Source organism: Streptomyces sp. WM6378, assembly GCF_001279695.1.
Lineage (GTDB): Bacteria > Actinomycetota > Actinomycetes > Streptomycetales > Streptomycetaceae > Streptomyces.
In genome coordinates this window covers 1-43,230 of the sequence record NZ_LGDD01000095.1, presented here as the reverse complement: position 1 = coordinate 43,230, position 43,230 = coordinate 1, and the positions used below count along the sequence as shown (strand labels likewise).

Below are 43,230 nucleotides of genomic sequence, written 5' to 3'. Positions count from 1 at the left end.
GGGCGGCGCGGGCGGCGCGGCCGGTAGGGGCGCCGTGGCGGGCTGGTGCGGCGCCGGAGGCGCGGGTGGCGGCGGAGCCGGATGCGGCGCCGGGCGGTGCGGCGGAGTGGGCCGGGGCGCGGGCTTCGCCGGTGGTGGTGGCGGCGCCGGCGCGTGCGACGGAGGGGTCGGTGGCACCCGGGTGGGCGTGGGCGTCGGGCTCGGCCGGGGCGGCCAGGGGCACCGGGCATGGCCTGCGTCCGCGACCGCCCAGGGCGAGCCGCTGCTGCCCTGCGTGACGGAGGCGTACGCACAGGCGTCGGCCTGCGCGGTCGGGGCCGGTACCGCGAGCAGCGCGGTGAAGGCCGTGGCGGCGAGCAGCCGCCCGGCTAGGTGTCGTCGGTGCACGGGGTGATCATCGATGCGCCGGGCCGTCGGGTCGGCGGGTGCCGAAGCGATTCGCCTGAAGGGGGGAGATCCCGGCGATTTGCGTTCGGCACGTTGACCGGCTGTTCGGGGCCGTTCGGAAAAATTCCTCGGCCCGCGTTGAACACACCCCCTCCCGCCGCCCGTACTTAGGGCCATCACCCGGCGCATCCGGCGCCGCAACAGCCTTACGGACAACGGGAGTTGACATGGTCACCTGGCGCAGCGCATCGCTCGCGGCAGCGGCGGCGGCAGTACTGGCAGTGACCGCGACGGGCTGCGGCCAGGACAAGAGCAGCGGCTACAGCAGCGGCAACGGCCAGCCGGTGGGCAACGCCAGTACGGCGCAGCAGCCCGCCGACAACGCCTACGGGTCGAGCGGTGGCTACGGGCAGGCGGGCGGCGCCGAATCGTCCGCCAAGCAGGCCGGGCAACTGGCGGTCAGCGACAGCAAGGAACTCGGCAAGGTCGTCACCGACAACGCGGGCTTCACGCTCTACCGCTTCGACAAGGACACCGCGAGTCCGCCCAAGTCGAATTGCGAGGGCGACTGCGCGAAGGCCTGGCCCGCGGTCCCCGCCGACGGCGTCACCGCGGCCGCCGGCACGGACCAGTCGGCGCTCGGCTCGGTGACCCGGGCCGACGGCACCAAGCAGCTCACCATCGGGGGCTGGCCGATGTACCGCTACGCCAAGGACACCAACCCCGGTGACACCAACGGGCAGAACGTGGGCGGCACTTGGCACGCCGCGGCCCCCGACGGCAAGAAGGCGGCGGCCGCGGCCCCGGCACCCGCCGCGGCGATGCCGGGCCTGTCCGTCCGCAAGGACGCCAAGCTCGGCGACGTCATCGTGGACGCGCGCGGCATGACCGTCTACCGGTTCAAGAAGGACTCGGCCTGGCCCATGAAGTCCGCCTGCACCGGCGCCTGTCTGGAGAAGTGGCCGGTGGTGGCGCCGGTCGACAAGACCAACACCAAGGGCATCGCCCTCAAGGGCTTCGTCACCTTCAACCGGCCCGACGGCGTGAAGCAGCAGTCGATCACCTGCTGGCCGGTCTACACGTTCTCCGGCGACACCAAGCCCGGCGACACCAATGGCCAGGGCGTGGGCGGCACGTGGTACGCCGTGTCCCCCGAGGGCAAGCTCATCGGCGCACCCAAGTAACCCAGGGCCCAACCCTGTCGGCCCGTCACCGCGTCCCCCGCGCGGCGACGGGCCGATGCTCGTGTCCAACCCTCGATACGATGGCGCGCGCTCCCGCTTCCGCACGTACGATCCGGCGCACATGCCCTGGGCGTGTGACCAATAACGGACGAGCATTTTCCGTTTTTACTCGCTCTCCCGGCGGACGATCAGTAGCCTCAGGCCCAAACAATGGTCATGGTCATGGCCGTCCTGCGGCGACTTGTTGGAGACATTGATGGAGCGTCCGGCCTGGGCCCCTCAGGGCATCGACATCTCGGTGCCGAGCGTGTCCCGCATCTACGACTACTACCTGGGCGGTTCGCACAATTTCGAGGTCGACCGGGAAGCGGCCCGCGAGGCCATGCGGTTCATGCCGGGGCTTCCCAAGATCATGCAGGCGAACCGGGCGTTCATGCGCCGCGCCGTGCGATTCGCGGTCTCCGAGGGCATCACGCAATTCCTGGACATCGGATCCGGAATCCCGACCTTCGGAAATGTCCACGAAGTCGCCCAGTCGGCAAGCCCCGAGGCCCGCGTCCTGTACGTCGACCACGACTCGGTGGCCGTCGCCCACAGCCGCGCCGTCCTGGAAGGCAACGAGCTGGCCGGCATAGCCGGGGCCGACCTGCGCAAGCCGCACGACATCCTGAACGCCCCCGAGACCGCCCAACTCCTCGACCTTTCCCGGCCGGTGGCGCTCCTGCTGGTCGCCGTGCTGCACTTCGTCGAGGACCAGGACGACCCGTACAAGGCGGTCGCCGAGCTGCGCGACGCGCTCGCCCCCGGCAGCCTCCTCGTCCTCACCCACGCCTCCTACGAAGGCATCCCGCTCAGCGAGGAAGAGGCCGGCGGCACCGTGGGCGTCTACCGCGACATCAAGAGCCCGCTCGTCATGCGCTCGCGCGAGGAGATCGCCGGATTCTTCGACGGGTACACGATGCTGGAGCCCGGGCTGGTCTCGATGCCGCTGTGGCGGCCGGAGATCGAGGCCGACCAGGAAGATCCGTACGCCTTCTCGGGCTTCGCCGGTGTGGGGCGCACAGCGTGAGCATCCCGCCCCAGGCGCAGGCTCCGGACCTGGCGCCGGACAGCCCCGAGGACCGGCTCAGACGGTTCGCGACGATCTGGAGCCGGGCCATCTTCCCGGTGACGGCGACCTCGCTGACCCGGCCCGAGTTCGAGCAGCACCTCGTGCCGCTCGCCCGCCGCCTCATCGACGCCCTGCACGGACGGCACTTCGACCCGTCGCCCGCCCAGGAGGTCGGCGCCGCCCTGGTCGCCGTGCACTGCACCGACCCGGACGCGCTGAGCCGCACCCTGGGCGTGGTCGAGTCCTACCTCGTCCTGTACTGCGGCGCGGGCGACGAGCTGCCCGCCGAAGAGGCGCGGGCCCGCTGCGCCCGGCTCCAGCACGCCCTCGCGGCCGGCTTCGCGGCGGCCCTGCGCGAACGCACCCGCTCCGAGCAGGAGGCCATCGCCCGCTCCGCGATGTCGGCGCGCAGCGCGGCCCTGGACGCCCTGCACGCCACCGAGACCCGGTTCCGGGCGGTCTTCGAGGGCGCCGCGGTCGGCATCGGCATCGCCGACCTCGAAGGCCGGGTCCTGGAGGTCAACGAGACCCTCACCCGGATGTTCGGCGGCATAGAGGGCCAGATCCGCAGCCGCAACGTCAGTGAGTGGGTGCACCCCGAGGACGCCCCGCAGGTCTGGAAGCTGTACGAGGAACTGGTGCGGGGCGACCGCGACCACTACCGGGTCGAGAAGCCCTACTACCGTGGCGACGGCACCGTCCTGTGGACCAACCTCACCGTCTCGCTGCTCCGCGACGCCGAGGGCCGGCCGCAGTACCAGCTCGCGCTCATGGAGGACACCACCGAGCGCCGGCTGCTCAACCTGCGGCTGCGCTACGAGGCCACCCACGACGCGCTCACCGGGCTGCCCAACCGCACCCTGTTCTTCGAGCGCCTGGAGAAGGCCCTCGCCCCGGGCGACGGCAAACGGTTCGGGCTCTGCTACCTCGACCTCGACGGGTTCAAGGCGGTCAACGACAGCCTCGGCCACTCGGCGGGCGACCGGCTCCTGGTGGAGGTCGCCGACCGGCTGCAGAGCTGCGCGACCGGGCCCGGCGAGATGGTGGCCCGGCTCGGCGGCGACGAGTTCGTGGCGCTCACCACCGGACCCGACAGCGAGTACGAGGCCGACGAACTCGCCTCGCGGATCCTGCACACCCTCGCAACCCCGATCCGCATCGAGGGCCGCGAGCTGACCGTGCGCGGCTCGATCGGCGTCGTCGAGGGCCCGGCGGGCGAGCGCAGCCCCGCCGAGGTGCTGCGAAGCGCCGACATCACGATGTACCGGGCCAAGTCGGCCGGCGGCAACCGCTTCGAGTTCGCCGACGCCGAGGCCGACGCCCGCGCGATCACCCGGCACGGCCTCACCAACGCGCTGCCCGCGGCCCTGGAGCGCGGCGAGTTCTTCATCGAGTACCAGCCCCTCGTGCACCTCGGCGACGGCAGTGTGCACGGCGCGGAGGCCCTGGTCCGCTGGTCGCACCCGCAGCACGGGGTGCTCGGGCCCGACCGGTTCATCCCGCTCGCCGAGCACACCGGCCTCATCGTGCCGCTGGGCCGCTGGGTGATGCAGGAGTCGGTACGCCAGGCCCGGGCCTGGCAGGAGGCCCACCCCGGCGCCACCGACGGCGGCCCGCTGCGCATCAACGTCAACCTGTCGCCGACCCAGCTCCACCACCCGGGCCTGGTCGCCGACACCGTCGAGATGCTGGAGCGCACCGGGCTCGCCCCGGGCGCGCTGTGCCTGGAGGTCACCGAGTCCGCGCTCATCGGCGCCGACGACGACCTCCTCAAGCCGCTGCGCCAGCTCGCCGAGATGGGCGTCGACATAGCCCTCGACGACTTCGGCACGGGCTACTCCAACCTGGCCAACCTGCGGCGGCTCCCGGTGAGCGTGCTCAAGCTGGACCGGTCCTTCACCCAGTCCATGCAGCAGCTGCCCGCCGACCCCGTCGACATCAAGATCGTCGAGGGCATCGTGTCGCTCGCACACAGCCTGTCCCTCGCGGTCACCGTGGAGGGCGTGGAGACGGGCGCCCAGGCCGAGCAGTTGAAGGAGCTCGGCTGCGACACGGCCCAGGGCTGGTACTACGCCAGGCCCGGGGCGCCGGACCGGATCCATTCCCTGGCGCTGATCGACGCCGTGTGACCCGGCACTGAGGGGGCGGGCCTAGACCGGCCCCCGCTGCCCCGTCCCGATGCTGAGCAGGACCCGCTGCAACTCCCGTGCCGCGCGCGGCGGGTCCACGTCGCTGCGGTGGGCCAGGGCGATCGTGCGGCGCAGGCCGGGGCGGGCCAGCGGGGTCACCCGCAGGTCCCCGGCCCGCGCCGCCACCATGCTCGGCACCACGGCCACCCCGAGCCCGGCCCGCACGAAGCCGAGCACCGCGTCCATCTCGCCGCCCTCCACCGTGAACGCCGGCTCGAAGCCCTCGGCGCGGCAGGCGGCCACCGTCAGCTCCCGCAGGTCGTAGCCGTGCCGGAACATCACCAGGGGCGCGTCGCGCAGGTCGGCGATGCGCACCGAGGAGCCCGAGCCGGGCGGCACCTCGGCGGGCGAGGACACGACGACCAGGTCCTCCTGGAGCAGCTCGATCGTGGTGAGGGCGGGGGAGGCGGCCGGGAGCGGCAGCACGATGAGCGCCAAGTCCAGTGCGCCGCGCGCCAGTTCACGTACGAGGTCGTGCGAGCCGCCCTCCTCGATGAGGAGCTGGATGCCGGGATGGCGGTCGTGGAAGGCGCGCAGCACGTCCGGCAGGAGCCCCGTGCACAGGCTCGGCGTCGCGCCCAGGCGCACCCGGCCGCGTCGCAGCTGGGCCAGCTCCTGGACCTCGATGCGGGCGGTGTCCGCGTCCGCCAGGATGCGCCGGGCCAGCGGAAGGAGCGCCTCGCCCGCGTCGGTGAGCGCGATGTTGCCCCGGGCCCGGCTGAACAGCTCGGCGCCCAGCTCGTTCTCCAGCGCCTTGATCTGCTGGGAGAGCGAGGGCTGCGAGACATGGACGCGCTCGGCGGCACGGGTGAAGTGCCGGGTCTCGGCGACGGCCACGAAGTAGAGGAGCTGCTGGAACTGCATGACTCCTACGATAGGCCATCCCTATGGAGATGAGCCGAACCATGTCTTGGACCTCTTGGGCCCTTCGCCTCTAGCGTCGATGACATGGCTCTGGCAACGCGGACGGACAAACGGCCGTCCATGACGCGCACACTCTGGGACTCGACCGTCGGCAAGAAGACGGTCATGGCCGTGAGCGGTCTCATCATGCTGCTCTACCTGGTCGTCCACATGATGGGCAACCTGAAGATCTTCTTCGGAGCCGGCCAGTTCGACTCCTACGCACATTGGCTGCGCACCATCGGCGAGCCCTTCCTGCACTACGAGTGGGCGCTGTGGATCATCCGCGTCGTCCTCGTGGCCGCCGTCATGGGGCACGCCGTCTCCGCGTACCAGCTCAGCCGCCGCGACATCAAAGCGCGGCCCAGCAAGTACGTACACAAGCGGGCCCGGGCCAGCTACGCGACCCGCACGATGCGCTGGGGCGGCATCATCCTCGCGCTGTTCATCGTCTGGCACGTCCTGGACCTGACGACCGGCACCGTGCACTCCGGCTTCCGGCCAGGACACCCCTACCAGAACGTCGTGGACACCTTCTCCACCTGGTACGGGAACGTCATTTACATCGTCGCGATGGCGGCACTGGCGCTGCACATCCAGCACGGATTCTGGAGCGCCGCACAGACCCTCGGCGTGGGCAACGCCACCCGGGACCGGGTGCTCAAGACGCTCGCCAACGTCCTCGCCCTGGTGCTGTTCGCGGGATTCGTCGCCGTACCCGTCGCCGTCATGACCAAAGTGGTGAGCTGACATGACCTCATACACCAACTACACCCTTGGCGCCCCGGTCGCCGACGGCCGCGCGCCCCAGGGGCCGATCGCCGAGCGGTGGGACACCCGCCGCTTCGAGGCCAAGCTGGTCAACCCGGCCAACCGCCGCAAGCACACCGTCATCGTGGTCGGGACGGGGCTCGCGGGCGGCTCGGCCGGCGCCACGCTCGCCGAACAGGGCTACCACGTCGTCCAGTTCTGCTTCCAGGACTCGCCGCGCCGCGCCCATTCGATCGCCGCGCAGGGCGGCATCAACGCCGCGAAGAACTACCGCAACGACGGCGACTCCATCCACCGGCTCTTCTACGACACCGTCAAGGGCGGCGACTTCCGCGCCCGCGAGTCCAACGTCCACCGGCTCGCCCAGATCTCCGTCGAGATCATCGACCAGTGCGTGGCCCAGGGCGTGCCCTTCGCCCGCGAGTACGGCGGACTGCTCGACACCCGCTCCTTCGGCGGCGTCCAGGTCTCGCGCACCTTCTACGCCCGGGGCCAGACAGGACAGCAACTCCTCCTCGGCGCCTACCAGGCGCTTTCGCGCCAAATCGCGGCCGGGAACGTGGAGTTGCACGCCCGCACCGAGATGCTCGACCTGATCGTGGTGGACGGAAAGGCGCGCGGCATCGTGGCCCGCGACCTCGTCACCGGGAAGGTCGACACGTACTTCGCGGACGCGGTGGTCCTCGCCAGCGGCGGCTACGGCAACGTCTTCTACCTCTCCACCAACGCCATGAACTCCAACGCCACGGCGATCTGGCGGGCGCACCGCCGTGGCGCGTACTTCGCCAACCCGTGCTTCACCCAGATTCACCCCACCTGCATCCCGCGTACCGGCGAGCACCAGTCCAAGCTCACGCTGATGAGTGAGTCGCTGCGCAACGACGGCCGCATCTGGGTGCCGAAGGCCAAGGGCGACACCCGTCCGGCGGCCGAGATCCCCGAGGACGAGCGCGACTACTACCTGGAGCGCATCTACCCCTCCTTCGGAAACCTGGTCCCGCGCGACATCGCCTCGCGCGCCGCCAAGAACGTCTGCGACGAGGGGCGCGGGGTCGGCCCCGGCGGGCAGGGCGTGTACCTCGACTTCGCCGACGCCATCGCTCGGATGGGCCGGGCGGCCGTCGAGGCGAAGTACGGCAACCTCTTCGACATGTACGCGCGGATCACCGCCGAGGACCCGTACGAGACGCCGATGCGGATCTACCCCGCCGTGCACTACACGATGGGCGGCCTCTGGGTCGACTACGACCTCCAGACCACCGTGCCGGGCCTGTTCGCGATCGGCGAGGCCAACTTCTCCGACCACGGCGCCAATCGCCTCGGCGCCTCCGCCCTGATGCAGGGCCTCGCCGACGGTTACTTCGTCCTGCCCGCCACCATCAACGACTACCTCGCCCGCAACCCGCACCAGGAGCCCGTCACCGAAGCGCACCCGGCGGTCGCCGAAGCCGTCGCCGAGACCGAGGACCGCATCAACCTGCTCCTGTCGGTGAACGGCGACCGCACCCCCGACTCCTTCCACCGCGAGATCGGCGAACTCATGTGGGAGTACTGCGGGATGGCCCGCACCGAGGCGGGCCTGCGCAAGGCGCTCGACCGGATCCCGCAGATCCGCGAGGAGTTCTGGCGCCGCATCAAGGTGCCGGGCAGCGGCGAGGAGTTCAACCAGTCCCTGGAGAAGGCCAACCGCGTCGTCGACTACCTGGAGCTCGCCGAGCTCATGTGCCTCGACGCCCTGCACCGCGCCGAGTCCTGCGGCGGCCACTTCCGCGAGGAGTCCCAGACCCCGGACGGCGAGGCCGAACGCCGCGACGGGGAATTCTCGTACGCGGCGGCCTGGGAGTTCAGCGCCACCGGCGACGCCCCCGTCCTGCACAAGGAAGACCTCGTCTTCGAGTACGTCCACCCCACTCAGCGGAGCTACGCATGAAGCTCACCCTGCGCGTCTGGCGCCAGAAGAACGCCAACTCGCCCGGCGCCATGGCCACTTACGATGTCGACGGCATCTCGACGGACATGTCGTTCCTCGAAATGCTCGACACGCTCAACGAGGAGCTCATCCTCAAGGGCGAAGAGCCGGTCGCCTTCGACCACGACTGCCGCGAGGGCATCTGCGGCGCCTGCTCGCTCGTCATCAACGGCGACGCCCACGGCCCCGAGCGCACCACCACTTGCCAGCTCCACATGCGGTCGTTCAACGACGGCGACACCATCGACGTCGAGCCGTGGCGCGCCTCCGCCTTCCCGGTGGTCAAGGACCTGGTGGTGGACCGCTCGGCGTTCGACCGGATCATCCAGGCCGGCGGCTACATCAGCGTCCCGACCGGCGCCGCCCCCGAGGCACACGCCACCCCGGTGCCCAAGCCGGACGCCGACTTCGCCTTCGAGCACGCCGAGTGCATCGGCTGCGGCGCCTGCGTGGCGGCCTGCCCCAACGGCTCGGCGATGCTGTTCACTTCAGCCAAGATCAACCACCTGAACGTGCTGCCGCAGGGCGCTCCCGAACGCGAGACGCGCGTCCTGGACATGGTCGGGCAGATGGACGACGAGGGCTTCGGTGGCTGCACCCTGACCGGCGAGTGCGCGACGGCCTGCCCCAAGGGCATCCCGCTGCCGTCGATCGCGGCCATGAACAAGGAGTGGCTGCGGGCGACGAGGAAGGCGAAGAAGGTGGGCCGCTGACGCACCCCGCACGGAGAACGCGCCCCCGATGATCTGGGGGCGCGTCCCAACTCCCTTTCCCTGTCAGCCAGTTACGGTGATCTGCTGCGTCGAATCGGTCGTGTCGCTGACGTTGTACGTGGCCGAGAAGGTGGCTGCCTGGTTGCCCGTCGGGCACAGGAAGCCACCGGTCACCGTGGCGGCCACGGGTGCCTCGGAGATGGTCAGCGAGGAGGGCGCTCCGTTCGTCCAGGCGCCGGAGACGGTGGTGGGGCCGTCGGGTGACGCGGTGATCGTGCAGGCGGCCAGGCCGCTGGTCTTGAGGACGAAGCCACCCGTGGGCATGGTCAGACCGGCCGCGACGGGCGTGCCGTTCTGGGCCGAGATGCTCCACGATCCGTTGTCGGCGTTGCTGCTCGCGGTGACGCTCACCCCGCCGATGCTGGTCGAACACCCGCTGAACGTGGGCGGGTTGATGGGTGCGGAGACCGCGCCCGCGTCGTTGTGGTTGCCGGGCGCGGCCGGGACCTGGTTGTTGGCGCCCGTGGTGGGGACGGAGGCCGAGACCGTGCAGGTCATGGTGGTGGACCCGGCCTTGAAGGTGGCCTGACCGGTCAGCTGGGCCACGAAGGAGTGGCCGGCCGGTGAAACAGTGGTCGGCCCGGCGTCCGACAGGGCGCTGGCGCCCGTCGTGCCGCCGAGCACCAGGGTGGCAGCGGCGGCCGGAGCGAGCAGGATGAGCGCGCGTGAGGTGCGTATTGCCATGGGGGGACTCCTCGGTCGAACGGATTCGATGAGTGGGGGTGCGAGGAGGAACTCAGGTGACTTGAGAGTAGGCCTGGGTTGCAGGGGCGGAAAGGAGCCTCCTGGCCAGAAAGTTGACGAAGTTTCAGGTTGCTGGCGGGCATCGTCGTGCTACAGATCGTCAGCAAGGGGCCGTCGAGTGTTCGGTGACTCGATCCGGCCCGTCAGCGGCTTCGCGGCGTACCGGGTGCGGGGAGGGCGGCGGCGCGCGAGGATCGGGGCATCTCGGTGGGGTCGTGCAGTGGGCGGACGACGATGTCGCCCTTCGCCCGCCCCGTGCCGGTTGCGGCCTCGGCGTGGTCGCGGGCCGCCTGCTTCAGAGTGTCGGCAACCACCCGCGCCGCCGCGGCACCGGCACCGGGCCCCGTGCGGCAGAGCGTGCGGGTGATCTGGCTGCCGGTCACGGGAAGCGTGGTCACGGTCACCTGGTCCAGCTGGGCCGCGAGATACGCGGGCAGGATCGCGGCGCCCACCTGCCCCGCGAGGAGCGCCTGGACGGCGAGCATGTGATCGGCCAGGTGCTCGACGGACGGCACGACCCCGTGGGAGCTCGCGAAGCGGGCGAAGGCGCGGCCCCGTGCGGAGTGGGCGGGGGCGCAGATCCAGGGCCGGCCGGACAGCTCGGCGGGCGCCGACGGCGTCTCCCAGGCGGCCGGGACGACCACCCGGTAGTGGTCCTCGCTCAGCACCTGGGCCCGCACCGAAGGCGGCAGCGGTGCGGCGGTGTCGCGGTCGTCCGTGATGACGAGGACGTCCAACTCGCCGAGCCGCAGCCGCCGCAGACCGTCCGTGAGACCGGCCTCCACGAACCTCGGCTCGACCCGGGGATGCGAGGACGCGAGCAGTCGCAGCGCCCGGACGGCCAGGCGGGCCAGCACCCACGACGTGGCCCCGATCGCCACCGGCCCCTGAACCACGTCCTGATGCACGGAGCTCAACTGCTCTGCCGCCGCTGCGAGTTCCTCGCCGATACGGTCTCCGGTGGCGGCGAGCAACCGGCCTGCCGCGGTGAGCTCAAGCCGTGGACCCGACCTGTCGACCAGCGGCAGCCCCACTTCCCTTTCCAGGCTCGCCAGTTGCTGCGACACGGCCGAGCGCGTATGCCCGAGCAGCCGTGCGGCCGGAGCGAGGCCGCCGCTCCGCGCTATCGAGCTCAGCACCAGCAGGCGCCGGGGGTCGAGATCCATGCGTGTCGCCCTCCTACGGGTCGGCGGGATCGGTGCCCCGGACTGTACCCAGGTGCCGACAGTTGTCCTGTCGGGCAGGGGCAAGCGGCGCTGCGCGACGGGGGTGCCCGGTGGGCGTGCGGCTGCCAGACTCGGCGGCACCCCGAGGGCCTCGGCCCGCACTCGCCCTGGCGCAGCCATGCCCAGGCGCGGCTGCGCCCGAAGCCCGGTCGTGTCCCGTCCACAAGGAGGCCGCACATGGTCCGTTCCGTCTCCCGGCCGCCGGGCGTCCCGTCCGTACCGCGTCCCGGCCGGTCCGCTCTCGCACCGCTTCTCCTCTGCGCGGTGTTGGGAGTGCCCCTGGCGTCGGGCTGCGGTCCTGCCTCCGGCTCGGCCAAACCTCCTGGCGGGCCGGCCGTCGCAAGCGGTGCGCCGTCCGTCCCGGGCACGGACGGGGGCGGTGCCACCACGCAGGGCGGCACCCGGTGGGCGCTGACCGCACCGCAGGTGGCGGCCGGCCATCCCCAGGGGCAGCCGCCCGCCGACATGGTGCAGCGGTTCGACGCCGACATGCGGCGGAACGCCGGGCGCCTCTCCGTCTCCGGCGCGCCCGTGCGGGCCTACTACGACGATCGTGCGGACGGCGCCTGGATCTTCTACACCGGCGTCACCGGCAGCGGGTTCGACCCCGACCACCTCCACGATGCCCTCAACCAGCTCCCGGCCGCCCACGACGACGGCGCCGGTGATCACGTGACCACCAGCGCCATCGATGCCGAGCCGGGCCCGCACGGCGGCCGGGCGATCTGCGACACCGTCCTGGTCCAGTCCGGGGTGCTCACCACCGCGGTCTCCACGTGCTCGTGGTTCACCGCGACCACCGCCGCAGGCGTCACCGTCATCCCCAAGACCGACGGCACCGGCACCAGGCTAGGCTACACGGCCGCCGACGTCGCGCCGATCATGCGGGCGGTCCGCGCCGAGGTGGAGACGCCACGGAGATAACTCCCGGCGGGCGCGCGAGTGACCGCCTAGCCGACGGAGAGGTCGTCCCCGTACACCGCGCCCTGCCCGTACCAGCCGTGCAGGTAGACGGTGACGGTGCCCGAGGCGCCCGTCGTGAACGGCACCGTCAGCTTCGACCAGCCGGTGGAGCTGGTCCAGGTGCTGCCCGTGGCGCCGCCGCGCACACCGAGGTAGGCGTAGCTGCCCTGCACCCAACCGCCCAGCGTGTACTTGGTGTTGGGGGTCAGCGTGAGCGTCTGCGCGCACTCGCCGGTCTGCGCGGAGGTGGGCGCGGTCTTCAGCGCGTACGAGCCTCCGTGCACCGGGCTCGACACCACACCGGCGCCGCTGTCGCAGGTCCACGGGGCGAGGGAGCCGCTTTCGAAGCCGCCGTTGACCAGGGCGCCGGGGTTGCCGCCGGAGCCCGTCACGGTGAGCGTGAAGGTCGTCGAGTGGGCGAGCGAGCCGGCGGTGCCCGTGATGGTGATCGGGTACGTTCCGGGCGCGGCCGAGGCCGAAGCGCCGACCGTGAGCTGGGCCGGGGCGCCCGCGGTGACGGAGGTCGGGCTGAGCGTGGCCGTCACTCCGGCGGGGGCGCCGGTGGCGGTGAGCGCGAGGGTCTTGGCGCTGCCGGAGGTCACCGCCGTACTCACCGTGGCGGTGGTGGAGCCGCCGGGAGCCACCGAGGCCGAGCCGGGCGCGACGGCCACCGAGAAGTCGTCCTGCACCGGCCCGCCGCCCCCGGTGAACGGCTCGAAGGTGTGGCTGAAGTACCACGGGTCCTGAGCGATGCCGGAGCAGGTGTCCTGCCCGCCCGTGCCGGGGCAGCCGCCGTTGTCGCGCTGGAGGGCCCAGAACGAGAGGGTGTTGATGCCCTTGGAGGTGGCCCAGTCGTAGACGGCGGTCGCGTCCGCGGTGGTGAACGTCTCGGCCGGGCCGTAGTCGTCGATGCCCGGCATCTCGGTGACGCCGACCATGCCCCACAGCTGGGCGGACGACTTGCCCGGGTAGAGGGAGGCCAGTTGGTTGTAGAGGCCGGTGGCGGCGGTCTGGGTGTCGTTGGCCATGTTGTGCGTGGCGCCGTCGTAGTAGTCGAAGGTCATGATGTTCACGACGTCGACCTTCGCGCCGTACTGCACCGCGCTGTTGAGGACCGAGAGCCCGCTGTCGGCGAGTCCGCCCGTGGTGGTGGGCAGGGTGTACGAGAACTGCACCGAGCGCCCGCCCGCGGCCGCCCAGTCCTGCACCTTCTTGATCGCCTGGTTGCGGCGGTCGATGCCCGCCTTGTTGGTGAGCGAGTTGTCCTCGATGTCCATGTCGAGCCGGGAGAGGTCGTAGGTGGTGATGACCTTCTCGTACGCGGCCGCGATCGAGTCCACATTGGTGCAGCTGTCGGCGATCTCGGTGCCGCCGTTGTCGGCCGCGTACCCGCCGAACGACGGGATGACGTCGCCGCCGCGCGAGCGGATGGTGGAGATGTCGGCGCCGAACACGGAAGACGAGATCGGCTGGCTCGTCGAGCCGTTCCAGTACGGGGTGCACGAGCCCTTCGCGTCGGCCTGCACGAACGCCATCGTGAGGTACTTGGCACCCGACTTCTGCGCCAGATCGGCGGGGCTGTCGGAGGAGTACGCCTCGAAGTACGGCGCGAAGACGTGGGCGGGGAGCGGGGTGGCGGCGTGCGCGGCGCCGCCGGCCCCGACGACGAGGCCGGCGGAAGCGGCGACGGTGCTGAGCGTGGCGAGCAGGGCGCGGACGGATCTCGGACGTCTCATCGGGGCTCTCCGACGGGGGTGAGAGAAGGGTGCGGACGCCCCATGATTGGTCTGGACCAAGAGTCGGTCAAGGGTCTAGGCCAATTCATTCCGCGCTGTTTGCCTCGACCCTCAACCGACGTGCGGCGATGGAGAGTTCGGGGTCATCCCGAGCCGATCAGATCTCGGCCAGCGCCTTCGCCAGGTAGGGCGCCGTACGACCCACTCCGGCGTCGGCGACCTCGGCGGGCGGGCCCGCCGCCACGATGCGGCCGCCCTCGTCACCGCCGCCGGGGCCCAGGTCGAGCATCCAGTCGGCGCCCGCGACCACGCTCATGTCGTGCTCGACGACAACCACCGAGTGGCCCGCGTCGACCAGGCCGTGCAGCTGGCGCAGCAGGATCTCGACGTCGGCGGGGTGCAGCCCCGTCGTCGGCTCGTCGAGGACGTACAGGGTGTGCTCGCGGCGGACGCGCTGCAACTCCGTTGCCAGCTTGATGCGTTGGGCCTCGCCGCCCGACAGCTCGGTGGCGGGCTGACCCAGGCGCAGATAGCCGAGGCCGACGTCGAGCAGCGCGCCCAGACTGCGGGCGGCCGACGGGGTGTCCGCGAAGACCTCGGCCGCCACCTCCACCGTGAGGTCGAGCACCTCGGCGATGTTGCGGCCCCGATGGGTGACTTCGAGCGTCTCGGGGTTGTAGCGCGCGCCGTGACAGTCCGGGCAGGGCGCGTACGTGCTCGGCAGGAAGAGCAGCTCCACCGACACGAAGCCCTCGCCCTGACAGGTCTCGCACCGGCCGCCCGCCACGTTGAAGGAGAACCGGCCCGCCTTGTAGCCGCGCGCCTTCGCCTCGTCGGCGGCGGTGAAGAGCTTGCGTACGACGTCGAAGAGGCCGGTGTAGGTGGCCAGATTGGAACGCGGGGTGCGGCCGATCGGCTTCTGATCCACCCTCACCAACCGCCCCACACCGGGGAGTTGTTCGGTCAGCGCGTCGACCAGGGTGGACTTTCCGGAGCCGGAGACGCCGGTCACCGCCGTGAACACGCCGAGCGGGAACGCCGCGTCGACGCCGCGCAGATTGTGCCGGGTCACACCGGTCAGCTCAAGGCTGCCGCGCGGCTCGCGGACGGTGCGGCGCGGCGCGGGGGAGCGGTCGAAGAGGAAGCGGCGGGTCGCCGACTCCTCGACGCGGGCGAGCTCGGCCAACGGCCCGCTGTGCAGCACTTGGCCGCCGTGCTCGCCGGCCAGCGGACCCACGTCGACCAGCCAGTCCGCGTGCCGCACCACGTCCAGATGGTGCTCGACGACGAACACCGAGTTGCCCGCCGCCTTCAGCCGGTCGAGGACCGTGAGCAGCGCCTCGGTGTCGGCCGGGTGCAGCCCCGCCGACGGCTCGTCCAGGACGTACACCACGCCGAAGAGCCCGGAGCGCAGCTGGGTCGCGAGCCGCAGGCGCTGCAGTTCGCCCGCCGAGAGGGTGGGCGCGGTCCGGTCCAGGCTCAGATAGCCGAGGCCCAGCTCAAGCACCGGGCCGATGCGGGAGAGCAGGTCGGCGGTGAGCGCGTCGGCCGTCGGGCCGCCGCCCGCCGTGCGCAGCAGCTCGGCCAGCGAGGTCAGCGGAAGGGCGACGAGGTCGGCGATCGTGCGGCCCGCGAAGGTGACGGCGAGCGCCTCCGGACGCAGCCGGCTGCCGCCGCACACCGGGCAGTCGGCCGCCGTCAGGAACCGCTCGGCCTTCGCTCGCAGGGTCGGGCTCTTGCTCTCCGCGAACGTCTTCATCACATAGCGCCGGGCGCTGAAGTACGTGCCCTGGTACGGGCGTTGGATGCGGCCGGCCTCACGCACCGGGTGCACCGTGACCACCGGCTGCTCGTCGGTGAACAGGATCCAGTTCCGGTCCTTCTGATCCAGCTCGCGCCACGGGCGGTCCACGTCGTGGCCGAGCGTGTCGAGCACGTCGCGGAGGTTCTTTCCCTGCCAGGCACCCGGCCACGCGGCGATCGCGCCCTCGCGGATGGACAGCGAGGGGTCGGGGACGAGCAGTTCCTCGCTGGTGCGGTGGATGCGGCCGAGGCCCTGGCACTCGCGGCAGGCACCGACCGCCGTGTTGGGCGAGAAGGCGTCCGAGTCGAGGCGCTCGGCGCCCGGCGGATAGTCCCCGGCCCGCGAGAACAGCATGCGCAGCGAGTTGGACAGCGTGGTCACCGTGCCGACCGAGGAGCGCGACGAGGGCGCCGAACGGCGCTGCTCCAGGGAGACGGCGGGCGGCAGCCCCGAGATCTCGCCGACCTTCGGCGCACCCACCTGATGGATCAGCCGGCGCGCGTACGGCGCCACCGACTCGAAATAGCGGCGCTGCGCCTCGGCATAGATCGTGCCGAACGCGAGCGAGGACTTCCCCGACCCGGAGACGCCGGTGAACACGGCGATGCAGTCGCGCGGAATGTCGACGTCCACCCCGCGCAGATTGTGCTCGCGAGCACCGCGGACACGGACGTACGGGTCAGAGGGGGTTTGCATACCGGAATTCTACGGTTCGGGTGACGGCGCGCGATCTTCCGGCCCGGGCCTGCGGTCAGGCCTTCCGGCGGGTGGCCAGGTCCGCGATCCGGGCGAGCCGCCGGTAGGAGTCGAGCAGCGCCCCGCGGTCGTACGTGCTGGTCGTGACGAGGAACTCGTCCGCGCCACTGTGCTCGATGAGCTTCTCCAGCGCGTCGGCCACCTCCTCCTCCGTCCCGTACACCTGCCTGCGCAGCGCGTCCGCGAACAGGGTCCGCTCGCCGTCCGTCATGGTCCGCGCGAGGATGTCGTCGGCCGGGGAGAGCGCGGGGAACTCGCCGTGGGTGCGGGAGTACGCCGTCGACCAGGCTTCCGGAACCAGGATCCGGTGGGCGGCTTCCGAGGTGTCCGCGACGGCGACCGTGCCGGACACGACGACGTACGGGCGCTCGAAGTGCGCCGAGGGACGGAAGCCGTCGCGGTAGGCGTCGATGGCCCGCAGCATCGCGTCCTCGCCGCGCACGTTGGCGATGACCAGCGGGAGCCCGGCCTCGGCGGCGACGAGGGCGCCCTGCCCGGTGGCGAGGACGAACGCGGGGACGGCCAGGCCCTCGGCGGGGCGGGCGTGGACCTGGGGGTGGGCGGTCTGGGTCCCGTCGAAGTAGCCGAGCAGTTCGGCCAGCTGCGTACCGAAGTCGTCGGCGTCCTTCTTGTCGCGGCCCAGCGCCTTGCGGATTCCGTCGGTGAAGCCCACCGAGCGGCCGAGCCCCATGTCGATGCGCCCCGGAAAAAGCGATTCCAGAACCCCGAACTCCTCGGCCACGACCAGGGGTTGATGGTTCGGCAGCATCACGCCGCCGGTGCCGACCCGGATCGTGGAGGTGGCCGACGCGACGGCCGCGGCCAGGACGGCCGGCGCGGAGCCCGCGACGCCGGGCACGGAGTGGTGCTCGGAGACCCAGAACCGGTGGTAGCCGAGCCGCTCGGCCTCGCGGGCCAGCGCGACGGTGTCCCGCAGGGCCTGCGGTCCGTCGTGCCCGGCGCGGACGCGCGAGCGGTCGAGCACGGAGAAACGGGTCGTCGCGATCACTGAGGTCACATGGGGTTCAACGTCTGGGACGCGCCATGATTCCCGGGCCCCGGCCGCCGCTGCCTCGGTGGCCGGTTCTAGCCTGGGGGCGTGATCGACGACACCCGGCCCCTGGCCGTCTTCGACCTGGACGGCACGCTCGCGGACAGCTCCCACCGCCAGCGCTTCCTCGACCGAGGGCCCCGCGACTGGGACGCGTTCTTCGCGGCGGCGCCCGCCGACCCGCCGCTCGCCGAGGGCGTCGCGCTGTGCCGGGAGGCCGCCGGGGACTGCGAGGTCGTCTACCTCACCGGACGGCCCGAACGGTGCCGCGAGGACACCCTGTCCTGGCTGGCCGAGCAGGGCCTTCCGGCCGGCGCCCTGCACATGCGGCGCAACGACGACCGGCGCCCCGCCCGCGTCACCAAGCTGCAGATCCTGCGCGGGCTCGGCCGGGGCCGCGAGATCCGCATGCTGGTCGACGACGACGAGCTGGTCTGCGACGCCGCCGAGCAGGCAGGGTTCCGCGTCGTACGGGCCCGGTGGGCCGTGGCCGGCGAGGCGCTGAAGGACGCCCAGGAGCGCGAAGGGCGCACCTGAGAGGCCGCTCGGCGCGGTCCGGCTGACGGGTGGTGGCGGGCCGGAGATCGGGTCCGCCGACGCCAAGCCTGAAGCTGAGGTCCAGGGTCAGACTTCAGCCGTGGCCCGGGGCCGGAATTCTCGGCCCGGGGTCAGACCTCGGCGTCGTCGTCGAGCCGGAAGCCGACCTTGAGGCCGACCTGGTAGTGCTCGATCACGCCGTTCTCGATGTGGCCGCGGACCTGCGTCACCTCGAACCAGTCCAGGTTGCGCAGGGTCTGCGCCGCGCGGGCGACCCCGTTGCGAATGGCTTGGTCAACGCCCTCGTGAGAGGTGCCGACGATCTCGCTGACGCGGTACGTGTGGTGGGACATGGAGGTGCTCTCCTCTCGTCGCGTTACTCCACCGTGCCCCACCCGGCCGCACTCCGCGAGACAGCGGCCCGGGCCCCGGCCGGGCCGGTCCGCCGGTGGCCGGAAAAGTTCGCTCCCCTCCGGGGCTTGACCGCCTCATTGGTCCATACCAAACTCACGAGCCACGCCCGAACAAGCCACAGCGCGCTTGCCCCCACGTCGGGTCATGACTGCTTGCCCACACGCAGAAGGTGACCTTTCGTGAAGATCCGCCGTACTCTCGCCTGCTCCGTGGCCCTCGTCTCGGTATGCGCCCTCAGCGGCTGCGGTGCGATACCCGGATTCGGCGACGGCACCACCAAGGTGACCGTCTGGCTGATGAAGGACAGCGCCTCCGACGACTTCGTGCAGCGTTTCAAGCAGGGCTTCGAGAAGGAGCACAAGGGTGTCGAACTCGACGTCCGGATCCAGGAGTGGACCGGAATCGGCGAGAAGATCACGGCCGCCCTGAAGGGTGGCGACGCGCCGGACGTCATCGAGGTCGGCAACACCCAGGTGCCCCAGTACGCGACGAGCGGCGGCCTGCTCGACATGACCCTGGAGTCACTGCGCGACTGGGGCAGCGACGCCTGGCTGCCGGGCCTCGCCCAGCCCGGCAACGTGGACGGCATGCAGTACGGCATCCCCTGGTACGCCGCCAACCGCGTCGTCATCTACAACAAGGACCTGTTCGGAGCCGCCGGAATCACCAAGCCGCCCAAGAACCGCGCGGAGTGGCTCGCCGACACCGCGAAGCTCAACTCCGGCTCCACGCAAGGGATTTACCTCGCCGGCCAGGACTGGTACACGCTGGCCGGATTCGTCTGGGACGAGGGCGGGGAGCTCGCTCAGGAGGACACCGGTGACTGGAAGGGCACGCTCGACAGCCCCGCCGCGCTGCGTGGCATGGAGTTCTACAAGCAGCTCCAGGCGCTCGGCCGGGGCCCCAGGAACGCCGACGAGGCGACCCCGCCGCAGGCCGACGTCTTCGCCAAGGGCAAGGTCGCGCAGATGATCGCGGTGCCCGGCGCCGCTAGGGCCGTCCAGAAGGCCAACCCGAAGCTCGCCGACAAGCTGGGCTACTTCCCGATCCCGGGGCCCACCGACGCCAAGCCGGGCGCGGTCTTCACCGGCGGCTCGGACCTGATCATCCCGCGCAGGACCGCGCACCGGGCCGAGGCCGTCCAGGTCGTCGCGGCGCTGACCGGCGAGAAGTGGCAGACGGATCTCGCCACCACGATGAACTACGTACCCAACAAGTCCACGCTCGCCCCCGCGGTCGAGGGCCAGGCCGGCACCGCCGCGATGGCCAAGGGCGCGGCGCAGGGGCGGGCCACGCCCAACTCGCCGCAGTGGGCGGCCGTCGAGGCCGACAACCCCATCAAGCCGTACATGACGGCCGTCCTCGGCGGAGCCGACCCGAAGAAGGCCGCCAAGACCGCTTCCGACCGGATCACGACCCTGCTGTTCCCCTGAGCGGGGCCCGGTTTCGCGCCTCGGCGGGGCCGATGGGGCGAGCCGGGATTGGGTCATGGGACAGCTGATGTCAGGATGGGGTCCATGCAGAACGTATTTTTCGACATCACCATTGACGGCAAGGACGCCGGCCGCATCGTCTTCCGGCTCTTCGACGACGTCGTCCCGGAGACCGCGCGCAACTTCCGCGAGCTCGCCACCGGCCAGAACGGCTACGGCTACGAGGGTTCCGCCTTCCACCGCGTCATCCCGGAGTTCATGCTCCAGGGCGGCGACTTCACGCACGGCAACGGCACCGGCGGCAAGAGCATCTACGGCGCCAAGTTCAAGGACGAGAACTTCGTCCTCAAGCACGACCGGCCGTTCCTGCTGTCGATGGCCAACGCGGGCCCGAACAGCAACGGCTCCCAGTTCTTCGTGACGACCGTCGTCACCTCGTGGCTGGACGGCAAGCACGTCGTCTTCGGCGAGGTCGTCGAGGGCGAGGAGCTCGTCAAGCAGATCGAGTCGCTCGGCAGCCGCAGCGGCGCCCTGAGCGCCAAGGTCGCCATCAGCAAGAGCGGCACCGTCGCCTGACGTCCGCCCACCCTCACGAACGGCGCCGTCCGACCGGGTCAACCCCGGACGGGCGGCGCCGTTTCTTGTCGCCGGGTTGGGGCATTCGGTGGTGCGGCCGCGCTCCGCTGATCACTATGGGGGTGTTGGCGAACGGCGGTCAGGGGCACTCGGGCAGTGGACGGCCCATTTCTCGTCCCCGTTCGCAGGTCCCAGGGAAAGGACGCACACCGTGGCACGACCGAGGATCCTCGTCGTAGGCGCCGGCTTCGCAGGCGTCGAATGCGTACGCCGCCTGGAACGCCGCCTCCAACCGGGAGAAGCGGAGATCTCCCTGGTCACCCCGTTCTCCTACCAGCTCTATCTGCCCCTGCTCCCGCAGGTCGCGGCCGGGGTCCTGACCCCGCAGTCGGTGGCCGTGTCGCTGCGGCGCAGCGCCAAGCACCGCACCCGGATCATTCCGGGCGGCGCCATCGGCGTGGACCCCAAGGCGAAGATCTGCGTCATCCGCAAGATCACCGGCGAGACACTCGACCAGCCGTACGACTACATCGTGCTAGCCCCCGGCAGCGTGACCCGCACCTTCGACATCCCCGGGCTGCTCGACCACGCCCGCGGTATGAAGACCCTCGCGGAGGCCGCGTACATCCGCGACCACGTCATCTCCCAGCTCGACCTGGCCGACGCCAGCGACGACGAGGACGAGCGGGCCTCCCGGCTGCGCTTCGTCGTGGTCGGCGGCGGTTACGCGGGCACCGAGACCGCCGCCTGCCTCCAGCGGATCACCCAGAACGCCATCAAGCGGTACCCCCGCCTGGACCCGCGCCAGATCAAGTGGCACCTCATCGACATCGCGCCCAAGCTCATGCCCGAACTGGGCGACAGGCTCGGCAGGGCGGCCCTGGAGATCCTCCAGAAGCGCGGCATCGAGGTGTCGCTCGGGGTGTCCGTCGCCGAGGCCGGCGCGGACAAGGTCACCTTCACCGACGGCCGCGTCCTGCCCTGCCGCACCCTCATCTGGACGGCGGGCGTCGCCGCCAGCCCCCTGGTGGGCACGCTCGACGCGGAGACGGAGCGCGGCAGGCTCCTGGTCACCCCCGAGATGACCGTGCCGGACCTCGACGGGGTCTTCGCGCTCGGCGACGCCGCGGCCGTGCCCGACCTCGCCAAGGGCGAGGGCGCCTTCTGCCCGCCCACCGCCCAGCACGCCATGCGCCAGGGCCCGAAGCTCGCCGACAACATCGTCGCCGCGCTGCGCAACCAGCCGCTGAAGCCCTACGTCCACAAGGACCTCGGGCTCGTCGTGGACCTCGGCGGCCGCGACGCCGTCTCCAAGCCGCTCGGCATCGAACTGCGCGGCCTGCCCGCCCAGGCGGTGGCGCGCGGCTACCACTGGTCGGCGCTGCGCACCAATGTCGCCAAGACCCGCGTCCTGACCAACTGGATGCTGAACGCGGTGGCGGGCGACGACTTCGTCCGCACCGGCTTCCAGGCCCAGAAGCCCGCCACGCTGAAGGACTTCGAGTACACGGACGCCTATCTGACCCCGGCGCAGGTCCGCGCGCACACGGCTTCACTGACCATAGGAGGCTGAAGCGGGCGGCTCCCCGGTCCCCGCGGTGCGGCGGCCCTCGCGCGCGAGGCGCCGGCCGCCGGCCGCGTACCACTGGAGCCCGACGACGGCCGCGAGGGCGATTTCGACGAGGTCGCCGCCGTAGTACATGAGCTCGGCGGCGGCCGAGAGGTCGCCCGGCGCGAAACCGGTGCCGGGCGGAGCGCTCGCGTACAGCGTCTTGGCGAGGACGGCGTGCGCGCCGCCCGCGCCGACCAGCGCGGCCGACCTGAGGACCACGCCGTGGCGGCGCGGCAGCGGATCGAGCGAGCAGACGGCGGCCGAGAACAGCAGCCCGGCGGCGAAGACATGGATGTGGACCAGGACGGCGAGCCACGGCCGCTCGTGTGCGGCGGCGAACAGCGGGGTGCGGTAGAGCAGCCACAGCCCGCCGAGGTCGAGCAGCGCGGCCACCGGCGGGTTCACGAGCAGCCCGACCGGCCGGGAGCGAAGGACGGCCAGAAGGCGGCGGCGCCCGCCCGGCGGAAGTGAGCGCAGCCCGAGCGTGACGGGGCGGGCCAGGACGAGCAGCAGCGGCGCGACCATCCCCGTGGCCACGTGCTGGGCCATGTGGGCCGTGAACGGTCCGCCCGGCGGCGTGACAAGGGCCGCAGCAAGGAGGGCCGCGGCGCCCGCCGCGAAAGTGAGGTCCCGCGCCAGCGGCCAGCGGTCCCCGCGCCGCCGCAGCCGCGCCGCCGCGAGCAGATAGCCGGCCCCGCCGCCCAGCGCGAACCCGGCCGCGAGCAGAGCGGCCCCGCCCGGCTGCCCGCCACCATGCTGATGGACCGTCAATTCCAGCACGGCTAGCGGGTCTTGGTGCGCCGGGCTGCGCGGAGCAGCAGAACCCCGATCGCGAGGAACAGCACGGCGAGGATGTTCCACGTCAGGTCGTACGGGGTGAGATCGACGTGGTACCTGATCTGGTGCAGCTTCATCAGCTTGTGCTGGACGGTGCCGTCGTACAGCTGGAACGCGCCCATGCCGGTCAGGATGCCCCCGGCCAGCGCGCGCCCCACCAGGCCCGCCCGGTGGCGCAGATCGGCGACCATGAACAGGCCGATCACCACGGCGAACCAGCCGAAGGCGTGGAACAGCCCGTCGGACACCAGGCCGACGCCCGGCGTCGAGCGGTCGTAGAAGTGGTGCCAGTGCAGCAGTTGGTGGAAGACCGTCTCATCGACGAAGGCGGCGATGCCCACCCCGATGAGCACGCCGGACCAGGCCGAACGGGCACGCAGCGGAAGGCCTCTGGGCTGCTGCGGGGTGGTTCTGGAAGCGGATGGAGTCGCCATCGGCGGCACGTCCTCGATAGGAGTCTGCGGAAGATCGTCCGACGCGGAACAAGCACACCCGGTCCCGCTGCCCGCCCCCGGCACGAACAAGCGTCCGGATCCGGCCTTCCTGCCCCGTACGTCCCGATCCGGCCTTCCCCTCCCCGCGGGAGCCGTGGCGTCGTGGGGAAGACGGGAGGGGCGCCGTATGTTGTACGTGAGTCGGCCGAAGCCGGGCCGGTCCGCAGGTTCAACGACGAAGGGATCCCAGCATGCCTCTCGACGGCGAGTACGAGCCGAGCACCACCCAGTGGGTGCGTGAGCAGGTCGAGCTCATCGAGCGCTCTGGCGGCACCGAAGGCATGACGATGCGCGGCATGTCCGTGATCCTGCTGACGACACGGGGTGCCAAGAGCGGCAAGCTGCGCAAGACCCCCCTGATGCGGGTCGAGCACGACGGCCGGTACGCGGTGGTCGCCTCGCTGGGCGGCGCGCCCAACAACCCGCTCTGGTACTACAACGTCGTCGCCGACCCGAGGGTGGAGCTCCAGGACGGCACCGCGCACACGGACATGACGGCCCGTGAGGTGACGGGCGAGGAGAAGGCCGAGTGGTGGGAGCGGGCCGTCGCCGCGTTCCCCGACTACGCGGACTACCAGAAGAAGACGGACCGCGAGATCCCGGTCTTCGTTCTGGAGCCCGTACCGGGCGGCCACTGACCGGGCCCTCGTGCGGGCCCCGCGGCACGAGCGCCGCGGGGCCCGCACGGCTGGTCAGCCCGCGGTCGCCAGCGAGAGCGCGAACCGCCCTGCGGCATCCGTCCACCAGCGCGACGGAACGAACCCGGCGGACGTCAACTCGGCCCGTACGCCCGTCTCGCGGAACTTCGCGGACACCTCGGTACGCAGCTCCTCTCCCGCCGTGAAGGAGACCACGAGATCCAGTTCGGGGATCTTCACGGTCACGTCGCGGCGGGCCCGCAGCCGCATCTCGATCCACTCCTCCTCGCGGTTCCACAGCGCGACGTGGTCGAAGTCGTCCGGATCGAAGTCCGCGCCGAGTTCACGGTCGATGACACTGAGCACGTTCTTGTTGAACGCCGCCGTCACCCCCGTCGGATCGTCGTACGCGCGGACCAGGACGGACTCCTCCTTCACGAGATCGGTCCCGATGAGGAGCGAGTCGCCCGGCGCCATCAACTTCCTTACCGAGGTGAGGAATTCGGCCCGCTCGGCGGGCAGCAGGTTGCCGATCGTGCCGCCGAGGAACGCCACCAGGCGGGGGCCCGGCGCCTCGGGCAGTTCGAGGACCTGGGTGAAGTCCGCGATCAGCGCGTGGACGCGCAGGCCCGGGTGGTCGGCGAGCAGCCCCTCGGCCGCGCCGGCCAGCGCGCTCTCGCTCACGTCGACCGGTATGTACGTCAGCGGCGCGGGCAGCGCGTCCAGGAGCAGCCGGGTCTTCTCGGAGGATCCCGAGCCGAGTTCGACCAGGGTGTGCGCGCCGGTCGCGGCGGCTATCTCGGCGGCGCGGTCGGTGAGGATCTCGCGCTCGGCCCGCGTCGGGTAGTAGTCGGGAAGCCGGGTGATCTCCTCGAACAGGTCGCTGCCGCGCGCGTCGTAGAACCACTTGGGCGGAAGGGATTTGGGGGTCAGGGACAGCCCGTGCAGCACATCGGCGCGCAGTGCGGCCCCGGTGGCGTCCTCGGGCAGGGTGCGGGTCAACTGGAACGGGCGCACTACTGGGGCTCCTTGAGGGGGGTGAGCAGGACATCGGTGCGGGTGGCGGCGAGCAGGGTGCGGTCGGGCACCTCGCGCCAGTACGGGTCGTCGTCGTACGGCTCGGAGGCGACGACGGTGGAGCGGCCGGGGGAGTGCAGGTACCAGAGGGTGTCGCCCCAGGCGGTGGCGGTGATGGTCTCGCCGTCGGTGAGTAGCAGGTTCAGACGCGAGCCCGGGGCCGCGGCGGCCAGCTCGGTGACCGTGTCGGCCATCGCCTGGCCCGCCTCGTCGCCGCTGGTCAGCCGGTTGAGGACCAGCGCCCAGACGAACGCCGCGTCGCAGCGGGCCTCCAGGCCGAGCAGGGCCTGGGCGGGCAGCGCGGCGGCGAGCGGTGCCGCACTGCGCGGCCAGTCCCGCACGGCGCCGTTGTGGCTGAACAGCCAGCGTCCGGAGGCGAAAGGCGCGGCCGCCGCCTCGCCGTCCGCGCCCGCCTCGGTGGCGTCCCTGACCGCCGCGAGCAGCGCTCCGGCACGCACCACCCGGGCCAGGTCAGCGAAGTTGGGGTCGGCCCAGATCGGCCCGGTCCTGCGGTAGCGGGCGGGCACCGGATCGCCGTCCGCGTACCAGCCGACGCCGAAACCGTCGGCGTTGACCGTGCCGTGGCGCTGGCGGCGCGGCGCCCACGACTGCCGGTACAGCCCGTGCGGCGGCCGCACGATGAGCTCGCTTAGGGCCAAGGGCGGCCCCGCATAGGCAATGTGACGGCACATCAGTCTGCGTCCCGGGCGGTACGGAAGCCCGCGAAGATCTGGCGCCGGACCGGCAGGTCCCAGTTGCGGAAGGTGCCCCGGCAGGCCACCTCGTCCACGGAGAACGCCCCGCCGCGCAGCACCTTGTGTCCCGGCCCGAAGAAGACCTCCGAGTACTCGCGGTAGGGGAAGGCCACGAAGCCCGGGTAGGGCAGGAAGTCGCTGGACGTCCACTCCCACACGTCGCCGATCAACTGCCGTATTCCCAGGGGTGATTGGCCTTCGGGGTACGTTCCGGCGGGAGCGGGTCGCAAGTGGCGCTGGCCGAGGTTGGCGTGGGCCGGGGTGGGGTCGCCGTCGCCCCACGGGTAGCGGCGGGAGCGGCCCGAGTCCGGGTCGTGGCGGGCCGCCTTCTCCCACTCCTCCTCGGTCGGAAGCCGCCGCCCGGCCCAGCGGGCATAGGCGTCGGCCTCGTACCAACTGACGTGCAGCACGGGCTCGTTGACCGGCACCGGCTCGGTCACCCCGAACCGCCTGCGCAGCCACTGGCCGCCCTCCTGCCGCCAGAACAGCGGCGCGCCCAGCTCGTGCTCGCGGACCATCGCCCAGCCCGCGGGCTCCCACCAGCGCTCCTCGCGGTAGCCGCCGTCCTCGATGAAGCGGAGGTACGCCCCGCACGTCACCGGGGTCGTATCCAGATGGAAGGCGGGCACGATGCGGTGGTGCGCGGGGCGCTCGTTGTCCAGCGCCCAGGGCTCCGTCGAGGTGCCCATGGTGAACGGGCCGGCGGGGACGAGGACTTCGGGGGGCAGACCCTCGGTGCTGCCGGGCGGCGGCTCGGGGGCGGTGAGCGCGGCCGGGCCCTTGCGCAGCTGATGGGTGATCAGCATGGTCTCGTCGTGCTGCTGTTCATGCTGGGCGATCATCCCGAAGGCGAAGGCGGCATCGGTGAGCGGCCCGCCGTGCAACGGGGTGCGCTCCAGGACGTCGATCGCCCGGCCCCGCACATCGGCGGCGTACCGGCGCGCCTCGGCGGGGGCGAGCAGCGGCAGGGTGGGGCGGGCGGCGCGCGGATGCTCGAAGGCGTCGTACAGCGAGTCGATCTCGGGCCGGATCGCGTCCTGCCCGGCGACGGCACGCAGCAGCCACTGCTCCTCCTGGTTGCCGATGTGCGCCAGGTCCCAGACGAGGGGGGACATCAACGGCGAGTGCTGCGCGGTCAGTTCACGGTCGTCAACGCTGGAGGTGAGCACGCCGGTGCGGGCGCGCGCAGCGGTGAGTGCTGTCAGGGCGCGGGCCCTGAGCAGCTCCGGGTCGGTCATATGCGGATGTCCTTCGGTGGGACGGGTGAGGGGGTGTCGTCGGCCGGACATCGGCCCCGTACGACATAGCGGTCGGTGAAGGCGGCCACCCGGGCCTGGAGCTCGGGGGAGGCGCCGAGGCGGGGGAGCGCGTCGAGCGCCGCCGTGAAGCACGCGGTGGCGGCCTCGCGCAGCTCGGGGTCGGCGAGCCCGTCGTGGGCGGCCGCCCGCCAGAGCGGGTTGCGCGGCGCTGGCAGCGAACTGGTGCGCTCAGCAAGGGGTTTGACGGTCCGGTAGGCGATCTCGGCCGCCTCCGGGTCGTCGAAGAGCGCACTGGTCACGGCGAGCGGCACGGTCCACCCGTGGTCGCCGGGCTGCGCGTCGATCATGCGCAGTTCCAGATGGCCGCGCGGCCGCACCGGCGGGAACAGGGTGGTCAGGTGGTAGTCGAGGTCCGTGCGGGTCGGCGGCCGCGGCAGACCGGTGCGCAGCCACTGCCGGAAGGTGAGACCCGGCGGCGCCGACCACGGCCCCTCCTCGGCCCGTACGCACATGACCGGGGCGTCCAGGACGTGTGCGGCCCACGATTCGCGGGGCGGCTCTTCGAGCGGCGGGGCGAGCGCGCACACCGGGTCGATGTCGCTCCAGTTGGCCTGCCGGGTGGACCGCCAGCCGGTCAACTCGGCTTCTCGGAAAGGGGAGTTGGCGAACGCGGCGACCAGGACCGCGCCCAGCAGATGGGCCATCAGCCAGCGGCGCCCGAAGCCGAGCGGGCCGGGCTCCTCGTACCCGGCGTCGATGCACACCTGGACGGAGGCCGAGGAGCACATCATGGCCCGGCCGGCCGGACCCGAACGGTCGAGATGAGCCTCCATCGCGTCGTACCGCGCCTGGCGCAGCATGCGGCGCGGGGGATGCCAGGGATCCTGACCGAGGCCGACGAGTGCGAGGCCGCGCTCTTCGAGGGCGGCGCGAACCGCCGTCAGATCGGCGGAGACGGTGGAGATGCACTCCATGAGGGACGCGGCGGGCAGCGAGCTGAGCTCAAGCTGGCCGCCGGGTTCGACGGTGAGCGGCGACCGCAGCGGCAGGGTGCGTAAGGCGGCGTAGGCGGCTTCCAGACGCTCGTGCCGGACGGGAAGCCGGGGGTGGTGCAGATCGTGGACGAGCCATTCCAGCTCCACGCCGACAGCGCGTGGCGGACCCGTCTTGAAACAGATACATCGCAGCAGGTCGTCGGCCTCTGTCTCCGTCAACTCACTGGTGTTCATGGACGCTTGCCCCCTTCCAGGGCTCGGATGCACATGCCGTCCTACCTAAGACTCTGCCGTCGCATCGCACAAGAGCGCCTGCTCGGACGGATATTCGATTGCGACAATCTTCCGCGGACGTTCACGATGCACCTCATGAGTGCACGACTGCGCGGGATCGCGCGCCACACGGTGGAGATCACCGACACCGGCCGGTACGAGAGCGAGACCGGCCGTACCGTGTCGATCGCCCAGCCGCTGGCCGCCGCCCTCGCGGGCACGACCCTGCACGGCCCGGAGCCGCTCGCCGTCACGCCAGACCGGGACCGCGTGACGCGCGTCGAGGTGACCGGGGAGAGCAGCCTGGACGCGGCAAGGCGGCTGGTGGGCGAGGCGGGGCAGGCCGGGGCGGTCGGCGAAGCCGGGGCGTCCGGGAAGGTCGCCGTCCTCACCTTCGCCTCCGCACGCAACCCCGGCGGCGGCTTCCTCAACGGCGCCCAGGCCCAGGAGGAGGCGCTCTGCCGCTCGTCCGCGCTGTACGCGACGCTGCTGCGCGCCCCGGACTTCTACGCCCACCACCGCGGCGACCGCGACGTGTTCTACACCGACCGGGTCATCCACTCACCCGGCGTCCCGGTGTTCCGCGACGACCGCGGCCGCCTCCTCGACGTGCCCTACCTCGCCGGATTCCTGACCTCGCCCGCCCCGAACGCCGGGGTGATCAGGACCCGTACACCCGAACAGGCACACCGCATCGGGCCCGTGCTCGACGCGCGCGCCGGACGCGTACTGGAGGCGGCGGCCCTGCACGGCTACCGGCGTCTGGTGCTCGGGGCCTGGGGGTGCGGGGTATTCCGGAACGACCCGGGGCGGGTGGCCGCGGCGTTCCGCGACCACCTCACCGGGGAGGGCCGGTTCGCGGGCCACTTCGACGAGGTCGTCTTCGCGGTCCTGGACCGGACGAGGGATCAGACAACTCTGGGCGCCTTCGAGGCGGCCTTCAAGGGATAGCGGCGCATCGGCGTCGACCCGAATGCGCCAACCCGAATGGCCTCAGCGCCAGCCGTACCGCTCGCGCAGCCGGTCCGCGACCAGGGTGAAGCGGGGCAGGTCCAGGGCGCACGCCTCACGCCGCATGCCCCGCTCGTGCAGCCGCAGCACCCGGTCGAGATCCACCCAGGACTCGCGGCCCTCCCGGTCCCAGGGCCCGACGCCGATCGGCACCCACTCGCGGTCGTGGTCGTGGCGCTTGCTGGACAACTGCACGGCGAGCAGCGTGCCGGCCGCCTCGCGAGCCACCGCAAGCACCGGGCGGTCCTTGCCGCGCCCGTCGTTCTCCTCGAAAGGCACCCAGGTCCACACGATCTCGCCGGGATCGGGGTCGCCGTCGCGGTCCGGGGCGTAGCCCATGCGGACCGCCCCCACGTCGTGGGGATCGGCCTCGGTGGTGGCCGTCGGGCCGCTCTGGCCGGGCGGCGGGGGACGGTCGGTGTGGTCGTCGACATACGCAGTCATCCGGACACCGTAGGGCCTGTACGGCCCAACCCACAGAGCGGGTACGCCGAGCGGGCCGCAGGCTCGGGCCCATGATCCTTCGCCCCGGCGCACGCCCGCGCCTCGCCGTCCTGTGCGCAGCCGCCGCGCTGCTCACCGCCCTCGTCCAGCCCCTGGCATCCGCCGACGAGCCGCTCCCGCGGACCGTCTCCGGCTGGCTCCCGTACTGGGACCAGGAGGGCGGGTACGCGGACGCCCTGCGGCACGCCGCCCAACTGCACACCGTCAGCCCGTTCTGGTACCAGGCGAAGGCGGCGGACAAGATCGACGGCCACCCGGGCGCGGGGGAGACCCGCATCATCGACGGGCTGCACCAGGCCGGCATCAAGGTCGTGCCGACGGTCATGGAGACGATGAAGTCCGGCGAGCTCGCGGCCATCCTCACGAACCCCACCAGCCGCACCACCCACGTCGAGACCCTGCTCGCCCTCGTACGCAGCCGGTCGTACGACGGCATCGACATCGACTACGAGTCGATCGCCCCGACGGGTGAGGCGGACTACCTGGCGGTGCGCGCCGCCTACGCGGCCTTCGCCGGGGAACTCTGCGGACGGCTGCACGCGTTGGGCGAGCAGTGCGTGCTCACGGTGTCCCCGCAGACGGCGAACACCGGCCGGATCTGGGACTACGCGGCGCTCGGCAAGGCCGCCGACAGGGTCCGCGTCATGGGGTACGACCTGCACTGGCAGGGCGGCAGCGCAGGCCCGCTGGCCAGCCCGCAGTGGTACGACGACATCCTGCGCCGGGCCACCGCGCTGATCCCCGCAGACAAGCTGGAGATGGGCCTGCCCGCCTACGGCTGGGACTGGGTGCCCGGAGGAAAGACCCGCCACGTCACCTGGCGCGAGGCCGAGGCGCTGCGCGTGGCGCAGGGCGCCCCCTACCGCCTCGACCCGGACTCCCAGACCCCGCACTTCACGTACGAGGAGGACGACAGCGTCCGCGAGGTCTGGTACCAGGACGCCGCGGGCGTCACCGCGGACCTGCCGGTGCTGCGCCGCTACGGCATCCGCAACACGACGATCTGGGCCCTGAACTTCGAGGACCCGGCCCTGTGGCCGGTCCTGGGGAAGGCCTGAACATGGCTGGAACGTGACGGTGGTTCGGCGTAGGCGGGTATCTGCCCTTTCGGTCAGCCGCGTGCTGCCTTCACGTACCTGGCCGATAGCCCAACTCGGGCGTATCCAGGGTGAGTTGGAGTTGGAATCCTGCGCGGGAAGAGGCACCCCTTGCACGACCGAGACAACGCCGTGGAGAACGCCACCGAGAAGAACGGGCGCACACCGACCCGAAAGCCCGAGGCCGAGGACGGGGCGCGGCTCGCCCTGCAGAGCACGGCGGGGAACGCGGTCGTGGTGCAGATGCTCCGCCAGGCCGGGCACCCCTGGGCGCAGGAGCAGCACCAGCACGGTGCCGGGTGTGAGCACCAGCAGGCCGAGGAGCCGCGAGGAGCCGCAGGTGCAGCGCTCCGCCGTGCACGACGTGCTGCGGTCCGGCGGCCGGCCCCTCGACAGCGCGACCCGTACGGACATGGAGTCCCGGCTGGGTGCGGACTTCTCGGACGTGCGCATCCACAACGACAGCGCCGCCAAGGCCTCGGCGGCGGAGGTCGGCGCCCGCGCGTACACCTCGGGCAGTCACGTCGTCATCGGCGACGGCGGAGCGGACAAGCACACCCTGGCCCACGAGCTGACCCACGTCATCCAGCAGCGCCAGGGCCCGGTCGCGGGCACCGGCAACGGCTCCGGCCTGAAGGTCTCCGACCCCTCCGACCGCTTCGAAAGGGAGGCGGAAGCCAACGCGACGCGGGCGATGTCCGGCGCGCCGGTGCAGCGGGCCGAGGCGGCTCACACGGAGGAAGCGGCAGCGGACGTAGCCGTACAGCGTGCCGAAGTCGCAGTACAGCGCGCCCAAGGTGACACCGCCGTTTCGATCGCCGAAGGAGAGGTCGACGAGGTCGGACCGGGCGGCACCATCACGTACCCGAGCGTGACCAGTTGCCTGGTCATCACCGCCTACCTGCGCGACGGCGGCAAGGTGGGCGGCCATGCCAGCCTGTTCCGCATGGAAGGCAAGCTGTTCTCGGACCAGATCCTGCCCGCGATCAAGGCTCGCATCGGCAAGCGCCGAGTGGAGTCCATCGAGGTCAGCGGAGCCGTCTCGTCGTGGAACCCGGAGTACTTGACGCGGGCCATCGAGCGCTCCGAGTCACCCGCCCCGCAGCTGAACGACCCGGACGGCATCGGCGACGTCGTGGCCGCCGCGCTGAATCGGCAGCGGAGCAAGGTCACCGTCCGCGAGGTCCCGGACGGCACGCTGACGAGGTGACCCCGGGGCAGCCGGGCTCGCCGGCCGGTTGTTCCGTGCGGCGGCCGGTCATCACCAGATCGCCGTCCGGGGTGCGCCGCGCGAGGGCGCCGGTGCGGAAGAAGCCGTTGGGGGTGAAGGCGCGCGCGTTGTGGCCGGGCGCCCGGTAGTAGCCCCGCAGGGTGTGCGGACCCCGGGCGAGGAGTTCGCCCGGCTCCCCGTCGGGCACGTCCTTGCCGTCGCTGTCGACGATGCGGATCTCGTCGTCGGGGGAGAGGGGGCGGCCCTGCGTGGTGAGCACGGTCTCGTCGGGATCGTCGGGCCGGGTGAGGGTGAGCAGCCCCTCGGCCATGCCGTACACCTGCTGTAGGCGGCAGCCCAGTTCGGGGCCGATCCGCTCGGCGGTCGCCCGTCGCAAGGGCGTCGCGCCACCGATCTGCACGAGACGCAGACTGCTCAAGTCGACTTGCATTATGGGGAGTTGATCGAGCCAGAGCTGGACGGTGTCGGGGTCCAACGACGTGATGGTGACCCGCTCTCGCTCGATGAGGGGGAGGCAGTCGGCGGGTTGCGGGGTGTCGGCCAGGACCACGGTGGCGCCGACGGAGAGGGCGCCGAGGATGCCGGGGCAGCCGAAGGCGAAGTTCGACTCGGCGGGCAGCGCGGCGAGATACACGTCGTTCTCGGTGAGCGACACCAGCTCGGCGGCGGCCCGCGCCTGGTAGGCGTAGTCGTTGTGGGTACGCGGGATGACCTTCAGCGTCCCGGCGGTACGGCCGGAGAGCAGGAAGAGCGCCACCTCGCCGGCGCTCTGCGCGAGCGCCGGGCCGGGCGGCGAGTCGAGGGAGCCCAGCGGGAAGTAGTGGCAGCTCGACACGTCGGTCGAGAAGCCACCGTACGGGGACGAGGCGCCGGGCGGCTCATAGGTGAACACCCGCCGCAGGAACGGCCCTTGGGCCGCGATGTCGGCGGCCATCGCCGTGTGGTCGAAGCCCTGGTACGTCGAGGGGGCGACATAGCCGACGGCCTCGGTGACCCGCACCAGGTGGGACACCTCGGGCGCGCGGTGGGAGAGCGGGCAGAACACGGGGACCGCGCCGATCCGCATCAGTGCGAAGACGGTGCTGACGAGCTCCGGAACGTTCGGCAGCTGGACGACGACCCGCTGCCCGGGCCGCATGCCGCGCAGCCGCAGCCCGGCGGCCATGCGGTCCACACGCCGGTTGAGCTGCGCGTACGTGATGCCGGTGGCGCCGTGCACGAGCGCGGTCCGGGGTCCGTACCGCAGGGCCCAGTCGCGCAGTAGGCCGTCGAGGGTGTAGCCGCGCCAGTGCCCGGACATCCAGTAGCGGTCGACGAACTCCTCGGGCCAGGGCGTGCAACCGTTGAGCATGGGTGCCACTCGCTTCCTTCTGTACGGGCCGAGTGGGTAGGGCCCCGGCCCACTCGATGCCGGGGGCGAACCCGCCGTCTCGACCCGGGCAATCCAACCCTCGGCCACCCCCGCGCTCAATGCGCTTTCCCGACCAGGGCCGCCGCATTCGCTCAGCAGAAGGTCCAAGAGGCGCCGCTGACCAGCAGGAACTTAGCGAACGCTGGCCAGCGGATCCAGCAGGAGGCGGGCGGCGTCTCGACTTCGTGGGTGGCAACGACGGACATGGACATGCACTACACAGATGGGTCAATCTCCCCTCCGGGCAGGAACGTTCCGTCGATGAGAGCCCGCTGGTAGCGGGGTTCGGGCCGCTCCCGACCGCACAAAGGAACGGCTCCCGCCATGCGCGGCCCCTGCTACGTTGCGCGTCGTTTGCTGACGCAATGGCCCGGGAGGCTGTGTGATGGAGAGCGGGACACTGGAGACCATGCGCGAGGTAGGGGTCCTCGTCGTAGGCGCCGGCCTGTCCGGGCTGGCCGCGGCCACCACCCTGCGCCGGGCCGGGTTCCACGACCTCGTCGTGCTGGAGAAGGCGGAACGACTTGGTGGCACCTGGCGGGACAACGCCTACCCCGGGTGCGGTTGCGATGTGCCGTCGTTCCTCTACGAGTACTCCTTCGCGCCGCACGCGTGGACGCGTACGTTCGCCGCTCAGCCGGAAATCCTTCGCTATCTCCAGGACACGGCTGCCGAACACGGCTGCGACGACGTCATTCGCTACGGAGTCGAGGTGCTGGCCTGCGAGTGGGATCAGCCCGGGCGACGCTGGCTCGTGACCACGACAGGGGGTCAGTACACGGCGAGATTCGTGGTCATGGCGACGGGCCCCTGGCACCAGCCCCGGTATCCCGACATCCCCGGCCTGGCGGACTTCCCGGGCCCCGTCTTCCACTCGGCCCGCTGGGACCACGGCGCCGAACTGACGGGCCGCCGCATCGCCGTCGTCGGCAACGCGGCTTCCACTGTGCAGTTCCTCCCCGAACTCCAGCGCCGCGGCGCACACATCGACGTATTCCAGAGCACGGCCCCCTGGGTCCTGCCCAAGCCTGACTATGCGCTGCCCGCGAGGGTCCGCAGCCTGCTGGAACGCCGGCCCACGGCGCGGCGGTTGGTACGGGGAATGCACCACTGGACGCAAGAGGCCATCGGCCTGGCCCTGCGTCACCCCTGGCTGCTGCCTCCGCTGGAGGCCGGAGCGCGCCTGTATCTGCGCCGATGCGTCCGCGACCGTGTCTTACGCGAGGCGCTGACGCCCGGCCACAGGCTGGGAGCCCGCCGGCTCCTCACCTCCGACACCTACTTCCCGGCGGTCTCGGCCCCCAACGTCAGCCTGCACCCCACCCGCGCCGAACACATCGAGGGCAGCACCGTCGTGGGGGCCGACGGGCGACAGGTCGGCGCGGACGTCATCGTCTTGGCCACCGGCTTCCAGATCGGCGAAACACCCCTCGCGCGTCAGGTGTACGGAACTCAGGGCAGGACGCTGGACGAGACGTGGCAGGAGGGCCGGCGCGCCTACCTCGGAACCAGCGTCAGCGGATATCCCAACCTCTTCCTTCTCCTCGGCCCGAACATCCTCAACGGCAACGTCGCCGTCCCCACCGTCCTGGAAGCACAGTTGCGCTACATCACTGATGCCCTGACGCACCTGGGACGCAGCAACCACACCGCCATGGAGGTGCGGCCCGAGGTGGAAGAGGCCTACAACACCGCTCTGCAAGCGGCGTTGAGCACCACCGTCTACAACACGGCGGGACCATCCAGCTATTACTTCAGCCCTACCGGCGTGAATACGTTCTGCTGGCCCTGGTCGACCCGGCGACTGCGACGGCAGTTCCACGCGTTCGATCCCCACCGCTACACGTGGTTCCCACCCCACGGCGCCAAAGTACCGGCGCAAGATCGCACCGGGGAGGCCCGGACGGGCAGCAACGGCGCTCACGACCACGACGAGGCGCCTGGCCCGGGTGCGTCTTCGCGTGCCGACTCCAAGAAGTAACGCGTACACATGCCACGCACCGACGATGGAATCCGGAGGCCGTGATCTTGCTGATGATCCCGCTGATGCTGGCGCTCTTCATGGCCAATCTCGACCAGACGATCGTGGTTACGGCACTGCCGAGCATCGCCGGTGACCTGAGGGCGGACACCGGCGGAAGTTCCTGGATCGCGGTTTCGTACCTCCTCACCAGTTCGGTCACCGCCCTGGTTCTCGGCAAGCTCGGGGACATGTACGGACGCAAGAGGATCTTTCAGTTCTCGATCGTCGTCTTCCTCGTGGGATCCCTGCTCAGCGGGCTGGCGCAGAGCCTCACCGTGCTGGCGTTCTCCCGCGCCCTCCAGGGCATTGGCGGCGGAGGAATCACATCGCTGGTGATGGCCATCACCGGAGACCTCGCACCGCCGCGTCAAAGAGTTAGACACCAGGCCCTCCTGGGCGCGGTCGCCGCAGTGGCGCTCGTGGCCGGCCCGGTGCTCGGCGGAGCCTTCGCCGACGGACTGTCCTGGCGGTGGATCTTCTACGTCAACGTGCCCATCGGCATCGTCGCCCTCCTCGCCGTCGCGGCCCGGCTCCGCCTTCCCCTGCCCGAGCGGAGCGGCAGGGTCGATCTCCTCGGAGCGCTGACGGCCGCCGCGTTCACCACGTCCGTGGTCTTGATCGCCACCTGGGGCGGGCACGCCCATCCATGGGGCTCGCCCCTCATCCTTGCCCTAGCCGCCTTCGCTCTCCTGTGCCTCGCCTGCTACCTGCTCGTCGAGCGCCGGGCCACCACACCGATCACCCCGCTCCACCTGTTCCGCTCGACGAATTTCACCTTGGCGACGGCTCAGTTCCTGCTCACCGGAATGGTCCTGTTCGCAGGCATGCTCTACGTTCCGATGTTCCTGCAGACCGTCCAGCACCGGTCGGCATCCTCCGCCGGCCTCTATCTGATTCCCCTGCTGCTCGGGCTGGTCGTCGCGGCGGTGATCTCCGGAACGCTCATCACCAGAACCGGCCGCTACAAGCTCTACCCCGTCGTGGGAACGGTCCTCGTCGGCCTTTCGATGACCGCCGTCAGCCAGGCCGACCAGAGCACCAGCCCCCGATCTCTGATGATCCCGCTGGCCACCGCGGGCATCGGCCTCGGATTCCTCGTCCAGGTCTGCCTCATCGTCGGCCAGAACGCACTGGACCACGAGAACCTCGGCGTGGCGACCGGAGTACTGAACTTCTTCAGATCTCTGGGGAGCATTTTCGGCGCCGCGCTCTTCGGCGCCATCCTCACCGGGGCACTCGGGTCGTCCCGACCCGGCTTGACGCAGAGCGTCGCCGCCTACCAAGCGGTCTTCTTCTGGACGGTTCCCCTCATGATCGTGGGACTTGGGCTCGCGCTCGCAACCTCCGAAGAGCCGCTGCGCAACGAGGCGGAGCTCGCTTTGGCACAGCGCCGCGGGATCAGCTCCGCGCAGCAGCACTGAATTCCCGTACGGCATGAGGGCTTACGGCTGCTGACCGCCGGCTTTCGGGGCGGATGCGGGGCGTTCGGTCGGCGGCGGTGCCGTCATGTCGAGCAGGAGCATGGCGTCGTGGTCGGAGGTCCCGGGTTCGGCGGTGTAGACGCCGATGCGCTGGCCCGGGGTGCCTTCCACGTGCAGGGACTGGGACGTGAGGGTGAGCGTGCCGACCTGGGGGTGGCGGAACGTCTTGTGTGCGGGCTTGCGTCCGGTCACCTCGTAGCGCTCCCAGAGACCGGCGAAGTCGGGGCTTTTGAGGAGGAGTTCACCGACGAGGTTGGTCAGATCGGGGGCGTCGGGTGCGGTGCCGGCGATGGCGCGCAGGCGGGCGACGCAGGCGGTGATCTGCCGGTCCCAGTCGGCGAAGAGGTCGCGGGCCGCGGGGTGCAGGAAGAAGTAGCGGGCCAGGTTGCGGTGGCTGACGGGCCAGTCGTCCAGGCCCGCGTAGAGGGCGAGGCCGCCGGGGTTCCAGGCGAGCATGTCCATGCTGCGGCTGATGACGTACGCCGGATTCGGGCGCAGCGATTCGAGCAGCAGCTTCAGATGTGGGCGCACGGTACGGCTCGGTGCGGGTGGCGGTTCGCAGACGTAGCGGGCGGCGCGGGCGGCGAGTTCGCGCAGGTGCTGGTGCTCCTGGTCGTCCATGCGCAGGGCGCGGGCGAGTGCGTCGAGGACGGCGGGGCTGGGGCGGGTCTCCTTGCCGCGTTCCAGGCGCACGTAGTAGTCGATGCTGATCCCGGCGAGGGTGGCGATTTCCTCGCGACGCAGCCCCGGGGTGCGGCGGATGCCGGCGCCGACGGTGAGGCCGACGTGTTCGGGGGTGGTCTGGGTGCGGCGGGCGCGCAGGTAGCGGCCCAGCTCTGCGCCCTCGCTGTGCGCGCTCGTCGATGGCATGACTCCAGTCTCACCCGTCCGGCACCCGCTGCGCGGGCGGGAGGGGGGCCCTGTCATGACCCCCGAAGAGCCCGCCCTGCCACACCGGCGCGATCCGGGCGAAGGTGAAGGAGCAAGACCCGACACCCCGGTTTCCACCGCCGGTCACCGCAGGCACGGCCTGCCGGACCGGGCGAGAGTGGGGGTGCCGGGCGACGTCACGAACCGGAGAGGACGAAATGCGCTACATCAAGCTGCGTGACCTGGAGGTCTCTCGGATCGGCCTGGGCGCGATGGGCATGTCCCACGGCTACACCGGCTCCGGCACCGATGACGCGGAGTCGATCAGGACCGTGCACCGGGCGCTGGAACTCGGCGTCACGCTCATCGACACCGCCGAGATCTACGGCCCCTACACCAACGAGGCACTGCTCGGCAGGGCGCTGAAGGGGCGCCGCGACCAGGTGGTGCTGGCCACGAAGTTCGGCCTGGTCTCGCACGGCGGCGACGGCGCAAGCAACCTGGACTCCGGCCCGGCCAACATCCGCACCGCCGTCGAGGGCTCCTTGAAGCGGCTGGGCACCGATCACATCGACCTGTACTACCAGCACCGGGTGGATCCGAACACGCCGATCGAGGAGACCGCCGGCGCCGTCGGCGAACTGATCACCGCCGGCAAGGTGCGCGCCTTCGGGCTCTCAGAGGCCGGCCCGGACACGATCCGCCGCGCCCACGCCGTCCAGCCGGTCACCGCGGTGCAATCGGAGTACTCGCTGTGGACCCGCGGCATCGAGCAGCGCGTCCTGCCCGTCCTGCGGGAGCTGAACATCGGCCTGGTGCCGTTCTCCCCGCTGGGCCGCGGCTTCCTGACGGGCACCGTCCGCTCCACCGACCAGTTCGACGCCTCCGACTTCCGGCGCGACAACCCCCGCTTCACCAGCGAGAACTTCAAGCACAACCTGGCGCTCGCCGACCAGGTCAAGGCTCTGGCCACCGAGGCCGGCGCCACGACCGCACAGGTCGCGCTGGCTTGGCTGCTCGCCCAGGGCGACGACATCGCCCCGATCCCCGGCACCAAGCGCGTCAGCAGGGTGGAGGAGAACACCGCCGCCGACACGGTCTCGCTGACCAGCGAGCAACTGGACAAGCTGAGCAGCCTGCCGCCCGCCGCAGGCGACACCCACACCGAAGCACAGGCGCGGCTGCTCGAACGCTGATCACCCGCACCGCCCCGCACGACCCCCGTTTGGAGCAGTAACCCCTCATGCGTGCAGCAGTGATGTACGGAGCCGGAGATGTCCGGGTCGAAGACCGGCCCGACCCCCAGATCGTCGAGCCGACCGACGCGGTGGTGCGCACGGTGGCCGCGTGCGGGTGCGGCAGCGACTTGTGGCCCTACCGGTCGATGCCCGCCACCGACACCGGCCGCCCCATGGGCCACGAGTTCCTCGGCGTCGTCGAGGAGACGGGCACGGACGTGAGGGGCCTGATGGCGGGTGACCTGGTCGTCGCCCCGTTCACCTACAGCGACGACACCTGCGACTGCTGCGCCAGGGGCCTGCACATCTCGTGCCGAGGCGGGCGGCCGGTACGGCTTCGACGGCGTGGACGGCGGGCAGGGCGAAGCCGTCCGCGTCCCGTATGCCGACGGCACCCTGGTGACGCCGGCCGCGTCTTCGACCAGACGTTCTTCCTGGACGAGACGCCGGACGCCTACCGGGCCATGGCCGATCGCCAGGTCCTCAAGGCGCTCATCGCCCCCTGACCGCCCCCACCTCCACTTTCAGCAAAGGACAATCCCCCATGCAGTACGCGACCTTGAACACCGGCGTCGACATGCCGCTGCTCGGCTTCGGCGTCTACCAGATCCCCGCCGAGGACACCGAGCGCGCCGTGTCCGATGCGCTGGCCGCGGGCTACCGCCTGCTGGATACGGCTGCCGCCTACGGCAACGAAGAGGCCGTAGGCCGCGCCATCAAGTCCAGCGGTATCGCCCGCGAGGACCTGTTCGTCACCACCAAGCTGTGGGTGCAGGACGCTCCCGCCGAGGACAACACCCGCCGCGCGTACGAGACTTCGCTGCACAAGCTGGGCCTGGACCACCTCGACCTGTACCTGATGCACCAGCCCTTCGGCGACGTATACGGCCAATGGCGCGCAATGGAGGCCCTCAACCGCGAGGGGCTGGCCAAGGCGATCGGTGTCGCCAACTTCTACCCCGACAGGCTGCTCGACCTGATCGTCAACAATGACATCGTCCCGGCGGTCAACCAGATCGAGACCCACCCGTTCTTCCAACGCGCCGACTACCAGGCCCTGATGGGCGAGCACGGGGTGCGGATCCAGTCCTGGGGCGGCTTCGCCGAGGGCAGGAACGACCTGTTCACCAACCGGCTCCTGGCCGAGATCGGCAAGGAGTACGGCAAGTCCGTGGCGCAGGTCGTGCTGCGCTGGCTCACCCAGCGCGGCGTCATCGCCATCCCCAAGTCCGTACGCGCCGAACGGATGGCGGAGAACTTCGACGTCTTCGACTTCCGGCTCACCGACGGGCAGATGGCGCAGATCGCCACCCTCGACACCGGCAGTTCGCTGTTCTTCGACCACCGCGACCCCGAGATCGTCGCCAGGCTGGGCGGGCACCGCCTCGACGTGTGACCGCCGCGCCACGACGGGATGCTGAGGGACGGCCTGGGCACTCCTCGGTGGACTCCGCCGTGGGATGGCTGGTCAGGTCGGCTCAGCCGGGTCGTGGGTGATCAGGTCTCCCGGCTGGCACTGAAGGACATCGCAGATCCTCGACAGGGTCGAGAAGCGGATGGCCTTGGCTCGCCCGTTCTTGAGCACGGACAGGTTGACGACGGTGATGCCTACCTGCGCGGACAGTTCGGTGAGCGTCATACCGCGCTCGGAGAGCAGGTGGTCGAGGTGGATCCGGATCCCGTGGGGTTCCTCTTCGGGCATCAGATGGTCCCTTCGAGGTCCTCTCGCATGCGCACGCCCTCGCGCATGATCTTCCCCATGATGACTGCGGCCAGGCCGGCGAGGACGAGCACCTGCGGCCCGGAGACCGTCGGCCCGGAACCCACGATCGGCGCCATGCTCCCGACGAGCCAGGACTGCGACCAGCCGACGACCAGACCCGCCAGCGGCGTGCCGACGGCAACGAACCAGCCGAGCACGGAGAGCCGTCGCGACACCGCTTCGGTGAACGGCCCCTGGAGCAGGACGGCCTTCAGCAGCCGGGAGAAGAGCAGTAGCGCGAGGGAGCCGAACAGCAGCCAGGGGAGTTCGCCCCCGAGGTCGGCCGCGCGTTGAGCCGCGGAGGGACTGTCCTGGCAGAGGCGCGTGGCTGTGCTGGACGCCTGCACGCCCTGGCCGATCGGCAGGCTGTCGGGTGGCAGTGAGCCATTGCGCCAGAATCCCGTCTGCACGCAGACCGCCCCGTCGTCGAGTATGTGCGTGATCGCGGTGCCGATGAAGGTGAGCCCGCAGAGCATCGCCAACGCAAAGGTCACCGGGGCCAGGATCCTTGTGAGCCGTGTGTTCATCGCATGCCCTCCCTATCGACTTTCGATATGCTCAACGCTAGCGGAGCATATCGATATTCGACAAGTTCGGACCGACGGTGAGGCTGACGGCGAGGCCGCTGACGAGGCCGTCGACGAGGCCATCTCGGCCGCTGGCTTCGATGTACGTGGATGAACATTCGGCTGCACACTCCGTCAGCCGATGGCCGAAGTTGCCCCCCTGTGAGATGCGGCTCCCGAGCGGCATGTTTGCATGTGTCCATGATCGTTAACTCGCAGGGAACATCGCCCCGGACGTACGTGGACCGCATCCTGGAGCACTGGCACAAGGACGAGGATGCCGAGGCGCTCGTCCAGGGTGCGCAGCGGCTGAGTCGGGCCGAAGCCCGGCGGCAGCTGTTCCGGCTGGGGCAGGCGCTGCGTCGGCAGGGGCTCGCGCCCGGCGACGGAGTGGGGCTGTTCCTGGCCAATCGTGTGGACTCTGTTCTGGTGCAGCTCGCGGTGCATCTGATCGGTTGTCGTGTGGTGTTCCTGCCGCCGGAGCCGGGGCCGGGTGAGCTTGCCGCGCTGGTCGAGCAGTCGGGTGCGCGTGTCGTGGTCACCGATCCGCTGTTCGCGTCGCGGGCTGCCGATGCGGCCGGCCGCAGTGTCCACGCCCCCGTGCTGGTCAGCCTCGGCCCGTGCGAGCTGGAGTGCCAGGACCTGTTGGCTCTGGCGGCCGAGTGCCCGGCGGTGCGCCCCGCGGATGTGCGGGCCCCGGGGGCGGATGAGCCGGTCACCGTGCTCTACACCGGCGGTACCCTGGGCCGCCCGAAGCTCGCCGCACACAGCCACCGGCTCTACAACATGCTGGTGGCCTCGGTGGAAGACGGCCCACAGGGATCCGGCTCCGCGTTCTTCCCGGCCATGAACCCGGGCACGGACCGGGTGCTCGCCTCCACGCTGCTCACCCACGGCAGCGGCCACCTCACCTCGATCCAGGCCCTGTTGACAGGGTCCGCCCTTGTCGTGCTGCCCGAGTTCGAGGCGGGTGCCGCGCTGGAGGTGCTGCGCGAGGAGCGGATCACCACCACCATGTTCGTACCGCCGATGCTGTACGCGCTCCTCGACCACCCGGAGTGCACGGTGGGTGCCCTGCCCGCGCTGCGGCGGATCGTCGTCGGTGGCGCGGCCTCGTCGCCCAGCCGGCTGCAGCAGGCGGTCAAGGTCTTCGGGCCGGTGGTCAGCCAGGGCTACGGGCAGTCCGAGGGGCTCGGCATCGCCGCGTTCGGTGCGGAGGACCTCGCCTCGCAGGGCGCTGAGCGGCCGGAGCTCTGGCGCAGCTGCGGCCGCGCGATATCCGACACCGAGATCGAGATCCGTGGTGAAGACAGCACGGTGGCGCTGGCCACCCGGCAGGTCGGGGAGGTGTGTGTCCGGGGTGAGACGGTGATGCTGGGCTACTACGAGGACCCGCAGCGCACCGCGGAGGCGCTGCAGGATGGCTGGCTGCGCACGGGCGACATGGGCTATCTCGACGCCGAGGGATACCTCTATCTCGTCGACCGTGCCAAGGACATCATCGTCACCGGCAGCACCAGCGACAACGTCTACTCCCGCGTCCTGGAGGACTTCCTGCTCACCCTCCCC

38 protein-coding genes and 2 pseudogenes are annotated in these 43,230 nt (G+C 71.1%); 21 read left to right on the top strand and 19 right to left on the bottom strand.

Annotated elements, in window-relative coordinates; all coding sequences use genetic code 11:
• Positions 1-223: pseudogene (locus ADK54_RS45870) on the bottom strand (septum formation initiator family protein); the annotation flags it as partial.
• A gap of 391 nt (positions 224-614) precedes the next feature.
• On the opposite strand from ADK54_RS45870, the gene ADK54_RS11320 reads away from it, so the two are divergent.
• From ADK54_RS11320 to ADK54_RS11310, 3 genes are all read left to right on the top strand, one after another.
• Complete coding sequence (locus tag ADK54_RS11320; RefSeq protein ID WP_053725448.1) at positions 615-1,571, top strand: SCO0930 family lipoprotein; 957 nt, start codon at positions 615-617, stop codon at positions 1,569-1,571.
• 256 nt (positions 1,572-1,827) lie between these two features.
• Positions 1,828-2,640 (top strand): SAM-dependent methyltransferase, encoded by an 813-nt coding sequence (locus tag ADK54_RS11315; RefSeq protein WP_053725447.1) that lies wholly within the window; start codon positions 1,828-1,830, stop codon positions 2,638-2,640.
• Entirely contained in the window at positions 2,637-4,811 is a 2,175-nt protein-coding gene (locus tag ADK54_RS11310; RefSeq protein ID WP_053725446.1) for a putative bifunctional diguanylate cyclase/phosphodiesterase, read from the top strand. Before ADK54_RS11315 ends, ADK54_RS11310 begins: the two co-directional genes overlap by 4 nt.
• A 21-nt stretch (positions 4,812-4,832) precedes the next feature.
• Here ADK54_RS11310 and ADK54_RS11305 read toward each other — a convergent pair whose 3' ends face one another.
• Positions 4,833-5,735, bottom strand: coding sequence for a LysR family transcriptional regulator (locus ADK54_RS11305; RefSeq protein WP_053725445.1), 903 nt, complete (start codon positions 5,733-5,735; stop codon positions 4,833-4,835).
• An 84-nt stretch (positions 5,736-5,819) separates the two neighbouring features.
• On the opposite strand from ADK54_RS11305, the gene ADK54_RS11300 reads away from it, so the two are divergent.
• Genes ADK54_RS11300 through ADK54_RS11290 form a run of 3 tightly spaced genes read left to right on the top strand, consistent with a single transcriptional unit; the run spans position 5,820 to position 9,227 of the window.
• A complete protein-coding gene (locus ADK54_RS11300; RefSeq protein ID WP_078966303.1) occupies positions 5,820-6,524 on the top strand; it encodes a succinate dehydrogenase in 705 nt (234 codons plus the stop codon).
• Position 6,525: 1 nt separating this feature from the next.
• A complete protein-coding gene (locus ADK54_RS11295) occupies positions 6,526-8,475 on the top strand; it encodes a fumarate reductase/succinate dehydrogenase flavoprotein subunit (protein WP_053725443.1) in 1,950 nt (649 codons plus the stop codon).
• Positions 8,472-9,227 carry a succinate dehydrogenase/fumarate reductase iron-sulfur subunit gene (locus tag ADK54_RS11290; protein WP_053725442.1) on the top strand — a complete coding sequence of 252 codons (756 nt, stop codon included), beginning with the start codon at positions 8,472-8,474 and terminating at the stop codon, positions 9,225-9,227. Before ADK54_RS11295 ends, ADK54_RS11290 begins: the two co-directional genes overlap by 4 nt.
• Positions 9,228-9,290: 63 nt before the next feature.
• Here ADK54_RS11290 and ADK54_RS11285 read toward each other — a convergent pair whose 3' ends face one another.
• Both ADK54_RS11285 and ADK54_RS11280 read right to left on the bottom strand, forming a co-directional pair.
• Positions 9,291-9,971, bottom strand: coding sequence for a hypothetical protein (locus ADK54_RS11285; protein ID WP_053725441.1), 681 nt, complete (start codon positions 9,969-9,971; stop codon positions 9,291-9,293).
• A gap of 203 nt (positions 9,972-10,174) precedes the next feature.
• Positions 10,175-11,197: a LysR family transcriptional regulator gene (locus ADK54_RS11280; protein WP_053725440.1), complete on the bottom strand. Its 1,023-nt coding sequence runs from the start codon at positions 11,195-11,197 to the stop codon at positions 10,175-10,177.
• A gap of 237 nt (positions 11,198-11,434) precedes the next feature.
• On the opposite strand from ADK54_RS11280, the gene ADK54_RS11275 reads away from it, so the two are divergent.
• The gene (locus ADK54_RS11275) at positions 11,435-12,181 is read left to right on the top strand and encodes a hypothetical protein (protein ID WP_053725439.1); all 747 of its coding nucleotides are present in this window, start codon (positions 11,435-11,437) and stop codon (positions 12,179-12,181) included.
• A gap of 26 nt (positions 12,182-12,207) precedes the next feature.
• Here ADK54_RS11275 and ADK54_RS11270 read toward each other — a convergent pair whose 3' ends face one another.
• From ADK54_RS11270 to ADK54_RS11260, 3 genes are all read right to left on the bottom strand, one after another.
• Positions 12,208-13,956: a carbohydrate binding domain-containing protein gene (locus tag ADK54_RS11270; protein WP_053725438.1), complete on the bottom strand. Its 1,749-nt coding sequence runs from the start codon at positions 13,954-13,956 to the stop codon at positions 12,208-12,210.
• Between the two features lie 157 nt (positions 13,957-14,113).
• Positions 14,114-16,456, bottom strand: coding sequence for an ATP-binding cassette domain-containing protein (locus ADK54_RS11265; protein WP_053725437.1), 2,343 nt, complete (start codon positions 16,454-16,456; stop codon positions 14,114-14,116).
• Positions 16,457-16,511: 55 nt separating this feature from the next.
• Complete coding sequence (locus ADK54_RS11260; protein WP_053725436.1) at positions 16,512-17,534, bottom strand: LLM class flavin-dependent oxidoreductase; 1,023 nt, start codon at positions 17,532-17,534, stop codon at positions 16,512-16,514.
• Positions 17,535-17,615: 81 nt separating this feature from the next.
• Here ADK54_RS11260 and ADK54_RS11255 point away from each other — a divergent pair, with 81 nt between their 5' ends.
• Entirely contained in the window at positions 17,616-18,104 is a 489-nt protein-coding gene (locus ADK54_RS11255) for a nucleotidase (RefSeq protein WP_053725435.1), read from the top strand.
• Positions 18,105-18,235: 131 nt separating this feature from the next.
• Here the strand turns inward: ADK54_RS11255 and ADK54_RS11250 are convergent, their stop codons facing one another.
• Positions 18,236-18,457, bottom strand: a complete 222-nt coding sequence (locus ADK54_RS11250; RefSeq protein WP_053725434.1) for a dodecin — start codon at positions 18,455-18,457, stop codon at positions 18,236-18,238.
• 240 nt (positions 18,458-18,697) lie between these two features.
• On the opposite strand from ADK54_RS11250, the gene ADK54_RS11245 reads away from it, so the two are divergent.
• From ADK54_RS11245 to ADK54_RS11235, 3 genes are all read left to right on the top strand, one after another.
• Complete coding sequence (locus ADK54_RS11245) at positions 18,698-19,951, top strand: extracellular solute-binding protein (RefSeq protein WP_053725433.1); 1,254 nt, start codon at positions 18,698-18,700, stop codon at positions 19,949-19,951.
• 84 nt (positions 19,952-20,035) lie between these two features.
• The gene (locus ADK54_RS11240) at positions 20,036-20,527 is read left to right on the top strand and encodes a peptidylprolyl isomerase (protein WP_053725432.1); all 492 of its coding nucleotides are present in this window, start codon (positions 20,036-20,038) and stop codon (positions 20,525-20,527) included.
• Between the two features lie 211 nt (positions 20,528-20,738).
• Positions 20,739-22,100: an NAD(P)/FAD-dependent oxidoreductase gene (locus ADK54_RS11235; RefSeq protein ID WP_053725431.1), complete on the top strand. Its 1,362-nt coding sequence runs from the start codon at positions 20,739-20,741 to the stop codon at positions 22,098-22,100.
• Here the strand turns inward: ADK54_RS11235 and ADK54_RS11230 are convergent.
• A complete protein-coding gene (locus ADK54_RS11230; RefSeq protein WP_078966300.1) occupies positions 22,080-22,919 on the bottom strand; it encodes a cytochrome c oxidase assembly protein in 840 nt (279 codons plus the stop codon). The two genes, ADK54_RS11235 and ADK54_RS11230, sit on opposite strands and share 21 nt — an antisense overlap.
• A gap of 2 nt (positions 22,920-22,921) precedes the next feature.
• Positions 22,922-23,410: a DUF2243 domain-containing protein gene (locus ADK54_RS11225; protein ID WP_053725430.1), complete on the bottom strand. Its 489-nt coding sequence runs from the start codon at positions 23,408-23,410 to the stop codon at positions 22,922-22,924.
• Between the two features lie 251 nt (positions 23,411-23,661).
• Between ADK54_RS11225 and ADK54_RS11220 the strand changes: the two genes are divergently transcribed.
• Positions 23,662-24,108, top strand: coding sequence for a nitroreductase family deazaflavin-dependent oxidoreductase (locus ADK54_RS11220; RefSeq protein WP_053725429.1), 447 nt, complete (start codon positions 23,662-23,664; stop codon positions 24,106-24,108).
• Between the two features lie 54 nt (positions 24,109-24,162).
• On the opposite strand, the gene egtD is transcribed toward ADK54_RS11220, so the two are convergent.
• Genes egtD through egtA form a run of 4 tightly spaced genes read right to left on the bottom strand, consistent with a single transcriptional unit; the run spans position 24,163 to position 28,428 of the window.
• Positions 24,163-25,125 carry an L-histidine N(alpha)-methyltransferase gene (egtD, locus tag ADK54_RS11215; protein WP_053725428.1) on the bottom strand — a complete coding sequence of 321 codons (963 nt, stop codon included), beginning with the start codon at positions 25,123-25,125 and terminating at the stop codon, positions 24,163-24,165.
• Entirely contained in the window at positions 25,125-25,877 is a 753-nt protein-coding gene (gene egtC, locus ADK54_RS11210) for an ergothioneine biosynthesis protein EgtC (protein WP_053725427.1), read from the bottom strand. Before egtC ends, egtD begins: the two co-directional genes overlap by 1 nt.
• Complete coding sequence (egtB, locus tag ADK54_RS11205) at positions 25,877-27,178, bottom strand: ergothioneine biosynthesis protein EgtB (RefSeq protein ID WP_053725426.1); 1,302 nt, start codon at positions 27,176-27,178, stop codon at positions 25,877-25,879. The genes egtC and egtB overlap by 1 nt, the downstream gene beginning before the upstream one ends.
• Positions 27,175-28,428, bottom strand: a complete 1,254-nt coding sequence (egtA, locus tag ADK54_RS11200) for an ergothioneine biosynthesis glutamate--cysteine ligase EgtA (RefSeq protein WP_053725425.1) — start codon at positions 28,426-28,428, stop codon at positions 27,175-27,177. Before egtA ends, egtB begins: the two co-directional genes overlap by 4 nt.
• 135 nt (positions 28,429-28,563) lie before the next feature.
• Between egtA and ADK54_RS11195 the strand changes: the two genes are divergently transcribed.
• Complete coding sequence (locus tag ADK54_RS11195; protein ID WP_053725450.1) at positions 28,564-29,418, top strand: TIGR02452 family protein; 855 nt, start codon at positions 28,564-28,566, stop codon at positions 29,416-29,418.
• A gap of 42 nt (positions 29,419-29,460) precedes the next feature.
• On the opposite strand, the gene ADK54_RS11190 is transcribed toward ADK54_RS11195, so the two are convergent.
• On the bottom strand, positions 29,461-29,922 hold the full coding sequence (locus ADK54_RS11190; protein WP_053725424.1) for a type II toxin-antitoxin system PemK/MazF family toxin: 462 nt from the start codon (positions 29,920-29,922) through the stop codon (positions 29,461-29,463).
• 71 nt (positions 29,923-29,993) lie between these two features.
• On the opposite strand from ADK54_RS11190, the gene ADK54_RS11185 reads away from it, so the two are divergent.
• Both ADK54_RS11185 and ADK54_RS48770 read left to right on the top strand, forming a co-directional pair.
• Positions 29,994-31,040, top strand: a complete 1,047-nt coding sequence (locus ADK54_RS11185) for a glycosyl hydrolase family 18 protein (RefSeq protein WP_053725423.1) — start codon at positions 29,994-29,996, stop codon at positions 31,038-31,040.
• 340 nt (positions 31,041-31,380) lie between these two features.
• A complete protein-coding gene (locus ADK54_RS48770) occupies positions 31,381-32,289 on the top strand; it encodes a DUF4157 domain-containing protein (protein WP_420717293.1) in 909 nt (302 codons plus the stop codon).
• Here ADK54_RS48770 and ADK54_RS11175 read toward each other — a convergent pair.
• Positions 32,249-33,661: a (2,3-dihydroxybenzoyl)adenylate synthase gene (locus tag ADK54_RS11175; RefSeq protein ID WP_078966298.1), complete on the bottom strand. Its 1,413-nt coding sequence runs from the start codon at positions 33,659-33,661 to the stop codon at positions 32,249-32,251. The genes ADK54_RS48770 and ADK54_RS11175 overlap by 41 nt on opposite strands.
• Before the next feature lie 469 nt (positions 33,662-34,130).
• Between ADK54_RS11175 and ADK54_RS11170 the strand changes: the two genes are divergently transcribed.
• Together ADK54_RS11170 and ADK54_RS11165 are read left to right on the top strand one after the other, a co-directional pair.
• A complete protein-coding gene (locus ADK54_RS11170; RefSeq protein ID WP_078966304.1) occupies positions 34,131-35,702 on the top strand; it encodes a flavin-containing monooxygenase in 1,572 nt (523 codons plus the stop codon).
• A 41-nt stretch (positions 35,703-35,743) separates the two neighbouring features.
• Positions 35,744-37,165: a DHA2 family efflux MFS transporter permease subunit gene (locus ADK54_RS11165; RefSeq protein WP_234392005.1), complete on the top strand. Its 1,422-nt coding sequence runs from the start codon at positions 35,744-35,746 to the stop codon at positions 37,163-37,165.
• Between the two features lie 21 nt (positions 37,166-37,186).
• Here the strand turns inward: ADK54_RS11165 and ADK54_RS11160 are convergent, their stop codons facing one another.
• Positions 37,187-38,095, bottom strand: coding sequence for a helix-turn-helix transcriptional regulator (locus tag ADK54_RS11160; protein WP_053725422.1), 909 nt, complete (start codon positions 38,093-38,095; stop codon positions 37,187-37,189).
• Positions 38,096-38,313: 218 nt separating this feature from the next.
• Between ADK54_RS11160 and ADK54_RS11155 the strand changes: the two genes are divergently transcribed.
• The 3 genes and pseudogenes from ADK54_RS11155 to ADK54_RS11145 all read left to right on the top strand — a co-directional run bounded on the left by ADK54_RS11155 (position 38,314) and on the right by ADK54_RS11145 (position 40,729).
• Positions 38,314-39,291 (top strand): aldo/keto reductase, encoded by a 978-nt coding sequence (locus ADK54_RS11155; protein WP_053725421.1) that lies wholly within the window; start codon positions 38,314-38,316, stop codon positions 39,289-39,291.
• A gap of 47 nt (positions 39,292-39,338) precedes the next feature.
• Positions 39,339-39,735, top strand: a pseudogene (locus tag ADK54_RS11150) (alcohol dehydrogenase catalytic domain-containing protein); the annotation flags it as partial.
• Positions 39,736-39,877: 142 nt separating this feature from the next.
• A complete protein-coding gene (locus ADK54_RS11145; RefSeq protein ID WP_053725420.1) occupies positions 39,878-40,729 on the top strand; it encodes an aldo/keto reductase in 852 nt (283 codons plus the stop codon).
• Positions 40,730-40,801: 72 nt separating this feature from the next.
• Here ADK54_RS11145 and ADK54_RS11140 read toward each other — a convergent pair whose 3' ends face one another.
• Both ADK54_RS11140 and ADK54_RS11135 read right to left on the bottom strand, forming a co-directional pair.
• Positions 40,802-41,035, bottom strand: a complete 234-nt coding sequence (locus ADK54_RS11140) for a helix-turn-helix domain-containing protein (RefSeq protein ID WP_053725419.1) — start codon at positions 41,033-41,035, stop codon at positions 40,802-40,804.
• A complete protein-coding gene (locus tag ADK54_RS11135; RefSeq protein ID WP_053725418.1) occupies positions 41,035-41,622 on the bottom strand; it encodes a DUF2975 domain-containing protein in 588 nt (195 codons plus the stop codon). The genes ADK54_RS11140 and ADK54_RS11135 overlap by 1 nt, the downstream gene beginning before the upstream one ends.
• A 240-nt stretch (positions 41,623-41,862) precedes the next feature.
• Here ADK54_RS11135 and ADK54_RS11125 point away from each other — a divergent pair.
• Positions 41,863-43,230 (top strand): class I adenylate-forming enzyme family protein (locus ADK54_RS11125; protein WP_234392004.1); only part of this gene is annotated, 1,368 nt, incomplete at its 3' end.

Coding starts and splice junctions, on each gene's coding strand:
- ADK54_RS11320 (WP_053725448.1), top strand. CDS start 615: ATGGTCACCTGGCGCAGCGCATCGCTCGCGGCAGCGGCGGCGGCAGTA.
- ADK54_RS11315 (WP_053725447.1), top strand. CDS start 1,828: ATGGAGCGTCCGGCCTGGGCCCCTCAGGGCATCGACATCTCGGTGCCG.
- ADK54_RS11305 (WP_053725445.1), bottom strand. CDS start 5,735: ATGCAGTTCCAGCAGCTCCTCTACTTCGTGGCCGTCGCCGAGACCCGG.
- ADK54_RS11300 (WP_078966303.1), top strand. CDS start 5,820: ATGGCTCTGGCAACGCGGACGGACAAACGGCCGTCCATGACGCGCACA.
- ADK54_RS11295 (WP_053725443.1), top strand. CDS start 6,526: ATGACCTCATACACCAACTACACCCTTGGCGCCCCGGTCGCCGACGGC.
- ADK54_RS11290 (WP_053725442.1), top strand. CDS start 8,472: ATGAAGCTCACCCTGCGCGTCTGGCGCCAGAAGAACGCCAACTCGCCC.
- ADK54_RS11285 (WP_053725441.1), bottom strand. CDS start 9,971: ATGGCAATACGCACCTCACGCGCGCTCATCCTGCTCGCTCCGGCCGCC.
- ADK54_RS11280 (WP_053725440.1), bottom strand. CDS start 11,197: ATGGATCTCGACCCCCGGCGCCTGCTGGTGCTGAGCTCGATAGCGCGG.
- ADK54_RS11275 (WP_053725439.1), top strand. CDS start 11,435: ATGGTCCGTTCCGTCTCCCGGCCGCCGGGCGTCCCGTCCGTACCGCGT.
- ADK54_RS11270 (WP_053725438.1), bottom strand. CDS start 13,956: ATGAGACGTCCGAGATCCGTCCGCGCCCTGCTCGCCACGCTCAGCACC.
- ADK54_RS11265 (WP_053725437.1), bottom strand. CDS start 16,456: ATGCAAACCCCCTCTGACCCGTACGTCCGTGTCCGCGGTGCTCGCGAG.
- ADK54_RS11250 (WP_053725434.1), bottom strand. CDS start 18,457: ATGTCCCACCACACGTACCGCGTCAGCGAGATCGTCGGCACCTCTCAC.
- ADK54_RS11240 (WP_053725432.1), top strand. CDS start 20,036: ATGCAGAACGTATTTTTCGACATCACCATTGACGGCAAGGACGCCGGC.
- ADK54_RS11225 (WP_053725430.1), bottom strand. CDS start 23,410: ATGGCGACTCCATCCGCTTCCAGAACCACCCCGCAGCAGCCCAGAGGC.
- ADK54_RS11220 (WP_053725429.1), top strand. CDS start 23,662: ATGCCTCTCGACGGCGAGTACGAGCCGAGCACCACCCAGTGGGTGCGT.
- egtC (WP_053725427.1), bottom strand. CDS start 25,877: ATGTGCCGTCACATTGCCTATGCGGGGCCGCCCTTGGCCCTAAGCGAG.
- egtB (WP_053725426.1), bottom strand. CDS start 27,178: ATGACCGACCCGGAGCTGCTCAGGGCCCGCGCCCTGACAGCACTCACC.
- egtA (WP_053725425.1), bottom strand. CDS start 28,428: ATGAACACCAGTGAGTTGACGGAGACAGAGGCCGACGACCTGCTGCGA.
- ADK54_RS11195 (WP_053725450.1), top strand. CDS start 28,564: ATGAGTGCACGACTGCGCGGGATCGCGCGCCACACGGTGGAGATCACC.
- ADK54_RS11190 (WP_053725424.1), bottom strand. CDS start 29,922: ATGACTGCGTATGTCGACGACCACACCGACCGTCCCCCGCCGCCCGGC.
- ADK54_RS11185 (WP_053725423.1), top strand. CDS start 29,994: ATGATCCTTCGCCCCGGCGCACGCCCGCGCCTCGCCGTCCTGTGCGCA.
- ADK54_RS11175 (WP_078966298.1), bottom strand. CDS start 33,661: ATGCTCAACGGTTGCACGCCCTGGCCCGAGGAGTTCGTCGACCGCTAC.
- ADK54_RS11170 (WP_078966304.1), top strand. CDS start 34,131: ATGCGCGAGGTAGGGGTCCTCGTCGTAGGCGCCGGCCTGTCCGGGCTG.
- ADK54_RS11160 (WP_053725422.1), bottom strand. CDS start 38,095: ATGCCATCGACGAGCGCGCACAGCGAGGGCGCAGAGCTGGGCCGCTAC.
- ADK54_RS11155 (WP_053725421.1), top strand. CDS start 38,314: ATGCGCTACATCAAGCTGCGTGACCTGGAGGTCTCTCGGATCGGCCTG.
- ADK54_RS11145 (WP_053725420.1), top strand. CDS start 39,878: ATGCAGTACGCGACCTTGAACACCGGCGTCGACATGCCGCTGCTCGGC.
- ADK54_RS11140 (WP_053725419.1), bottom strand. CDS start 41,035: ATGCCCGAAGAGGAACCCCACGGGATCCGGATCCACCTCGACCACCTG.
- ADK54_RS11135 (WP_053725418.1), bottom strand. CDS start 41,622: ATGAACACACGGCTCACAAGGATCCTGGCCCCGGTGACCTTTGCGTTG.